Raw genomic sequence first — 57,178 nt, 5'->3', positions numbered from 1 at the left:
GTTCGGCTTCGGCAGCGCGCCAGCGGTTGCGGACTTGGGGGCGTCGGCCTTAGACGCTTCCTGCGCCAGCGCCGGCATCGACAACAAAACGCTGCCGATCGCGATCAATCCGAGCCGCATTGCACGTCTCCCACCCCATCCGCACCCGATAGCCGAGCACTGATGTCATGGGAGGAAGAATATCCAAAAGAAACGGCCCAATCAACCTACTAGGTCGTAAGCAGACTAGGTATGGGTGGCATCATATCAGAGCAGTTTTAGCAGACCACGCAGTACGATACGTACCCAACTCCGCAAACCTGTGACTTTCCAATGCGCATACGAAGAGAGGGGGGGAAGGAGTTATTGCCCCGAAACCTCTCCATAGCGAATGCCGTCAATAGCGCCGCAGCAATCCGGCAAGCCGCCCTTGTACCCGCACCTGGTCCGGACGATAGCGTTGCGGCGTATAGTCGCGGTTCGCAGGGTCGAGACGCACCATCGCGCCTTCCTTGCGGAAATACTTCAGCGTCGCTTCGGCATCGTCGATCAGCGCGACCACGATCTCGCCGTCCCGCGCCGTTTCGGTCCGCCGGATCAGCGCATAGTCGCCGTCGAGAATACCGGCCTCTACCATCGAGTCGCCGGCAACTTCGAGCGCATAATGCTCGCCCGCGCCCAGCAGCGCCGCGGGCACCGGCAGCATGGTCGAGCCTTCCAGCGCCTCGATCGGAGTACCGGCAGCGATGCGGCCGTGCAGCGGGATCTCTACCACGTCATTGGCCGGGGCGGGCAACACTGCGGTTGCTGCCGTCGCGGCCAACTTCGGAGCCTTGGCAGCAGGCTTGCGTTCGCCGCGTTCCGGCATCCGCAGCACCTCAAGCGCGCGGGCGCGATTGGGCAGACGGCGGATGAACTCGCGTTCCTCCAGCGCGCTGATCAGGCGGTGCACGCCCGACTTCGACTTCAGGTCGAGCGCTTCCTTCATCTCTTCGAACGAGGGCGATACCCCGGTTTCGGCAAGACGGTCGGAAATGAAGCAGATCAGCTCGTGCTGCTTGCGCGTGAGCATCCAATCCTCCGGGTCCAGAACAGACTGGGAACGTTTATGCAATGTTCCGGCGGACTGTCAAGCGATGTCTAGAATTTCCACCATTTCGGATATTTTCGCCGCTGGCGCGTGCGGCGGTCGCAGGATCAGGCAGGTGCTCCGCGCCAGGGTGCGGAGCACCGAGCTGTCCTGGATCGCCGCGGCATAGACCTTGCCGTCGATCACCGCGCCGCGAAGATAGTCGGTGCGCGGGCCATTGGCGGCTAGTGGCTCGCCAAGCATGGCAGTGCGGGTTGGCGGCAGCGGTTCGGCAGCACCGGAACGCTTCGCGATCAACGGCTTCGCGAACAACAGCGCGGTGACGAACACCGACACCGGGTTGCCCGGCAGCCCCAACACGACCATCTCGCCGCGCCTGCCGGCCATCATCGGCTTGCCCGGCCGTAGCGCGATCCGCCAAAAGTCGATCGTCGCGCCTGCGGCTTCCAGCGCTGGGCGGACCAGGTCGTGATCGCCGACCGAGGCGCCGCCGCTGGTTATCAGCAGATCAGCATCGACCGTGGCGAAGGCGTGGGTGAGCGCGTCCATATCGTCGGGCAGGATGCCGAGGTCGAGAATCTCGATCGGCAGGTCGGCGAGTTGGGCCGCGAGCATCGTGCGGTTCGATTCGGGGATCTGGGCGGGGCCGGTCGATGTGCCTGGCGCAACCAGCTCGTCGCCGGTCGCCGCGATGGCGACACGCACTTTGCGATGGACTGCCAGGCGGGCATGTCCGGCGATCGCGGCCAGCGCGATCCGCGCCGGGGTCAGCCGCTCCCCGGCGGAAATCAGGCTTTCGCCTTCGCTGAAATCGAGCCCGCGTCGGCGGGTGTTCCGGCCGCGATGGGAGGGACCTTCGCCGGCAAGATCCAGCCGATCGCCCTCGCGGGCCGCCTCTTCCTGCACCAGCACCGTGTCGGCGCCCGCAGGCATTGGCGCGCCGGTAAAGATCCGCACCGCCTCACCGGCGGAAACCGTGCCGGCAAAGCCGGCACCCGCCGCGCTTTCGCCGATCACCCGCCATGGCCCAGGCAGATCGTCGAAGCGGATCGCATAGCCGTCCATCGCCGAGAGATCGTTCTCGGGCTGGGTACGCCGCGCGACGACGGGTTCGGCGGCCCATCGGCCGACGGCCTCCGCCAACGACACGGTCTCGATCGGGGTCCGGCCGGCAAGCGCGAGCAATAGCGCCTGCGCTTCGGCAATGGGGAGCAGCGCCATGGCCAACCGCTTGGCGGCGCGGGCGCGGCGATGCAAGCGGCTTCAGCCGGTGCGCCTGTTCGCGGTGAGCGTGCGAAGCTCGGCGTCGCGCAGCGGCATGCGGAACTCAGCGAGCGTACGGCCGTGCCGCGCCTGGAGCACCCGCACCGGCCCTCCGCCGATTTCGGGCAAGGCGATCCACAGCCCCGCACCCGGCGCGAACCCCTGCCGCGCCTCGAATTCCACCTGCGTCGCGGTAAGCGCATGGATGCGGCAATTCCACCAGCGCACCCCTTCGCGGACACGCCCTGGCAGGTCGAGGCGGAGCGCCAGCTTGTCGAGCAGCAGTCCCTCGGCATCGATCCCGGCCGCGCTCGGCAGCGGTGCCTGCTGCAGGCTGCGCAACCAGGGGAACAGGGTCTGCCACCCCAGCTCCTCGGCGAAGACGATGCCGGCGGTCTCGCGCGAGACCCAGCGGACCGTGCCGTCGAGCGCGCGCAACCCGTCGAAGGTGAGGCGCACCGCGGTGTCGGCGGTGAGCCAGCGCGCCTCGACGCCGACGCCGCCTTGCGAGATGTCGCGCGTGCGGAACTGCTCGACCACGCCGCCGCAATGCACACCGACGGTCTGGCGCAGCTCGATGCGCGGCAGGCGGCGACGCTCGGCGGTGGTCCGGGCGAGGTGCTGCGCAACCATCCCGAGCACGTCGACCGGCGCATCGAAGGCGAGGCCGGCTTCGGTCCCGTCCGACCATAGCGTACGCCCGATCAGCGGTTCGCCGCTGCCGAGATGCAGCTGGACCGGCATCTGCTCGGCAAGTTCGTGCGCGACCCGCAGTCGCGCGCCCGCACGACCGATCCAGTGCACGCGGCAGCCCAGGGAATCGCCGGCACAGGCAAGCAGGGCAGGATCCAGCGTTTCCGCCGACGCGATGCCCGCAGCGCGGGGTGTCGGCAGATCGTGCGTCAGGCTGAAGATCGTCGCGGACGTATGCCCCGAATCCATGCTGTTACCCCGTCCGAAGGGGGGGACCATGCGGGCGGGGGCCTGAAACCGCCGTTAAGCGGCAGGGTTGCGAAAAGCCTAACGCGGGCGGTCAGGCGTCGCGCAGGCCCACGCCCATCGCCGCCCGCGCCTGCTCGGACTCGGACGACACCACGGGGTATGCGCAATAGTCGGCGGCATAATAGGCGCTCGGCCGGTGATTGCCTGACCAGCCGACTCCGCCGAACGGCGCGGCCGAGGAGGCACCATTGGTCGGCTTGTTCCAGTTGACGATGCCGGCGCGGATGTTCGCCCAGAACTGGTCGTAGAGCCGCGGCTCCTGGCTGACCAGGCTGGCAGAGAGGCCGTAGCGGGTATCGTTGGCCTCGGCGATCGCGTCCTCGAAGCTGGTCTTGCGGAATACCTGGAGGATCGGGCCGAACAGCTCGACATCCACCTTCTCGCGGGCGCCGGTCATGTCGACCACGCCGGGGGTGAGGAAAGGACGGTTCTCGATCGGCCGCTCCATGTGGCGCAGCGGGCGCCCGCCCATGGTGGAGAGCGTCAGAAAGCTCTCGGTGAGCATGTCGGCGGTGTTGTTGTCGATCACCGGGCCCATGAAGGGCTGCGGATCGGCATGCGGTTCGCCGATGATCAGGCGGCCGATCAGCTTGTCGAGCTCGGCCATCAGCGGCTCGAACAGCTTCTCGTCGACGATCAAGCGGCGCGCGGCCGTGCAGCGCTGGCCGGCCGTGGTGAAGGCGGATTGCACCACCAGCACCGCGGCCGAATAGAGATCCGGCGTGTTCCACACCACGATCGGGTTGTTGCCGCCCATCTCCAGCGCGAGGATTTTTTCAGGCCGCGCGGCGAACTGGCGGTTGAGTGCGATGCCGGTGGTCGCCGAACCGGTGAACAGTAGCCCGTCGATATCCGGATGGCTGGCCAGCGCCTTGCCCTGCTCCGGCCCGCCGACGAGCAGGCGAATACAGCCCTCGGGAATGCCCGCGGCATGGAAGCACTCGACGAGGAAGGCGCCGCTGGCGGGGGTTTTCTCCGAAGGCTTGAACACCACCGCGTTGCCGGCGAGCAGCGCGGGGACGATGTGGCCGTTCGGCAGATGCGCCGGGAAGTTATAGGGCCCGAGCACTGCGAGCACGCCGTGCGGCTTGTGCCGGAGGGCGAGCCGCGTGTTCATCGGCGCCTCGATCCGGCGCTGGCCGGTGCGCTCCGAATAGCTGGTGACCGAGATATCGACCTTGGCGATCACCGTCTCGACTTCGGTGCGCGCTTCCCACAGCGGCTTGCCGGTCTCGCGGGCGAGCAGGTCGGTGAAGGCATCGGCGCGTTGCCGCACGACATTGGCGAAGCGCCGCAAGGCCTCGATGCGCACCGCGAGCGGTCGCGCCGCCCAGGCCGCCCAGCTCGCGCGGGCGATCGCTACTTCGGTATCGGCATCCCCGATCGCATGGCGCCAGAGCACGGCGCCCGTTGCGGGCTCGGTCGAAAGAAGTTCGTGTTCCGGCATCGGCCTTCTATTTTCTTGGTGTAACGCCCCGGTTTGGCCTGCTCTTGCCCGAAATTACGGCGCTAGGCCAGAGCCTCGCCCATCGTCCGGATGGCGGCGACCTTGGCGGTGAGCGGCGCCCAGTCGTCGCGATCGGCGATCGCCGACCACAGGGATTCGACCTCGTCGATCAGCATCGAGCAGGGGCTCCCGCGCCAATAGGCGTGGTCCCGGGACTTGCGCGGGCGATAGTCGGCGAGGCGGCGGCGCACCTCGGCGAAGTCCTCCCCATAGGTTTCGGGAAGCTGCCCACCGAACGCGTCGAAATAGAAAAGGTCGAACGGCGCGCCGGACTGGTGGAGCGCTGACTCCAACGCCTGCGCGAGCGCGCGGTCGCTCGCTTCGTCGCGGGGCTGCACACCAAGGCGCCAGAGCAGCGCGCGCGCTTCTTCGCGCTGATAGGCGGGCGCGAAGCCTTCCAGCGCGGCGATCAACGGCCCCTCCTCGGCGATCAGCCGCAGCGAAATGGCAAGCTGCATCACGTCCCAATAGATCGCCTCGGGCTGGCGGCCGAAGGCGTAGAGCCCGGCATGGTCGAAATAGGCGGCGGTGAAGTGCGGTGCCCAGCTCGGCGTGAAGCGCCAGGGGCCGTAATCGAAGCTCTCGCCGGTGATGTTGATATTGTCGCTGTTGAGCACGCCGTGCACAAAGCCCGCGGCCATGAACTGCCCGGCCAGCCGCGCGGTACGCCCGACGACATGGGCGAGCAGCCGCTCGGGTGCATCCGGTCCGTCCGGCTCGCCGAAATAGTGGCGGAGCGCATAGGCGGTGAGCGCCCGCAAGCCTGCCTCGTCCTGGAAATAGGCGAGCCGCTGGAAGCTGCCGATGCGGACATGGCTGTGATTGAGCCGTACCAGCACCGATGCGCGGGTGGGCGAGGGCTCGTCCGCCCGCTGGAGCGATTCGCCGGTCTCGATCAGCGAGAAGGTGCGGCTGGTGGCCACCCCCAGCGCTTCGAGCATCTCGGTCGCGAGGATCTCGCGCACGCCGCCCTTCAGCGTCAGTCGGCCGTCGCCGAAGCGGCTATAGGGAGTCTGGCCCGACCCCTTGGTGCCCAGGTCCATCAGCCGGCCGGCGGCGTCGATCATCTGGGCGAACAAGAAGCCGCGGCCGTCGCCGATCTCGGGATTGTACACGCGGAACTGGTGGCCATGATAGCGGAGCGCCAGCGGCCGGGCCAGGCTGCCGGCCAGCGGCTCGAACCGGCCGAAATGGGCGATCCATTCGGCATCGCTCAGCCCCTCCAGCCCGACGGTCGCGGCGGCGCGGTCGTTACGGAAGCGCAGGATCGTCTGCGGGAACGGCGCCGGTGATACCGGATCGTAGAAGCCATCCCCGAGTTCGAGGATCGCCTGTTGCGGAGCGAAGGCCATGCGGCGATATGGGGCGCGATGGATGCTCGGCGCAACTACTCCGATGGCGTTTGGTGGTCGAAAGACGGCCTACGGCTGCATTATCGCGACTATCCGGGGCGCGACGACCGGCCGCCGCTGATCTGCTTTCCGGGGCTGACCCGCAATGCGCGCGACTTCGCCGATCTGGCGATACGCTTCTCGGGCGACTGGCGGGTGCTCTGCGTCGAGTTCCGCGGCCGCGGCGAAAGCGCCTATGCCAAGGATCCGATGAGCTATGTGCCGCTCACTTATCTCCAGGATGTCGAGGCGCTGCTTGTCGAGCTGAAGATCGAGAAGTTCGTCGCAGTGGGCACGTCGCTGGGCGGCATCGTCACGATGCTGCTCGCGGCGACCGATGGCGGCAAGCTGGCGGGTGCGGTGCTGAACGATGTCGGGCCGGAGCTGAACCCGGCCGGGCTGGCGCGGATCCGAACCTATGTCGGCAAGCAGGTCTGGTACCCCACCTGGATGCACGCTGCCCGCGGCGTCGCCGAGGCGAATGCGGACGTCTATCCGGACTATGCGATCGAGGACTGGCTGGCGATGGCCAAGCGGCTCCACCGGGTGAACAGCCAGGGCCGCATCGTGCTCGATTACGACATGAAGATCGCCGAGCCGTTCCGCGTCCCCGGCAACGAGGCGGGGCCGGACATGTGGCCGACGATCGACGCGCTCGCCGGTCGGCCACTGCTTGTCGTGCGCGGCGAACGTTCGGACATTCTGCGTGCCGACACCGCCGAAAAGATGGTCGCGCGCGTCCCCGGCGCCGAACTGGTGACGGTGGCGCGGGTCGGCCACGCGCCGACGCTGGATGAGCCGGAAGCCGTTGCAGGGATCGCCCGGCTGCTGGCGAAGGTCGCGGGCTAGCGAAAGGCGTAGGGCACCGCGCGGCGGTGATCGGGATCAATCTCGATCGCCGAACCCGCCGGCGGGAAAGCGCGCTGGTCGCAATCGAGGCGCGGGCAGATGCGGCATGACGCGCCGATCGGTGTCGCGGCGCCGCCGGTGCGCAGCGCATCGGCATAGACGAAGTCGGCGGCATGCGCTTCCTCGCACCCGAGCGCCACGGCGTAGCGGCGCGGCGGGCGGGCGAAGCTGCCCGAGGGCTTGACCAGCCCTTTGGCCATCGAGACATAGCGGGTGCCGTCGGGCATCTCGGCGAGCTGGACGAGGATCCGATCGGGGATCGCGACTGCCTCGTGGACGATCCAGAGCGGGCAGGCACCGCCGAGTGCGGCGAACTGCAGCCGGGTGGCGGAATGGCGCTTGGTGATGTTGCCCGCCATGTCGACCCGGCAGAAGAACACCGGTAGCCCCTGCGCGCCGGGACGCTGCAGTGTCGACAGCCGGTGGCATGCCTGTTCGAAGCTCACGCCGAAGCGCTGGCGCAGCCGGTCGATATCGTGCCGCACCGCATAGGCCGCGGCGCGGAAGCGGCCATAAGGCATCAGCAGGGCGCCGGCGGCATAGTTGGCGAGGCCGACGCTCAGCAGTTCGCGTGCCGCTGCGGAGGCGAGGCCCGAACGCTCGATCACCAGCCGCATCTCATTGGCGAACTCGTACCGCACCAGCCGGTGGGCGAGCAGGAAGGCGCGGCTTTCCGGGGGCAGCGCATGGTTGAGCGCCAGCGTCCGCGCGCCCTCATCGAAACGGCTGAGTTCGCTGCCGTCCCCGGACGCGCCGATCACGCGGACGCCGTGCCACAGCCGCAGCCGATCCTCGAACGCGCGGACGACATTGTCGTCGTCCAGCGCGAGCGCATCGGCCAGCGCCTCGGCCGAACGATCGATCGCATCGATATAATTGCCCTCCGCCTGGAACCAGTCGCGTACCTCCTCCCAGGGGAGCGGCGCGGCGTCGCCCGAACCGGTATCGAACCGGTCGTCGAGCACGCGAAGTTGCTCCTGGCTGCGGCGATAGGCGTCGTGCAGCGCCACCATGCGGCGGGCGAGCAGCGGCTGCTGCTCGATGCCGCGGCGGACATCTACCTCGTCGATGCGGTCGGTCGGCACGCTGCTGTCGGTCGCCGCATCGATCGCGCGGAGCAGCGCCGCGGTGCCGCCCTCGCCGTTGATCTCGGCGGCGTCGAGCGGGAATTCGCGGGCGAGCGCCAGCAGCACCGCGTCGGTGATCGGGCGGTCGTTGTTCTCGATCTGCGAGAGATAGGACACGGAGATGCCCAGCCGCTGCGCCATGCCGGCCTGGGGGATGTTCAGACGGCGTCGCAGCTCGCGCAGCCGGAAGCCTTCGAACAGGCGACGGCGCGGAGCGGTGGGGACTTGGCTGGTCATGGCCTCTCCTACTCTGCAAACCCCTATCCCGCAACTTTGCAACATTGCATTTGCGGATGCGTCATGTCCCGATGCACAAGCCGCGTCCACGGAGAGAGATGCCGATGTCGTCGACGATCGAGGAACTGGAACGCCGTCGTGCCGCTGCCCGTCTGGGCGGCGGCCAGAAGCGGATCGACGCACAGCATGCCAAGGGAAAGCTGACCGCCCGCGAGCGGCTCGAGGTGCTGCTCGATGCGGGTAGCTTCGAGGAGCTCGACATGTATGTCGAGCACAACTGCACCGATTTCGGCATGCAGGACCAGGTGATCCCCGGCGACGGCGTCGTCACCGGCTCGGGCACGATCAACGGCCGGCTGGTCTTCGTGTTCAGCCAGGATTTCACCGTGTTCGGCGGCTCGCTTTCGGAGCGGCATGCGCAGAAGATCTGCAAGATCATGGACATGGCGATGAAGGTCGGCGCGCCCGTGATCGGCCTCAACGACAGCGGCGGCGCGCGGATCCAGGAAGGCGTAGCCTCGCTCGGCGGCTATGCCGAGGTATTCCAGCGCAACGTGCTGGCCTCGGGCGTCGTCCCCCAGCTCAGCCTGATCATGGGCCCCTGCGCCGGCGGCGCGGTCTATAGCCCCGCAATGACGGACTTCATCTTCATGGTGAAGGATTCGTCCTACATGTTCGTTACCGGCCCGGATGTAGTGAAGACCGTTACCAACGAGATCGTCACGCAGGAGGAGCTGGGTGGAGCGGTGACGCATACCACGAAGTCGGGGGTCGCCGACGTGGCCTTCGAAAACGATATCGAGGCGCTGCTCGCGGCCCGCGACTTCGTGGACTTTCTTCCCGCCTCGAACCGCGAGGCGCCGCCCGCGCTGCCGAGCGACGATCCGTGGGATCGGATCGACGAGAGCCTCGACACGCTGATCCCTCCCAGCGCCAACCAGCCCTATGACATGCACGAGCTGATCCGGAAGACGCTCGACGAGGGCGAGTTCTTCGAGCTGCAACCCGCCCATGCCGGCAATATCCTGACCGGCTTCGGCCGGATCGAGGGGCGCACGGTGGGCGTGGTGGCGAACCAGCCGATGGTACTGGCCGGCTGCCTCGATATCAACGCTTCCAAGAAGGCTGCACGGTTCGTGCGCTTCTGCGACGCGTTCGAGATCCCGATCGTCACCTTCGTCGACGTGCCGGGCTTCCTGCCGGGCGTCGGCCAGGAGCATTCGGGAATCATCAAGCACGGCGCCAAGCTGCTCTTCGCCTATGCCGAGGCGACGGTGCCCAAGATCACGGTGATCACGCGGAAAGCCTATGGCGGTGCCTATGACGTCATGGCGTCGAAGCATCTGCGCGGCGACCTCAACTATGCCTGGCCGACCGCCGAGATCGCGGTAATGGGCGCCAAGGGCGCGGTGGAGATTATTTTCCGTGGACGGACGCCCGAGGAGATCGCCGAGCGCACCGCCGAGTATGAAGCGCGCTTCGCCAATCCCTTCGTTGCCGCGAGCAAGGGCTTTGTCGACGAGGTGATCATGCCGCACTCGACGCGGCGCCGGATCGCGCTGGGCCTTCGCAAGCTGCGGAACAAGCGGCTCGAGAACCCCTGGAAGAAGCATGACAATATCCCGCTGTAACCGGCGGGCGTTCGATGCCCTCCAAGATCCTCCCGAGAACGGGGAGGGGGACCATGTGCGCCAGCACATGGTGGAGGGGCCGCCGCGGAACGCGGCGGTGTTCCGCGATTGCCACCGGAACCGCGCCGTTCGGCGCGGCCCCTCCACCACTCGCCTTCGGCGAGCGGTCCCCCTCCCCGTGCCGGGGAGGAATTGAGGAGCAGCTATGAAACTCGGCCGTCTCAACCATGTCGGCGTTGCGACGCCGTCGATCGAAGCGTCGATCGCCTTCTACCGCGACGTGATGGGTGCAACGGTGATCCGCGCGCCGTTCGACCTGCCCGCGCAGGGCGTGAAGGTGTGTTTCGTCGATACGCCGAACAGCCAGATCGAGCTGATCGAGCCGTTGGGCGAAGCGTCGCCGATTCATGGTTTCCTGGCGAAGAACCCGGCAGGTGGACAGCATCATCTCTGCTACGAGGTCCCCGATATCCATGAAGCCAAAGCCTGGTTCGAGGGCAGGGGCTGCAAGGTCCTCGGCGAGCCGCGCATCGGGGCGCATGGCACACCGATCTTCTTCGTCCATCCCAAGGATATGGGCGGCGTACTTACCGAGATCATGGAAACGCCGCGTGGGGAGCATTGAGGTGACCAAGCCCACGATCGACCAATGGTCCGCCGCCGCCTCGAAGGAGGTCAGGGGCAAGGATCTAACCTGGGAAACGCCTGAAGGTATTTCCGTCAAGCCACTGTATACGCAAGAGGATGTTGGAGTTGTCGACCCCGGCTTGCCGGGCTTCGCGCCGTTCACCCGCGGCGTGCGCGCCTCGATGTACGCGGGGCGACCCTGGACGATCCGCCAGTATGCGGGATTCTCGACCGCCGAGGAGTCGAACGCTTTCTACCGCCGCAACCTCGCCGCCGGGCAGAAGGGCCTGTCGGTCGCCTTCGATCTCGCCACGCATCGCGGCTATGACAGCGACCATCCGCGCGTCGTCGGCGATGTCGGCAAGGCCGGGGTGGCGATCGACACGATCGAGGACATGAAGATCCTGTTCGACGGTATTCCGCTCGACCAGATGTCGGTCTCGATGACGATGAACGGTGCGGTGATCCCGGTGCTCGCCTTCTTCATCGTCGCGGGCGAGGAGCAGGGCGTTCCGCAGGAGAAGCTGGAAGGTACGATCCAGAACGACATCCTCAAGGAGTTCATGGTTCGGAACACCTATATCTACCCGCCCGAACCGAGCATGCGGATCATTTCAGACATTTTCGCCTATACCAGCGCGAAGATGCCGAAATTCAACAGCATTTCCATCTCCGGCTACCATATGCAGGAAGCCGGCGCGACGCAGGTGCAGGAGCTCGCCTTCACCATCGCCGACGGCATGGAATATGTGAAGTACGGCGTCGCCTCGGGCCTCGATATCGACAAGTTTGCAGGTCGTCTGAGCTTCTTCTTCGCAATCGGTATGAACTTCTTCATGGAAGTGGCGAAGCTGCGGGCGGCGCGCGTGCTGTGGCATCGGGTGATGACGCAGCTTGGCGCGCAGGACGAGCGCTCGAAGATGCTGCGCACGCATTGCCAGACCTCGGGCGTGTCGCTGACCGAGCAGGACCCGTACAACAACGTCATCCGCACCACGATCGAGGCAATGGCGGCGATGCTGGGCGGCACCCAGAGCCTCCACACCAACGCGCTCGACGAAGCGATCGCGTTGCCGACCGATTTCTCCGCCCGCATCGCCCGCAACACCCAGATCGTGCTGCAGGAAGAAACGGGGATGACCAAGGTCGTCGATCCTTTGGGCGGCAGCTATTATGTCGAGAGCCTGACGCAGCAGTTGGTCGACAAGGCCTGGAAGATCATCGAGCGGGTCGAAGCCGAGGGCGGCATGGCCAAGGCGGTCGCTGCCGGCTGGCCCAAGGCGATGATCGAGGAAGCCGCCGCCGCGCGGCAGGCGCGGGTCGATCGCGGCGAGGATGTGATCGTCGGGGTCAACAAATACCGTCTGCCCAACGAGGATTTGCTCGAGACGCTGGAGGTCGACAACGCCGCGGTGCGTGAGGCGCAGATCGCCCGCATCCAGCGGGTGAAGGCCGCGCGGAACGAGGCTGCGTGCCAGGCGGCGCTCGATGCGCTGCGCGAAGGTGCCAAGGGCGGCGGCAATCTGCTCGAACTCGCCGTCGTGGCGGCGCGCGCCCGTGCGACGCTCGGCGAGATCAGCGCAGCGATGGAGGATGTGTTCGGCCGCTACGCCACCCAACCGACGCCGGTGAAGGGCGTCTATGCCGCGCCTTACGCCGAGGACGATCGCTGGGCCGAGGTCGTGCGCGGCGTCGAGGCGGTTGAGCGCCGGTTGGGTCGCAAGCCGCGGCTGCTCGTCGCCAAGATGGGTCAGGACGGTCATGATCGCGGCGCCAATGTCATCGCTTCCGCTTTTTCCGACATGGGGTTCGAGGTGGTCAGTGGACCGCTGTTCCAGACGCCGGAGGAAACTGTGGTGCTGGCGCTGGAAAGCGACGTCGACGTGGTCGGCGCCTCCAGCCTTGCGGCCGGGCACAAGACGCTGATCCCGGAGCTGATCCGCGGCCTGCGGGAAGCGGGGCGAAGCGATATCAAGGTGATCGCCGGCGGCGTGATCCCGCCGCAGGACTACGAGATGCTGCGCGCAGCCGGGGTACAGGGCATCTACGGTCCAGGCTCGAACGTCGTCGAGTGCGCGGCCGACGTGCTGCGGCTGCTCGGTCACAATATGCCGCCGCTCGAGGCCGCCGCCGAATGAGCCTGGGTTTCTCCGTCGAAGCGCTGCTGTCCCGCGCGCGTGGCGGAGGGGCGCTGCGTATGGGGCTGGTACGCGTGCCGGAGCCGGAGTGGCTGACGCCGGGCGTGGATCTGGCGGCGCGGGCCGCCGTGTTCACGGCGGAGCCGGATTGCGTGCAGGTTCTGCCGGAGGCCGAAGCGGCGGTGGAAGAGGTCGCAGTACTGCTGGAGGGCGGGAAGGCGGCGTTCCCCTCCCGCTTGCGGGAGGGGCTAGGGGAGGGGCTGGAACCTTTCAGCGCTTCTTCCACGTCAGTCCCTCCCCCGACCCCTCCCGCAAGCGGGAGGGGGGCACACGCGGTCACGGCCCTGCGCACTGCCGCCGCGAGGGTTTGGGAAGACCTCTGCATCCTCACCCCGGACGCTTCCGGCCAGTACCGCCTCACCGCCGCCGCGCTGGCCTTTCCCACCGACTGGCACCTCGCCGAAAAGCTCGGCCACGCGCTCACCCCGATCCATGCGCCGATCCATGGCTATGCCGAGCAGCTCGCCTCTGGCGTCGACCATTTCTTCGCGACCCTCCCGCCGGGCCCGATCTTCGGCCGCACCAACTGGTTCGTCGTGGCAAGCGACGCATGGCGCTACCTGCCCCATGACGATCCCCAGGTCCGCTTCGCCCATGTGACCGACACCAACGCGGGGCAAACCCTGTTCGTTCGCTGCGAACGCCAGACGCTGCGCCGCCTGCCCCAAAGCGGGGCAGTGCTGTTCACCATCGGCATCCATGTCGAGCCGCTCGATCGCCTCAGCAGCGGCGCCGTCGCGCGCGTCGCCCAGTCCGTCGCGGGGATCGGCAGCGGCGAGCACGAACGCCGCGCCGCGCCCTTTTACGCCGGGCCACTCACCCGCTATGCCGCGCGGCGTAATTGTTCACCGGAGTTGCTTGCTTGACCCTCGAAACCACCCCCGTGCGTACCGACTGGACCCGCGACGAGATCGCCGCGCTGTTCGACCTGCCGTTCACCGAACTCGTGTTCCGCGCAGCCGAAGTCCACCGCGCCAACCATCCGGCGAACCAGGTCCAGCGCTCGACGCTCCTCTCGATCAAGACCGGCGGCTGCCCCGAGGATTGCGGCTATTGCAGCCAGTCGGCGCATGCCGATACCGGCCTCAAGGCGACCAAGCTGATGGACCCGCGCGCGGTGCTGCAGGCGGCGGCGCAGGCCAAGGACCATGGCTCGACCCGCTTCTGCATGGGTGCCGCCTGGCGCAACCCCAAGGACCGCGACATGGGCGCCATCGTCGAGATGGTGAAGGGCGTCCGCGCGATGGGCATGGAAACCTGCATGACGCTGGGCATGCTCACCGATGATCAGGCGAAGACGCTCGCCGATGCCGGGCTCGATTACTACAACCACAATATCGATACCTCGCCCGAACGCTATGGCGAGGTGATCACCACCCGCAGCTTCGAGGAGCGGCTGGAGACGCTGGAGCATGTCCGCGAGGCGGGCATCAATGTGTGCTGCGGCGGCATCGTCGGCATGGGCGAGACGCGCGGCGACCGGGTGGGCTTCATTCATGCCCTGGCGACGCTGCCGGTGCATCCGGGCAGCGTGCCGGTCAACGCGTTGGTGCCGGTGAAGGGCACCGTACTCGGCGACATGCTGGCCGATACCCCGCTCGCGAAGATCGACGATATCGAGTTCGTCCGCACCGTCGCGGTGGCGCGCATCACCATGCCGCGCTCGATGGTCCGGCTGTCCGCGGGCCGCGAGAGCATGAGCGATGCCACCCAGGCCTTGTGCTTCCTGGCGGGCGCCAATTCGATCTTCACCGGCGACAAGCTGCTGACCGCGGGCAATGCCGGCGACGACAAGGACGCCGCGCTGTTCGCCCGCTTGGGGCTCACGCCGATGGCCGCGGAGTGCAAGGTGGAGCTGGAGGCGGCGGAGTGAAAACTAAATTCGGTGAGCTATCAATTTCTGACATAATGTCTGCAATCAGTGACTTTAGGTTATTAGGTGAAGAGTGTTTCCTTAAGAAATACGCTAATGGACGGGGAGCAAAGACCACTTGGATTTCGTATGAGGGTGACCTATACCCGGCGAACGCGATAATTAGGGCCGCTTTCTTTCCAGTCTCGCTTCCGAAGGAGTTTAATACTTCGGACGCGCATATATTTGCACGTGAGCTTGGGCTTGAGATTGTAACTTACGCGGACGATTTTCTAAACGTTAACCGATCCGCGATTGACGATATCGACGAATTTAGTGGAGTCGAAATTCCCAATCGCGTACCCCACTCGGGCGAACGCTTTGTAAGAGATCCAAAGATTAGATTGCAAGTACTTAGGCGGGCGGCTGGTAAATGTGAATATTGTGGCGCTTTCGGTTTCAAAACAAAAAGCGGCCGGATCTACCTGGAAACCCATCATATCATTTCTTTGGCAAGGCAAGGGTGTGACAGCCTTGCAAACGTGATTGCGCTTTGTGCCAACGACCATCGAAGGGCGCACTTTGGGGACGATTGGGAACATCTCGAAGCCGAGTTCAAGAAGAAGTTAATCCAGCTTCAGGATCGAAAGTAATGTTCAAGAAAATCCTCGTCGCCAACCGTGGCGAAATCGCGTGCCGGGTGATGCGCACGGCCAAGAAGATGGGCATCGCCACGGTCGCGGTCTATTCGGATGCGGATGCGCGCGCGCCGCATGTGCGGATGGCGGACGAGGCGGTGCGGCTCGGACCGGCACCGGCGGCGGAAAGCTATCTCCGCGCGGACCTGATCCTGCTCGCCGCCAAGGAAACCGGCGCCGACGCGATCCACCCCGGCTATGGCTTCCTCTCCGAGCGCGAGAGCTTCGCCAAGGCCTGTGCCGAGGCGGGGATCGCGTTCGTCGGGCCGCCGCCGGGGGCGATCGCGGCGATGGGCGACAAGATCGAGTCGAAGAAGCTCGCCAAGCAGGCGGGCGTGAACGTCGTTCCCGGCTTTGTCGGCGAGATCGAGGATACCGAGCATGCCGTGCGGATCGCGGGCGAGATCGGCTATCCGGTGATGATGAAGGCCTCGGCCGGCGGCGGAGGCAAGGGCATGCGGCTGGCCTATAGCGAGCGGGACGTGCGCGAGGGCTTCGAGGCGACCAAGCGCGAAGGCCTCGCCAGCTTCGGCGACGACCGCGTGTTCATCGAGAAGTTCATCGAGAGCCCGCGCCACATCGAGATCCAGGTGCTGGGCGATCAGCACGGCAACATCGTCTACCTCAACGAGCGCGAATGCTCGATCCAGCGCCGCCACCAGAAGGTCGTCGAGGAAGCGCCGTCGCCCTTCGTCACGCCCGAGATGCGTAAGGCGATGGGCGAGCAGGCAGTCGCACTGGCGCGGGCGGTGGGCTATTACAGCGCGGGCACGGTCGAGTTGATCGTATCCGGCGCGGACAAAACGGGGCAGGGCTTCTACTTCCTCGAGATGAACACCCGACTCCAGGTGGAGCATCCGGTGACCGAGGCGATTACCGGGCTCGATCTGGTCGAGCAGATGATCCGCGTGGCGGCCGGGGAGAAGCTGGCGTTTACGCAGGAAGAGGTGAAACTCGACGGCTGGGCGATCGAGAACCGCGTCTATGCCGAGGATCCCTATCGCGGTTTCCTGCCGAGCACCGGCCGGCTGATGCGCTATCGTAGCCCCTCCCCTTCAGGGGAGGGGTTGGGGTGGGGCCGTGTCTCACCGAGACCAAGCTACGGTCTGGAATCCCTCCACCCCAACCCCTCCTCCCAGGAGGAGGGGCTTAAAAGGGCGGGCTATGTCCGCGTCGACGACGGCGTGACCGAAGGCTCCGAGATCAGCATGTTCTACGATCCGATGATCGCCAAGCTCATCACCTGGGCGCCGACGCGCAACGAGGCCGCCGACCTGCAGGTGCAGGCGCTCGACCGCTTCCGGATCGACGGAATCGGCCACAATATCGATTTCCTCTCGGCGATCATGCAGCACCCGCGCTTCCGCTCGGGCGAACTGACCACCGGCTTCATCGCCGAGGAATATCCCGAGGGCTTCCACGGCGCGCCGGCGGACGAGGCGCTGGTGCGCCGGCTGGCGGCCGTGGCGGTGGTGCTCGACCTTGCCCGGACCGGGCGAGCGGCGGAAATCTCCGGCCAGCTCGGCGCGCCTGTGCCGCTGTCGACCGCGCGCGCGGTGCGGATCGGGGAGCACCGCTTCGACGTCACCGTCGACGGCTGCGAGACCGGGCTGCTGGTGAACCTGTCGAGCAACGAACCGCCGCTGGAGGTGTCCGGCCACTGGCGCCTCGGCGATCCGCAGTTCGTCGCTCGCATCGACGGCATCGCGTTCGCTACCGCGGTCGACCGCACCCGCATCGGCTGGAAGCTGACCGCGCACGGCGCCGCGCATCGGGTAGAGGTGCTGCCGCTGCATGTCGCCCAGTACCGCGATCACATGATCGAGAAGGTGCCACCCGACATGAGCCGCTTCCTGCTCGCGCCGATGCCTGGTCTGCTCACCCGGCTGCACGTCCAGCCGGGGGACAAGGTCGAGGCGGGGCAGGCGCTCGCCGTCGTCGAGGCGATGAAGATGGAGAACATCCTGCGCGCCGAGCGAACCGGCACCGTCAAAAAGGCGCATTTTGCGGCCGGAGACAGTTTGGTGGTCGATGCCGCTATCCTTGAATTTGAGTGAGTTGGAGCGGAAACGTCTCACATCGGAACGCATGCGTAACTATTTAGCAATTGCTCGCACTCTGTTTCTGGGCTTGTCGCGTTTCTGAAACTCGTGTCTCAATCAGGTGCATAGGACACGGGTGGTCGATGGTGCCGAAGACGGCAGGCCCTCGCAGAGGAAGGCAACGTGCAGGAAGAGGATGGCTTCACCCGCTGGATCGAGGCGTGCGCCGCGGGCGAATTGCTGGGCATCGGCACGGCGGCGCTTTGGTGGATCACGGTCGACCGGTTCGATCCCGTGCCCGTGGGCCATGTCGCCGAATGGCTGGTCTTCCTGGGGAAAGCCTCGAGCGGGCTGATTCAGGGACTTATCCTGGGGCTGTTGCAGGGCTGGGCGCTGCGCCGCCAGTTCCCGGCGCTCAGCCTGCGCGCGTGGCTGGTCGCAACGATGCTGGTCGGTCTGCTCGTCTGGTCGATCGCCGCCTGGTTCGCCGTATTCCCGTCGCTCGACAATGATCCGCTGCTGCCGACGGTCACGACGCTGTTTCAGACCGCCGTCGCCGCCGCGGGGTTCGGCATGGGATTAGGGCTTTTGTTCGGCATGGCGCAGGCCCTGGTCCTTCGCCGCGCCGCGGGCCAGGCGCATTGGTGGATCGCGGTCAACGCGGTCGGATGGGGTGCGGCGCTCCCCTGCATCTACGTGGCCGCCTCGCTCGGCAGCGCTGCGCCGAGCAGCCTGGAAATCGCGTTTCGCGGGTTGGTCGGCGGCGCGGTGTCCGGCGTGGTGCTTGGCACCATCACCGGCCTGTCGTTCGCGGTGATGCCGGCGCGACGCGCGGCCTGAGCTGCCTCAGCCGAGATGCGGCGCGAACAGCACGAGCAGTCGTTCGTACAGCGCCCGCTTGAACGGCACGATCAGCTCCGGCAGCTCCGCCGGCTCGGCCCAGCGCCAGGCGCGAAACTCGGGTTCGGCGGTGACGATGTTGATATCGCCCTCTTCCCCCAGGAAGCGCAGCAGGAACCAGCGCTGGCGCTGGCCGCGCCACTTGCCCTTCCAGACCTTGCCGACCAGCTCTTCGGGCAGGTCGTACTGAAGTTCCTCGGGCGCCTCGGCGATGAGCTCGGCATGCTGGCGCGCGACGCCGGTCTCTTCCCAAAGCTCGCGGAACGCGGCGTCCAGCGCGTCCTCGCCGGGGTCGATCCCGCCCTGCGGCATCTGCCAGGCCTCCAGCGTGGAATCGAGTCGCTGGCCAACGAACACACGGCCGGCGCGGTTGAGCAGCATCACGCCGGCACAGGGACGATAGGGAAGCGAAGCAGGATCGGTCATGCGGCTTCCCTAGGACGAAGCGTGGCATGGCGGAAGGGTCGTCTTTCGTCGAACCCGCCGGCTACCTAAATCCGCGGGCGTGATCCCCGTCGTCCATCATCCCGATTATGTCGCGCCGGCACCGGCAGGCAGTGCCTATCTCTGGAACAAGAACGGCCTCGTCCGCGACCTGTTGCAGGCTGAAGGCGCGCGCATCCGCTGGCACGCGCCCGAGGCGATGTCGCCGCGCTGGCTGGAGGCGGTGCACGATCCGGACTATGTCGCCGAGGTGCTGGAGGCGCGCGTGCCGCCGCACAAGACGCGGCGGATCGGCTTCCCGGTCACGTCGGCGGTGGCGCGACGGTCGGAACGGGTGCCGGGCGGCACGTTCCTCGCCGCGCGGATCGCCCAGCGCGAAGGCTATGCGGCGAACAGCGCGGGCGGCAGCCATCATGCGCTGGCCGATACCGGGGCCGGCTATTGCGTGTTCAACGATCTCGCCATCGCAGCGGTGCGCCTGGTAGAGGAAGGCCATGCCCGGCGCGTGCTGATCGTCGATTGCGATGTGCACCAGGGCGACGGCACCGCCGCGCTCACCGCCGGTCGACCGGAGATCGCGACCTATTCGATCCATGCCGAGAAGAACTTCCCGGTCCGCAAGGCGCGCTCGACGGTCGATGTCGGGCTGGCGGATGGCACGGCGGACGCGGCCTATCTCGAAGCGCTCGAGACCACGCTCGTGCCGCTGCTCGCCCAGGTCGATCCCGACCTGGTGCTCTACCAAGCCGGCGTCGACCCCTTCGCCGACGATCGCCTCGGGCGACTCGGGCTGAGCGGGGAGGGGCTGGTGGCCCGCGATCGCTGGGTGGCGGAGACGCTGCGCCGACGCGGTGTCCCGTTCGCCAGCACGCTCGGCGGCGGCTATGGCAGCGACGCGCTGGAAGTGGCCCGGCGGCATGCGACCTCGATCCTCACGCTGGGCACGACGGCGCTCGGCGACGCTTGCAACCTGCGCAATCAAGGCGCATCTGGCGCCGCATGAGCCACTATCCCGCGCTTCGCCTTCGTCGCTCCCGGGCTTCGGCCTGGAGCCGTCGCCTCCATGCCGAAACCGTGCTCACCCCCGCCGACCTGATCTGGCCCGTGTTCGTGACCGAAGGCGCCGAGGAAGAGCCGATCGCCGCGCTTCCCGGCGTATCGCGCTGGAGCCTGGCTGGCATCGTCGATCGGGCTCGCGAGGCGCGTGACCTCGGGATTCCCTGCCTCGCGCTGTTCCCCAACACGCCGCGCGAACTGCGCACCGAGGATGGCCGCGAGGCGGTCAATCCCGACAATCTGATGTGCCGCGCCATCCGCGCGATCAAGGACGCGGTGCCCGAAGTCGGCGTGCTGACCGACGTCGCGCTCGACCCCTATACCAGCCATGGGCATGACGGCATCGTCGACGCGGCCGGCTATGTGCTGAACGACGAGACCTCGGCGGTGCTGACCGAGCAGGCGCTGGTCCAGGCAGCGGCGGGCGCCGACATCGTCGCGCCGAGCGACATGATGGACGGCCGCGTGGGCCAAATCCGCACCGCGCTGGAGGCGAACGGCCATGTCAACGTGCAGATCATGGCCTATGCCGCCAAATATGCGAGCGCCTTTTATGGCCCGTTCCGCGACGCGGTCGGCACCCGTGGGCTGCTGAAGGGCGACAAGAAGACCTACCAGATGGACCCCGCCAATGCCGAAGAGGCACTGCGCGAGGTGGCGCTCGATCTGGCGGAGGGCGCGGACAGCGTGATGGTGAAGCCGGGCCTGCCCTATCTCGACATTATCACCCGTGTGAAGAGTGCCTTCGAAGTGCCTGTCTTCGCGTATCAGGTGTCCGGCGAATACGCGATGCTGGAGGCCTCGGCCGCAGTCGGCGCGGGCGATCGCGACGCGCTGGTGCTGGAAACGCTGATGGCGTTCAAGCGCGCGGGCTGTTCGGGCGTGCTCACCTATCACGCCCCCCTGGCGGCACGGCTGCTCGGCGCGTGATCGAAACGCCGCGGCTGCTGCTGCGGCCGCCCGAGCCGCGCGACTTCGATGCACTCCATGCCATGTGGAGCGATCCGGAGGTGATGCGCGACCTCGGCCCGGTGAAGAGCACGGCGCATAGCCGGGCGACGATCGCGCGGCATCTCGGCTATGGACCCAGCCATGGCCTTGGGTTCAACGTCGTGGAGCGGCGCGAGGACGGCGCGGTGCTCGGCTTTTGCGGCCTGAAGCCCGGCGCGCCGGATACGCCGATCGCAGGCGAACTGGAGATCGGCTGGATGTTCGCGCGGCCTTTCTGGGGGCAGGGCTATGCTCGCGAAGCGGCGGCGGCGAGCCTCGACTGGGCCTGGGTGCATCGCTCCGACCCACGCGTCGTCGCGATCACCTCCGCCTGCAATCTTGCCAGCCGTGCCCTCATGGAGCGGCTGGGAATGCGCTGGTTCACCGATTTCGAGCATCCGGTGCACCCGCCCGGTCATCGCTTGCGTCCGACCGTAGCTTTCGCGATCAACCGGCCATGATCGAAACCGAACGACTCCTGCTGCGCGGCTGGACCGACGCCGACCGCGCGCCCTTCCACGCAATGGCGAACGATCCGCGCGTCATGGCCTATATCGGGCCGCTGCAATCGCGCGCGGAAAGCGACGCGGGCATCGACCGGCAACGCGCATTCCAGGCAGGCCATGGCCATTGTTTCTGGGCGCTCGAACGCCGCGAGGATGGTGCGTTTCTCGGGTTCTGCGGCCTGAAGCCCGGCGCAGCGGGTACGCCGATCGCGGGCGACATCGAGATCGGCTGGCGGCTTGCGACCGAGCATTGGGGCCAAGGCTATGCCCGCGAGGCCGCCGCGGCGAGCCTCGCCTGGGGATGGCAGCATCTCGCTGCCTCGAGCATCGCCGCCATCACGGTCGAGGCGAACGCCCGGAGCTGGGGCCTGATGGAGCGACTCGGCATGCAGCGCGTGCCGGACGGCGACTTCGACCATCCCACGGCGATCCCCGCGCTGCGCCGCCACCGCACCTATCGCATCCACCGTCCGTGATCGACGCCGCGGATCGCGTACCGGGCCGCGCGGGCATGTTGCGCGCGCTGTTCGTCGCCACGATCCTCGCCGGATCGTTCCTGCTGTTCCTGGTCCAGCCGATGGTCGCGCGGATGGCGCTGCCGCGGCTCGGCGGGGCGCCGGCGGTGTGGAACTCGGCGATGCTGGTCTACCAGGCGCTGCTGCTGGTGGGATATGGCTATGCGCATTGGCTGGGGCGGTTCCGGGTGCGGACCCAGGCGGCGGTGCATCTCGGCCTGCTGGCTGCCGCCGCGCTGTGGCTGCCGATCGGGCTGGGCACGATGCAGGTGCCGATCGGCGCGGAGCCCGCGCTCTGGGTGCCGTGGCTGCTGACCGCGGCGATCGGGCCGCTGTTCCTGGCGATCTCCGCCCAGGCGCCGCTGCTCCAGCGCTGGTACGCCGCCGCCAGCGGTGGCCGCGATCCCTATGCGCTCTATGCCGCGTCGAACATCGGCAGCTTTGGCGGGCTGCTCGCCTATCCGCTGCTGGTCGAGCCGTTCCTGCGCCTCCGCGACCAGAGCTGGCTGTGGACCTTCGGCTATGCGGTGGTCGCGCTGCTGGTGCTCGCCTGCGCCAGTCGCCTGCCGCGGCGGGAACCGGTGGCACCGCCCCGGCAGGCTGCCCCGGCGACGATCGTGCGGGACTGGGCACGCTGGATCGCGCTGGCGCTGGTCCCGTCGGGGCTGATGCTCGCGACGACCACCTTTCTCACCACCGATATCGTCGCCGTGCCGCTGCTCTGGGTGCTGCCGCTCGGCCTGTACCTGCTGAGCTTCCCGGTGGCGTTCCGCAGCTCGGTGTTGCTCGACGACCTGCTCGGCCGGTGCGTACCGCTCGTGCTGCTGCTGTTCGGCGCGACATTGATCGCCGGCGACCAGCGGCTGGCCTATTTCAACGCGGTCATCGGCCTTGTCCTGCTGTTCGCGGTGTCGGTCGCCTGCCATGCCCGGCTCTATGCGCTTCGCCCGCCGGCCGATCGACTGACCGGCTTCTATCTGGCCATGGCGCTCGGCGGGGCGCTGGGCGGCGTGTTCGCCGGGTTGCTGGCGCCCGTGCTGTTCGACTGGACCTATGAATATCCGCTGCTGATCCTCGCTGCGGGCCTCTTGATCCCGCAGCGACCGCTGACCGGCCCGCTGGAAAGCCTGTGGTCGGGCCCCCGCCGCAAGCCTGTCGGGCTCGCACTAGGCGTCGCGGTGGTCGCCATCGTCCTGATCGGCTCGACCGACAAGCTGCTCGGGCCGATGCATGTCCAGCTTGGCTTTCTCGCGATCGGCGCCATCGGGCTGGTGACGGTCGGCGCCCGCTTGCCCTATGCGGTGGCGCTGTGCGGCGCGCTGTTCCTGTTCGGCGGCTATACCGCCATCCAGACTTCGCTGAGCGGCGCAAGGACGCGAAGCTATTTCGGTGTCTACACGGTCACCGATCAGCCCGACCAGCGGCGGCTCGCCCATGGCACCACGGTGCACGGCGTCCAGCTGAAGGGCGATCGCGCACGGCTGCCGACGACCTATTATCAGGCGGGGTCGGGCGTGGGGCAGGCGATGCAGGCGGCGCCGGCGCTCTATGGCCCCCGTGCGCGGATCGGCGTGGTCGGGCTCGGGACCGGGACGCTGGCGTGCTATGCGCAGCCGGGGCAGGACTGGCGGTTCTTCGAGATCGATCCCGCCGTGGTGCATCTCGCCCGCGACACCGGCGCCTTTACCTTCCTGCGCCTCTGCGCACCCCAGGCGCATATCCTTGTCGGCGACGCGCGGCTCCGGCTCGGCGAGCTGCCGCCTGCGAGCCTCGACCTGCTCGCGCTCGACGCCTTCTCCTCCGACGCGGTGCCGATGCACCTGATGACCGCGGAGGCCTTCGCCACCTATGGCCAGGTGCTGTCATCGGAGGGGCTGCTGCTCGTCCATATCTCGAACCGCTTCCTCGCGCTCGCGCCGGTAGTGGCCGGTGCCGCCAAGGCGGGCGGCTGGCAGGGACTGCGGCTCGTCCATGTACCCAGCGCGCTCGAGCGGCAGGCGGAGGGCGCGGTGTCCGACTGGATCGCGCTCAGCCGTTCGCCGCGGTCACTGGCGGCGCTGCGCGCGCGGGACGGGGCGTGGCGACCGCTCGTCGCCGAGCCGGGCTTTGCCGGATGGACCGACGACCATGCCTCGCTGGTGCCGGTGCTGCGGCTGTTCCGCGGCAACCGGGACTGACGTCAGGCCGGGCGTCCCAATTCACGGGCGATCGCGACGAATTCGGCGACGCTGACCGTCTCGGCGCGGCGGCTGGCATCGATGCCGAGCGACTCCAGCGCCGCCAAGGCACCCGGCACCGGCTTGAGGCTCTGGCGCAGCATCTTGCGGCGCTGGCCGAACGCTGCCGCGGTCACCGCTTCCAGCACGCGCAGCTGCACGCCTTCGGGGGCTTCGCCGGGAACGATATGCACCACCGCCGACATCACCTTGGGCGGCGGGGTGAAGGCCGAGCGGTGCACGCCCATCGCGATCCGCGGGGCGCTCCGCCACTGGGCGAGCACGGCGAGCCGGCCATAATGTTCGGTGCCCGCCTGCGCGACGATGCGCTCGGCGACTTCCTTCTGGAACATCAGCGTCAGGCTGGCCCACCAGGGTTGCCAGTCGGCCGAAAGCCAGCCGATCAGCAGCGCCGTGCCGACATTATAGGGCAGGTTGGCAACGACGTGCGGCTTGCCCGCGAACAGCGCCGGCGCATCCACCTCCAGCGCATCGCCTTCGATCACGCGGAGCTTGCCCGGGAAATAGCCGCCCAGTTCCTCGAGCGCGGGAATGCAGCGCCGGTCGCGCTCGACCGCGGTGACGCTGGCACCGGCCTGGAGCAGCGCACGGGTGAGGCCGCCGGGCCCGGGACCGACCTCGAAAATCTCGGTACCCGCGATGTCGCCGGGCACCTTGGCGATCCGGCCGAGCAGCTGGCCATCGAACAGGAAGTTCTGGCCGAGCGCCTTGCTGGCGCTCAACCCGTATTTGGCAATGACGTCGCGGAGCGGGGGAAGGGCGGTCACGCTGCGGCTTCGGCTCGGCGTTGCGCAGCGCTGGCGGCCATCCGGATGGCGGCGATCATTGCGCCCGGATGCGCGAGGTTCTGTCCGGCGATGCCGAAGGCGGTGCCATGATCGGGCGAGGTGCGGACGATCGGCAGGCCGAGCGTCATGTTGACCCCGTCGTCGAAATGCAGCGTCTTGATCGGGATCAGCGCCTGGTCGTGGTAGAGGCAGAGCGCCGCGTCATAGCCCTGGCGGGCGCGGGCGTGGAACAGCGTGTCGGCGGCGAAGGGCCCGGTTGCGTCGATACCCTCGGCACGCAATTGCTCGATCGCGGGCAGCAGCACGTCGATTTCCTCATGCCCGATCGCGCCGCCTTCGCCGGCATGCGGGTTGAGCCCGGCAAAGGCGAGCCGCGGCTGGGCGATGCCGAAATTGCGCTGCAGCCCGCGCGCGGTGACGCGGCCCTTGGCGACGACCAGCTCGGGGCTGATCAGCGACGGCACCTGCGCCAGCGGCACATGCACGGTGATCGGCACCACCCGCAGCGTCGGGCCCGCAAGCATCATCACCGCATTGTCGGCGGTGATGCCGCAACGTTCGGCGACGAACTCGGTCTGGCCGGGATGGGTGAAGCCGATCGCGTACAGCTGCGCCTTGGAAACCGGCCCGGTCACCAGCGCGCCGGCCGCCCCGGCGCTGGCAAGGCCGGTCGCGACCTCCAGCGATTGCAGCGCGATATGCGCGGTGCCCAAGGAGGGCATGCCCGGCACCACTGCTCCGGTGTCGCCGATCGGCAGCAGCGGCAGCGCGTCGGCGAAGACTGCAGATGCCTCGAGGGGGTCGCCGATCGGCGCGATCGGGCCGTCCCACACCGCGCGCACGGCGTTGGGGTCGCCCACGCCGAAAAACGGCACGAGACCTTCCGCGCGACGTGCTTCCCACGCCTTGGCGGTGATTTCCGGCCCGATCCCCGCCGAGTCGCCCATGGCGACGGCGAGCGGAGGCAGGGTGGCGCCCCCGGCCGTCATCTCAGCGATATTCGATCAGCGCGTCGCGCCGCAGGTCACGCAGCATGCGCTCGGCACGAAGGTTGACCCGCTGGTCCTCCAGCTGCTCCTGCACCTGCTCCACCGAGGGGGTGTAGGCGGCGGGCGGATCGTCGCGGCCGCAGATCACCAGCACGCGCACACCGTCCTCGATCGAGCCGAAGGGCTGCGTCGACTGGCCGACCTGCAGCGGCAGGATCAGGTTCTGCAGCGCCGGCGGCAGGTCCTTGATCACGATATTGTCGCGATCGACCACCTCGGCGCCCTCGGCCGCGGCGACCTTGCTGACGTCACCGCAGCCGCGGATCGCCTGGGTCGCCTTGGCGAAGGCGGCGGCGCGGCTGCTGGCCTGCGCCTCGGTGGTGCCCTTGGCGAAGCTTAGCGAGAGCTGGCGCAGGCTCAGCTTGGCGTCGCGCGGATCGGCAACGCCGACCTTGTGCTTGTCCGCCAGATACACGATCGAGAAACCGGCCGAGAGCGGGATCGGCCCCGCCACCTGGCCCGGCTGCATGTCCTGCACCGCCTGGGCGAGCGCCTCAGGCAGCATCGCCGGCTGGATCCAGCCGAGATCGCCGCCGCGCGCACGGGTCGAGCTCTGCGAATAGGTGCGCGCCAGATAGTCGAACGGCGTGCCCTGGCGCATCTGCTCGATCATCTTCTGCATGCCGCCGGAGACTTCCTGGGCGCGATCGGGCGTGGCGTTCTGATAGATCTCGTAGACGTGATATTCGTCGGTGCCCTTCTGGGCGGTGAGGCGATCGATCATCGCCTTCACCTCGGCTTCGCCGACATTCACGTTGACGCGGCGCCGCAGCAGCCGGCTCCAGGCCAGCTCCGCCTCGACCTGTCGCTTGATCGAGCGTTCCGAGGAACCGATCTCGCGCAGCCAGGCGCGCATCTGCTCGGGCGTCTTCTGGAAGCGCGCGGCGACGCGGGCAAAGCTCGACTCCACCTCGCGCGGCTCGATCTTGATCTCGTTGGCCTTGGCCTCCTGGATCTCCAGCGTCTCGTCGATCAGCTGGCGGAGCATCGCAAGCTTCAGCTGCTCGCGCTCCTCGGGCTTCAGGGTGAGCTTCTGCATGCCCGTGACCAGCGCAACGCGCTGATCGACCTCGGTGCCGGTGATCACATAGTCGTTGACGATCGCGGTCGGCTTGCGGACGTTGGGATCGGCCTTGCCGAAGATCTCCAGCGTGCTCGGCAGGTCGAGCCCGGTGTTCGGCGCCGAGGCGCTGTCCTGGCCCGGCACGGTCTGCGCCACCGCCATCGTCGCGAGGGCGGCGATGCCTGCCCCGACCAGCCACTTGGCACCCGTTCCCGCAATCCTGCCCACACCCATCATCACTTCAGAACGACCCTTATTCTCAAACGGGAAGCAGCGCATAATCGCCAATTGTGCCTGAACCAAGGCTTAGCGGCGAATCCCCCGGACCGGGGCTTCTAGCGGCCGAGGTTCTTGAAGGCGAGCGTAAGCAGATAGGAGTTGCCGCGCTGCGCGTCGCCGGTGGTGGCATAGTCGCGCCGCCAGGTGGTGCCGATGCGCAGGCAGTCGTCCTCGTAGAACAGCCCGATGCGGTGGCGGATCGGCTGGAAGCCATTGGCCAGCGACAGCGGATCTTCCTGCTTGTCGGTCAGGTCGATCAGCGTCGAGCCCGACAGCGACCAGAAGCGGGCGAACTGCACGCGCGCGCCGAGGCGAAGCTCCTCGCGATCCTGCAGATCCTCCAGCGTCGGATCGACATTGCGGTTGAGCCGCAGATAGCCGACCTGGATATAGGTGGCGCGCGAGCCGAGCGACATGTCGATCTCGTTCCGCCGTACCGCCAGGCCGTCCTTGTCCAGCCGATAGCGGTGGGTGAACGTCAGGAAATCGTGGAAGCGGATGACCGTGCGACCGACGATGTCCGAGAGGCGGTCGTTGAGGCCGGTGCCGTCGGGCAGCAGCGTCGGCCGCTTGGTCAGACGGTAGCTCTGGCCGACATTCGCCTCGACGCTGAAGCCCGGCAGGTACAGCGCGTAATCGAGGCCGTAGGTGAAGCGCGTCGAATCCTCGAACCGGTCATAGCCGGCGAAGCGATTGAGCGCGAACAGGTTCGAATCCTCGAGATCGACGGCGCGAGCATCCTCGTTCGGCACGTCCATGTTCTCGAGGTGCGGCGACGCGACCATCTGGACGCGCGGCGTGATCCGCTGCGAGCCGCCGAGGAAATCGCCGACGAACGCCCATTTCACGTCGACAGCGCCAGCCGCGATCCCGCGGAAGCGGAACCCGTCCTGCCCGCGGTAGCTGACCACGCTCGTCGCGAGCGTGTCCGACGTGTTGTAGATGTCGCCGCGCGTATAGGCGGTGAAGGTCACTTCCTGACCCCAGTTGGTCAGCCGGCGCAGGCTCCACTGCGCGCTGGTGAAGGCGCGCTGCGTATCCTGTCCGCCGGTGCGGGTCAGCGCGAGCGTGTTCAGCTGGAAATCGAACTTGCCGCCGATCAGGCCGTCGTCGAGGCGGCGACGATAGTCGATCTCGGGCAGCGCCACCGGCTGCAGGCCTTGGCGGTCGCCGACCCGCAGCGTCTGCACCGCCCAGGCGTTGATCACGAAATAGCTGTCGGCGTCGATCCGCTCGATCGAGAGGTTGTTGCGCAGCCGGTCGTCGCGCGAAATATCGTAGCGGCGCAGGAAGGTGCGGTCGCTCGCCACCCGCAGCGAGGCATGCACGTTCCAGTTGGAGTCGAGCTGGTAGCGGCCGACCAGGTCGAGATAGCCGCGAAAGTCGTTCTGCAGCGTGTCGGGGCTGGGCGCTACGGTCAGGTCGTCGGCACGGCGGCTATAGGTGCCGTACGCCTGCACCCGGAACGAACCGAGGCTGTTGAGCTCGCGATAATCCGCCTGCAGCATCGGCAGCGTGTTGGAAAACACGCGCGGCGTCACGGTCAGGTCGCGATTGGGGGCGATGCTGATGAAGTAGGGCAGGGCAAGCTGGAAGCCGTTGGTGCGGCTGTAGCGCGCGTCGGGCGTCAGCAGGCCCGAATCGCTCTGGCCGCCCGCCGGGTGCGAAAAGGCGGGCAGCGGAACGGTCGCGAAGCCGAACACCGAAATGCGCGCGCCCTTGTAGCGCAGCCGATGCCGCGCCGGGTCATAGACGACGCGATCGGCGGTGATCTTCCACGAGGGCTCCTTGGGGCAGCCCGAGCTGTCGGTGACCGAGCAGGGCGTATAGGCGGCGTTCTCGACGGTGATGACGCCGCCATCGTTGCGGGAGCCGCGCTGCGCGGCGATGCGGCCGCCGGCTTCGAGCACCACCAGCATATTGTCGACCACGCCGTCCTTCAGCGTGTCGGTCAGTTCGATGCTGTCGCCATAGGCCGCGTCGCCCTGCGGATTGGCGACGACAATATTGCCCTCAGCCATCACCTTGCCGGTGCGACGATCCCAGGTGACGCGGTCCGCCCGCAGGCGGTTGCTCTCGCGGTAGAGGCGCACATCGCCGCTCGCCGTCACGACATCGGTGTTCATGTCGTAATCGAGCTGGTCGGCGGTGAACTGGACCTGGTTGGGATCGTCCGACACGCCGTTCGGCAGTGGCGGGGCAGGCTCGGCGGGCCGGTCCTGCAGATTGGCGGCGGGCACCGCAGCGCCGGCTGCCTGGCCGGCAGGCAGAGGGCGCGATTCGGGCGCCTGCTGAGCACGTGCCTGGGTCGCAAGACACAGACCGAGCGCGGCCGGGAAGAACATGGCCTTGCGCTTCACGAAAACTCCCACCTTTATCGTCACTCCCCGGCTGACGGGCTTCTGCCCTATCGCAGCGATTGCGCCTCCGCAACGGCGGGTGCGTTGGCCGGAACGCACATCCGGGCTAAGGGGCCCCGCATGCAGGTCGATTTCTATCACCTTACCCTGGCGCCGCTCGATCGCGTGCTGCCCTCGGTCGCCGAAAAGGTGCTCGGCAGCGGCGGGCGATTGCTGATCGTCGCCGGCGATCCGGCGCTGCGCACCCGGCTTGACCAGCTGCTATGGACATATCAGCCGGCGAGCTTCCTGCCCCATGCCCAGGAAGGCGGCGATTGGGATGCCGAGCAGCCGGCGCTGATCGCCGAGGCGGTCACGCCCGCCAACGGCGCGCGCAACGTGGCGCTGGTCGACGGCGTCTGGCGCGACGAGGCGCTGGCGTTCGAGCGCGCCTTCCACCTGTTCGACGAGGAGAGCATCGGCGCGGCGCGTGCTGCATGGCGCGCGCTGGGCGAACGCGACGGCGTCGAGCGCCGCTATTGGCGACAGGACGAAAATGGACGTTGGGCACAAGTTGCCTGAGCTTGCATTGAGGACGCGGCAGGACTAGGGAGCCGCGACTTCCTTTCATCACCAACTACAGGAGCCGCACGGCCATGGCCGCGACCCGGACCTTTTCGATCATCAAGCCCGATGCCACTCGCCGCAACCTGACCGGCGCCGTCACCAAGATGCTGGAAGAGGCTGGCCTGCGCGTCGTCGCTTCCAAGCGTATCCAGATGACCCGCGAGCAGGCCGAGGGCTTCTACGGCGTCCACAAGGAGCGCCCCTTCTTCAACGACCTCGTCGAGTTCATGATCTCGGGTCCGGTCGTCGTGCAGGTGCTCGAGGGCGAGAACGCCGTGCAGCGCAACCGCGACATCATGGGCGCCACCAACCCGGCGAATGCCGAGCCGGGCACGATCCGCAAGGAACTGGCCGAGTCGATCGAAGCCAATTCGGTCCATGGTTCGGATTCGGAAGAGAATGCCGCGATCGAGATCGCCTTCTTCTTCCAGCCGGAAGAAATCGTCGGCTGATCAGCCGGAGTTTTCGCTAGAAAAATTGCCGCGCTTCCGATGGGGAGCGCGGCATTTTTTTGTCTGCACTAAGCCCCTCCCCTTCAGGCGCATCAGGTCGGCCCTGCCCCCGGCAGTGCCTGAACAGCGCGGGGCGCTGTTCACCTGATGCGGGGTTGGGGTGGGGCAGTGTCTCACCGAGACCAACAGAGGTTCTGGAATCCCTCCACCCCAACCCCTCCTCCAAGGAGGAGGGGCTAAGCACTACCGCGGCAGCGTGATCGTCGCGGTAAGGCCGCCGCCCTGGCGGTTGGCCAGCGCGATCGTCCCCCCAGCATCGTTGACGATCGCTCGCGCCAGCGCGAGGCCGAGCCCGATCCCGCCGGTATCGCGGTTGCGCGATTGCTCCAGGCGGGTGAACGGGTTGAACACCGCTTCCAGCTTGTCCGGCGGTACGCCGGGGCCGCGATCGCACACCTCGATGGTCACGCGGTCGGTCACCGGAATCAACCGCACTTCGGCCGCGCCGGCATATTTTACCGCATTCTCGATCAGGTTGCGCACCGCCCGCCGCATCAGCGTCGGCCGCAGCCGCATCTTGAGCCGCTCGGGCTCCTCGAAGGTCACGTCATGATCGAGATCGCGGAAATCCTCGACCACCGCGTCGACAAGCGCGCCCAGATCGACATCGGTGTTGGGCTCGCTCGGCCGGCCCAGCCGCGCGAGCGACAGGATATCGTCCAGCGTGCGGCTCATCTCGTCGACGGTGTCGGCCATACGGGCGCGATCGTCCTCGTCCTCGACGGACTCAATCCGCACCCGCAAGGCCTGGAGGGGCGTACGCAGGTCATGGCCGATCGCGCCGAGCATGCGGTCCTTCTCGTCGAGCATCGTCGTCACGCGACGGCTGAGCGCGTTATAGGCGGCGATCAGCGCGCGTACGTCGCTGGGCCCACGCTCGCGGATCGGCGGGGTGTCGCCACCGGGGCGGAAGGTGCGCGCGGCCTCGGTCAGCGTGCGCAGCGGCCGCGCGATGCGGCCGCCGACGAGTAGCACCGGCACCAGCACGACCACGTAGAGGATCAGCGTCTGCGCGGCGAGTTGCCAGATCAGGTCGAAGTCTGTGCGCGGCCATGGCGTCGCCAGCGTGAGCCAGCCCTTGCCTGGCAATTCGACCGCGACGAGCATTTCGGCGCCCATGCGGCGCAACCGCTCGGCACGGAGCGGATCGAGCTTGGGATCGAGCAGGCGCTTCGGATTTACCGGGCGGAGCGCGGCCATGATCTTGCCCGCGTGCAGGCCGGCATCCTCCAGCCCCCGGCGCAGGTCGCGCTCGACATCGGGGCGGCGGTTTTCGTCCTCGCGCGCGAACGGGTTTTCGGCATGGAGCCTCACATGCGTGCGCGGATCGGAGAGGAAGCGATTCTTCACTGCACCGGGCTGAAGCGGCGTCTCTCGCTGCAGGGCCAGCAGGCGCTCGGCGGCGTCGGCGAGGCGCGTGGTGGCTGGCACGATCACCAGCGCGAACCGGGCTTTCTGGCGCTCGTGGAGCAGCAGCGTGAAATTGATCGCCTGCGCCACGAACAGCGCCGCGGCGACGAGCAGGGCGATCCGGGCAATGAGACTGGTCGGGAGGAACCGGGTCAAAGCCGGGTAACCTCCGCCGCGAGGGTGTAGCCGCCGCCCCAGACGGTCTTGATGATCGACGGGTTCTTCGGGTCCGGCTCGATCTTCTTGCGCAGCCGGCTGACCTGGTTGTCGACCGCGCGGTCGAACGCCGCGGCCTCGCGGCCCTGGGTGAGATCGAGCAGCTGGTCGCGGGTGAGCACCTGGCGGGGGCGCGTCACCAGAGCGTGGAGCAGGCTGTATTCGCCGGTCGACAGCGGCACCGACACGCCTTCGCGATCGACCAGCGCGCGCTCGCCGGTGCGCAGCACCCAGCCGGCAAAGGCGAAGGCGCCGGTTTCCGGTGCATGCTGCTTGGCGCCGCCGGCCGACCAGCGGCGCAGCACCACCTTGATGCGGGCCGAGAGTTCACGCGGGCTGAACGGCTTCACGACATAATCGTCCGCGCCCATTTCCAGCCCGACGATCCGATCAGTCTCCTCGCTGCGTGCCGTGAGCAGGATGACCGGCGTCTCGCTCGTCTCGCGGATGTGCCGGCACAGGCTCAGGCCATCCTCGCCCGGCATCATGATGTCTAGGATCACCAGATCGATCGCATAGGCGTTGAGCCGCGCACGGGCGCTCTCGGCATCGCCCGCCTGGGTGACGCGGAACCCCTGCTTGGTCAGATATTGCGCGAGCGGCTCGCGGATCGAACGTTCGTCGTCGACGAGCAGGAGATGGGGGACCTCGGACATCGTCAATAGAGTAACGCCTTTGTGCGCAGGGAAAAGAGCCGGGCGGGAGGGAGGAGATCCGCGGACCGCGCGGTGCGGCGACAGGGGAGGCGCCTGCGATCCCGACGGGGACAGGATCTGCGAGGACCCGCGGCCTCCCGCCCGGCTGCTCCGGCTGGCGTCAGTTGCCGCCGGTCGGAGGGGGCGGGGGCGTGTCGCCCGGGGGCGGTCCCTGGCGGCCGCGCCAGCCGCCGCCGCGGCGCATGCCCATCATGCGCTGGACGGCCGCCTGGCGCTCGGCGGCGTCGATCTTGCCGTCATGGTTGGTGTCGATCCTGTCGAACAGCCGGGCGGCACGCGCTTGCTCGTCGGCCAGCGTCAGGTCCTTCTTCGGCGCCATGCGGCCAGCCATGCGTGCCCGTTGCGCCGCATGATAGGCTTCGCGCTCCTCGGGCGTGACCTTGCCGTCGTGATTGGCGTCCATCGCATTGAACCGCGTCGCCACGCTGGCGAGCATCTCGTCGCGGGTGACGATGCCGTCCTTGTTCTGGTCCGCCATGGCGAGCGGATCGGGGCGGGGGCCGCGCGGGCCGTCCTGCGCCGCCGCCGGGGCCGCGAGCGCCGAGCCCGCGAGCAGCGAGGCGCCGAGCGCGGCGAGGGTGACACGTTTGAGCATCCGAAACTCCTGGAGAGAAGGGCGTGCCGGGGACAGGGGCGCGCCCCCGGCACGCCCTTTGTTTCGGCGCCGGCTGTCGCACGGGTTTGTCATCGCCACCCGCAAAGTGTCGCAAATTGTCGTTCGTGCTGGACCTAGGCCGCGGCCGCGCCATGGACGCGCGGGACGACTTTCCATTCGATCAGCACGAGCGCACTCAATGCCAGCAGCGCTGCCACGGCGAAATTGCCGCCCTGGAACCCGCGCTCGGCCCCGAAGGCGAGCGACTGGCTGAGGATCAGCGGCCCAAGGATCAGCGCGGTGCTGCTCAGTGCCGACATGCCGCCCTGCAGCGCCCCCTGTCGCGACGGATCGGTCATCCGCGACAGCAGCGCGGTAATCGAGGGAAATGCCAGTCCCTGGAAGGCGGCGAAGGGGATGATCGCGAACACCATCCAGGTCTGCCGCGCAAAGCAATAGCCGAGAAAGGCGAGGCCCCCGGCGAGCATGCCCAGTACCACGGTGCGCTCCTCGCCCCAGGCGGCGATCGCGCGGCCGGTGACGAAGCTCTGCACCAGCGCCATACAGATGCCGGAAACGGCGAGCGACCAGCCGATCATCCGCTCGTCCCAGCCGAGCGCGATCTCGCCGAAGAACGCCCAGGTCGCCGGATAGACCATGTGCGCGAGCTGCCACAGAAAGGCCGCCAGCAGCAGCGGCTTTGCCTTGCCGGCTTGGAATAGCGGACCGAAGGCGGCGAAGACGTGGGCGTTGCGCAAGCGGAAGGGGCGGCGGCGTGCGGGATCGATCGTCTCGGGCAACAGCGACAGGATCCATAGCGCGTTGAGCCCGGCCAGCACCGCCGCGGCGAGGAACGGCGCGCGAGGGCCGAAACTGGCGAGCAGCCCACCGATCGCCGGCCCCAGGATGAAACCGATCCCGAAGGCGGCGCCCATCAGGCCGAAGGTCGCGCCGCGCTTTTCCGGCGGGGTCACGTCCGCCAGCACGGCATTGGCCGGGCCATAGACCGCGCCGGCGATGCCTGCGACGACCCGACCGACGAACAGCCATCCGATTGTCGGCGCAGCGGCCATCAGCGCATAGTCGATCGCGAACGCGGCCATCGAGAACAGCAGCACCGGGCGGCGGCCGATGCTGTCACCGAGCGTGCCGAGCACCGGGCCGGCGAAAAACTGCGCGACGGCGAAGGCGACGAGCATCCAGCCGCCGATGCGGGCGGCATCGTCTAGGCTGGTGTGCGAAAGGGTGACGATCAGCCGCGGCAGCACCGGCAGGATCACGCCGAAGCCGATCGAGTCGATCAGCACCGCCGCCAGGACGATCGGTACCGCGCGATGATGAAACGACATGCTGCTTTCCCCCTCCTGGCCATCAGGCCTATCGTAACGCAGCGTCGCGCAGGTTGCCATGGCGCGCCGTTGAACTGCCCGGCTGCGCGAGGAACCAGAAGCCGCAGGCGATTACCCGGACATGATAGGGAGCCCACGGGGCCGAAGGCTACAGGCCACCGCATCGGTTTGTGCAACACTGTGCCCCATCTGCAACGATTGCATTCAAGTGGCATTTTGCAACTTTAGTTTTGCTTGACGACCCTTAGCGGAAGGCGTGTATTCGAGCTTCGGGTATGGAGCGGAAACACAGCTCCAACCTCGGTGGAGAGGATTGATATGCGGCTACGCCTTATGTCGGCCTGTGCAGTGCCGGCACTCGTCATGGCGCTCGCAGCGCCCGCGCACGCGCAACAGACACCCCCCGAACAACAGGATCCTGGTGCGGCACATGCCGCGCAGTCCGATAACGAGATCATCGTCACCGCGCAGGGCCGCGCCCAGGCGCTTGCCGATGTGCCGATCGCGGTCTCGGCAGTCAGTGCCGAAACGCTACAGCAGACCGGTGCCAACGACATTCGCGCGCTCAACCAGGTGGCGCCTTCGCTCCTCGTCTCGTCGACGGGCAGCGAAGCCAATGGCTCGGCACGTATTCGTGGTATCGGTACGGTCGGCGACAATCCGGGGCTCGAAAGCTCGGTGGCGGTGTTCATCGACGGGGTCTATCGCTCGCGCTCGGGCATCGGCCTCAACGAACTCGGCGAAATCGAGCGGATCGAGGTGCTGCGCGGGCCGCAGGGCACGCTGTTCGGCCGCAATGCCTCGGCCGGCATCATCAACATCGTCTCGAAGATGCCGAGCCCGACCTTCGGGGCAGGCGGCGAGGCGACCTATGGCAATTACAATGCGATCCGCCTGCAGGGCTATGTCAACGTGCCCCTCAGCACGACGGTGTCCGGCCGGCTCGACGGCGTCTACATGAAGCGCGACGGCTTCTACCACGACGTGACCAACAATCGCGACGTCAACAATCGCGACCGCTATTTCCTGCGCGGCCAGCTGCTGTTCGAGCCGTCCAGCGACCTGCGCATCCGCCTGATCGGCGACTATACGCATCGCAAGGAAGAGTGCTGCGCCGCAGCCTATGTCGATTCGGCGACCAACCCGAACATCGGCGATCTGACCAGCCCGTCGTCCAACAACATCGTGCGGGTGATGCGCGATCTCGGCCAGCCCATGGCCGCGTTCAGCAATCCGTTCAGCCGCAACGTCTATTCGACGCCGGGTCGCAGCTATGGCGGCATCACCGAGGACTGGGGCGGCTCGGTCCAGGTCGACTGGACGCTGGGCGACGTCAAGCTCACCTCGATCACCGGCTATCGCAACTATTTCGCCAGCCAGGGCGCCGACACGGACTACAGCTTCGTCGACATCCTGTACCGCGCGCCCAATGCCAACTCCTCGCGCGCGTTCGAAACCTTCAGCCAGGAATTGCGCCTGAACGGCTCGGCCTTCAACGAGCGGCTCGACTGGCTGGTCGGCGGCTATTACGCGAACGAGGACCTGACCGTCGTCGACAATCTGCGCTTCGGCAACCAATATGGCCGTTTCGCGACCTGCCGCATCGTCTCCGGCGGCGGGCTGGCGGGACTCTATTCGCCGGCCTCGGCGGGATGCCTTGCGGCGCGACCTGCCGTGTTCGGCGCCGCATCGCCGCTGATCTACGCCGCGTTCGATCGGCTGGACGGTATCAACGATCGCGGCACGACGCGCGACTTCTACAAGCAGAACAGCCGCAACTGGGCGCTGTTCACGCATAACATCTTCCATGTTACCAAAGGCTTGGACCTCACCCTTGGCCTTCGTTACACGAACGAGCGCAAGCGGCTCAACGCCACCTTCGGCAACGACAACACCGCCTGCGTCGCCAACCAGAACGCGTTGCTGCCGCTGCGCTCGGTTGCGTCGCTGACGGCGGTCATCGACGGCATCCTCGGCCTGTCGTGCCAAGGCAATTCCACCGCCGAACTCAACGGTGTCTCGATCAGCGACACCCGCAAGGAAGACCAGTTCACGGGCACCGCGATCCTCTCGTACAAGCCGACCAACGACCTGCTGCTCTATGGCAGCTATTCGCGCGGCTATAAGGCAGGTGGCTTCAACCTTGACAAGTCGGCGCTCAAGGTGCCGATCCTGCCCTTCGCTGCCGCCGGCGGGGCGCAGGCGCTGGTCGGCGCGCTGCAATTCGCGCCGGAGACCAACGATGCCTTCGAGATCGGCCTGAAATACTCCACCCGCGCGTTCAGCCTGAACCTCTCGGCCTTCCGCCAGCAGTTCAAGAACTTCCAGCTCAACACGTTCAACGGCACCGTCTTCCTGGTGCAGAACATCAACGGCTGCACTGCAAGCCTGAACGGCGGCGATCGCGACCAGAGCAAGTTCACCACCGCGAGCAACTACAACGCCGCCGCTGCCACTACCGGCGCCTGTTCGGCATCGAATGTCGGCTATGGCGTGGTCTCGCAAGGCGTCGAGCTCGAAGCGTCACTGGTGCCAATACGCGATTTCCGCGTCGGGCTGGGGCTCACCTATGCCGACACCCATTATCGCAACCAGCTCGTCGGCAGCGACACCGGCGCGCCGCTCGACCAGGCGCTGCGGCTGCTGCCGGGCAAGAACCTGTCGAACGCCCCCGAGATTGTCGCCACTGCATCGGTCGCCTGGACTCCGAGGCTCGGCAATTCGGGGCTGAGCGGCCTGGTCTATTTCGACACCCGCCTGACGAGCGACTTCAACACCGGCTCCGACCTGTTCCCGCAGAAGATCCAGGACGGCTTCAACGTGGTGAACGGCCGCATCGGCATCCGCGGCAAGGAAGAGCGCTGGGCGATCGAGCTGTGGGGGCAGAACCTGTTCGACACCCATTACAGCCAGGTCGTGTTCAACTCGCCCTTCCAGGAGGGGGCGACCGGCGCGCCGTTCACCGATCCCCGCTATCCGGGCGGGCGCCAGATCTTCTCGGCCTATCTCGCCGAACCGCGCACCTATGGCGTAACGGTGCGCACCCGCTTCTGAATTTCCTGGGGAGGAAAGCACTGGGCCGGAGGCGCGATCCTCCGGCCTCTTTTTAATCAGTCCCGCAGCACGCGATCGTCGAACAGGCCATAGGCGAGCGTGGACGCGTAGAAGGTCACCGCACGCTCGCGCGGCATGGTGCTCGCCCATTTGCGCATGTCGAACGCGGCGTTCTGCAGCGCCATCAGCGCCTGGCTGGCGACCAGCGGGTCGATCGGCCGGATCGTGCCCTCGGCGATGCCGTCGGAGAGCATGCCGGCAAAGCGCCGGGCGATCCGGTTCGAGCGATCGAGCATGGTGTTGCGCACGTGCGACGGCAGGCCGGAAAGCGCGGTCGTGCGCAGCAAAGGGCCGCGCTCCGAAAACTGATAGTCGAGCAGCGTCGCCAGCGTGCTCTCGATCCGCTGCCACTGGCTGCCTGCGTGGCTTTCCGCCAGCCGCTGCGCATCGGCAAGAATGTCGAAGCTGCGCTTGTAGCAGGCGATGACGAGGTCATCCTTGGCATCGAGATGATGATAGAAGCTGCCCTTGGTGACGTTCAGCTCCGAGGCGATCCGCTGCACCGAGGCGCCGCGATAGCCGAGCTCGTTGATCAGCCGGGTGGCGGCGAGCAGGAACGCCTCGCGGCCGGGTTCGGGTTCTTCATGGACCAACTCGAACAATTCGGGCGCCCAACGCTCGCCCGGCGCGGCGATGCCGTGGCGGAACACGTCCATCAGGCGCGCCTCGACACGCGGATATTCGTCGATCTCGTAGCGCGAGATCCAGGCGTTGAGCCAGAAGCTGTTCTCGAGCAGCACATGCGCCCGCGCGCCGCGCAGGTCGGTCTCGGCGCGGCTGCCCTCGGTGCCCCACAGGCTGCGGGTCTTGCGGAAGATGTTGCGCCAGCCGGTGAGCAGCTTGCCCTTCAGCGGCTCTTCCATCGCGCGCAGATCGGACAACATCGCGACCGCCTGTTCCTCGCCGCGGCCGATCCGCGCCAGCCGTTCCATGTTGACGCCCAGGAAGCGGGCGACGCGCGCCTCCGGCGTGGCCTCTGCGAGTGCCTGGTCGAGGATCGCGTCGAGCCAGGCCAGCGTCTGCTCGAAGGCGGCGGCGGCAAGGTCCTCCTTGCGCTTGAAATAATAGGTGACCGAGGTGGTGTTCAGCCCCACCCGCCGCGCGACGTCGGCGAAGGTCATACCCTTCGCGCTCTGCTCGTTGATCGCGGCAGCCGCGGCGGCGAGGATAGCGTCGCGCTTGGCCTGGAACCGCTTCGTGTTTGTGGTCTCGATCTTGGGCGGCGATTGCATCGCGCCAGCTTAGCCGTTTCCGTCGGGCGCCAAAACGGTTTTTTGATGCCGGTATGTCGCGATTTTGATTGGGCGGCGCCCTTTACCGAATATCGGGTACGGGGTAAGCCTCTGGCCAAAGAATGACAGGAGAGCGATGCCATGGACTTCACGCTGAACGCGCGCGAAACCCATTTTCGCGACCGGGTGAAGGCCTTTGTCGACGCCGAGGTCCAGCCGCGCGATGCCGAGTATCGCGCGGCGGCTGTGGCGGGAGATCGCTGGGCGGTCAATCCGGTCCTCGAAGCGGTGAAGGCACGGGCGCAGGCGGCGGGGCTCTGGAATTTCTTCATGCCGCCTCATTCTGGCCAGCCGCCGGTCGATGACAGCTTCGTCTTCGAAGGCGAGCAACTCACCAATCTGGAATATGCACTGTGCGCGGAGGAGATGGGCCGGGTTGGCTGGGCATCCGAGGTGTTCAACTGCTCGGCGCCCGATACCGGCAACATGGAAGTGCTGCACCGCTACGGCACACGTGCGCAGAAGGAGGCGTGGCTGGCGCCGCTGATGCGCGGCGAGATCCGCTCGGCCTTCCTGATGACCGAGCCGGCGGTCGCCTCGTCGGACGCGACCAATATCGAGACGCGGATCGAGCGCGACGGCGATCACTATGTGATCAACGGACGGAAATGGTGGTCCTCCGGCGCCGGCGACCCCCGGTGCAAGATCGCCATCCTGATGGGCAAGACCGATGTCGGCGCCGCCCGGCACGCCCAGCAGAGCATGATCCTGGTGCCGCTCGACACCCCCGGCGTCACCATCGAACGGATGCTTTCGGTGTTCGGGTATGATCATGCGCCGCACGGCCATGCCGAGATCGTGCTGCGCGACGTGCGCGTGCCGGTCGACCATCTACTGCTCGGCGAGGGCCGCGGGTTCGAGATCGCGCAGGGGCGCCTCGGCCCAGGCCGGATCCATCATTGCATGCGCACGATCGGCGTTGCGGAGGAAGCGATCGCCGCCATGGCGAAGCGGCTCGTCACCCGCGTCGCGTTCGGCAAGCGGATCGCCGATCATTCGATCTGGGAGCAGCGGATCGCCCGCGCCCGCATCGACATCGAAATGACGCGGCTGCTTTGCCTCAAAGCGGCCGACATGATGGACAAGGCAGGCAACAAGGCGGCCCAGCTCGAGATCGCAATGATCAAGGTGCAGGCGCCGGGCATGGCGCTGCAGATCCTCGACGATGCCATCCAGGCGCATGGCGGGGCAGGGGTGAGCGATGACTTCGATCTCGCGCATAACTGGGGCAGCGTCCGCACGTTGCGGCTGGCCGATGGCCCCGACGAAGTGCATGCCCGCGCGATCGCCCGGGCCGAGTTCGGCAAATATGCCGACCTCAAGGCGGATCGCGCCTCGTCCGGCGACCTCGGCGTCAGCCGGTAGGAGGAAGCGGGATGCACGCAGTCCGCCTGTTCGGGGCCGCCGCCGCATGAGCGATCTGGACGAAATCCGCCTGGCCGCCTGGGGCGCAGCCCATGTGCCCGGCCTTGCGGGGCCGGTTACCGTCACCAAGTTCCCGGGCGGTCAGAGCAATCCGACCTATCGCGTGGAGGCAGCTACAGGACATTATGTCCTGCGTCGTAAGCCGTTCGGCACGATCCTGCCCTCGGCGCATGCCGTCGAGCGCGAGTATCGGCTGATCGCGGCCTTGCATCCGTCCGGCTTTCCGGTGGCGCGGCCCTACGCGCTCTGTGAAGACCGGCAGGTGATCGGCGCCCCCTTCTATTTGATGGAACTGGTCGAGGGGCGGACGCTGTGGAACGGCGCGCTGCCCGACATGGCGACCGCCGAACGGACCGCTACCTATGAAGCGATCATCGACACGCTCGCCGCACTGCATGCCATCGATCCCGACGCGGTCGGGCTGGGCGACTATGGCAGGCCGGGCAATTACTTCGCGCGCCAAGTCGAGCGTTGGACCCGCCAGTATCGCGCCAGCCAGACGGACGAAGTGCCCGAAATCGAGTCGCTGATCGCCTTCCTGCCGAGCACCGTGCCGGCCCAGACCCGCACCAGCATCGTCCATGGCGACTATCGCATCGACAACATGATCTTCGCCGCCGATACCCCGCAGGTGCTGGCGGTGCTCGACTGGGAGCTGTCGACGCTCGGGGATCCGCTGGCGGACTTATCCTACTTCCTGATGAACTGGGTGACCGAGCCCGAGGGGCGCTCGGGGGTGAAGGGACTGGCCGGGCCCGAGACCGGCATTCCGACCATGGAGGCAATGGTGGCGCGCTATTGTGCGGCGACCGGGCGGGACGGCGTGCCAGACCTCGACTGGTATTTCGCCTACAATCTCTTCCGCTTGGCCGGCATCGTTCAGGGCATCAAGAAGCGCATGCTCGACGGCAATGCATCCAGCGCCGACGCGGCGAACACGGTCGCGCGCCTGCCGGGTCTGGCCGCTGCTGCCTGGCAGTTCGCGCAGCGAGCGGGGGCAGCATGAGCGCGTTCGATTTCACCGGCAAGGTGGTGGTTGTCACGGGTGCGGCGTCCGGGATCGGGCGGGCGACCGCGCGAGCCTTCGCGACCCATGGCGCCGCGGTGGTCGCGGCGGACCTGTCGAGCGCCGTGCACGCCGCGATCGAGGGCCTCGACGCCGCGCTCGCCGTGGAGATGGATGCAGGGGACGAGGAGGCGGTCGAGCAGTTGGTGGCGGCCGCGTGCGCCCGCTTCGGCGGGATCGACATCTTCCACGCCAATGCCGGGATCGCCGGCGGCACGGCAGGAATTTTCGACGCTTCCGTAGAGCTTTGGACGGAGGTCCTGCGGATCAATCTGATCGGCCCGGCACTCGCGATCAAGCATGCCGCGCCGCAGATCGTCGCGCGTGGCGGCGGAGCGATCCTGTGTACCGCCAGCGTCGCCGGGCTACGATCGGGCGCAGGCGGCACGCCCTATTCGGCGTCCAAGGCGGGGGTGATCAACCTGGTGCAGACCGCCGCGCAGCAGCTTGCCACGTCGGGCGTGCGGGTGAATGCGATCTGCCCCGGCCTCATCGAAACCGGCATGACGCAGCGTGCCTTCGAGTACGCCCGCGCGCAAGGCAAGGAGGCCAGGCTCGGCCAGCTCAACCCGCTGCGGCGCGCGGGGTCGCCTGAGGAAATCGCCCAGGTTGCCCTGTTCCTGGCCTCCGATGCGGCAAGCTATGTCAATGGTCAGGCGATCGCGGTCGATGGCGGGCTCAGCACCAGCCATCCGGTGACGCGGCAGGTGTTCGGAAAGGTCGCCTTCTGATCGCGCCTGGGCGGTGCTACGGACGCGGCGCGCATTGAAGAAAGATTAGGGAGCGCCCGATAAGTTCGATTTCTGGGTCTGGCCAATCCGACGCCCCTTGACAGCTGAGGCTCGATTGGTCAGGCCAGAGGCAACAATCAGCCTATAGAGGTAGCTCGATGAAGATCGTCTCGGCCAAGGTTATCGTAACCTGTCCCGGCCGCAATTTCGTGACGCTGAAGATCCATACCGATCAGGGCGTCTACGGCATCGGCGACGGCACGCTCAATGGCCGCGAACTGGCGGTTGTGTCGTATCTCGAGGATCACGTGATCCCGTGCCTGATCGGCATGGATCCGCGCCGCATCGAGGACATCTGGCAGTATCTCTACCGCGGGGCTTATTGGCGCCGCGGCCCGGTGACGATGCGCGCGATCGCGGCGGTCGACATGGCGCTGTGGGACATCAAGGGCAAGATGGCCGGCATGCCCGTTTACCAGCTGCTCGGCGGCCGCAGCCGCGATGGCGTGATGGTCTATGGTCATGCCAATGGCAGCGACATCGACGAGACCGTGGATGCCGTCGGCCAGTATATCGAGATGGGCTACAAGGCGATCCGCGCCCAGACCGGCGTGCCGGGGATCAAGGACGCCTACGGCGTGGGCCGCGGCAAGCTTTATTACGAGCCCGCCGATGCGGCGCTGCCCTCAGTGACCGGCTGGGATACGCGCAAGGCGCTCAACTATGTACCCAAGCTGTTCGAGAAGCTGCGCGCGACCTATGGCTTCGATCATCATCTGCTGCACGACGGCCATCACCGCTACACGCCGCAGGAAGCCGCCAATCTCGGCAAGATGCTCGAGTCCTACCAGCTGTTCTGGCTGGAGGACGTAACGCCTGCCGAGAACCAGGAAGCGTTCAAGCTGATCCGCCAGCACACCGTCACCCCGCTGGCGGTGGGCGAGATCTTCAACACGATCTGGGACGCCAAGGACCTGATCCAGAACCAGCTGATCGACTATCTGCGCGCCACGGTGGTCGGCGCCGGCGGCCTGACCCATCTCCGTCGCCTCGCCGATCTCGCCAGCCTCTACCAGGTGCGCACCGGCTGCCATGGCGCCACCGACCTGTCGCCGGTGACGATGGGCTGCGCGCTCCATTTCGACACCTGGGTCCCCAATTTCGGCATCCAGGAATATATGCGCCACTCCGAGGCGACCGACGAAGTGTTCCCGCACGATTACCACTTCGACAAGGGCTATCTGTTCTGCGGCGAGGCGCCGGGCCATGGCGTCGACATCGACGAGGAACTGGCGGCGAAATACCCGTACAAGCCGGCCTATCTGCCGGTCGCCCGCCTCGAAGACGGGACGATGTGGAACTGGTGATCGCTGGGGGGGGCTGACGCCGTCCCTTCGCTTGAAACAAAAAGGGCGGCCGTGGAAGTCCATGGCCGCCCTTCTTGATGTTCGGTGGGAAGGGTCAGTCCTTCCAGGCCCACCAGAGCTGGGCCGGCGGGATGTTCCACCACTCCATCTCGTGCTCGATATGCTCCCAGTGCGGTGTCAGGAAGTTCCGCACATTGGGGTTGTACTGGTAGACGAGGAACGCGCCGCCCGGACGCAGGATCTCGCGCGTCGCCTTGGCGATCGCATCGCCGACGCCGTCGGGCAGCGTCGAGAAGGGCAGGCCGGAGGCGATATAGTCGGCATGGTCGAAGCCGTTGTCGCGGACGATCTTCTGCACGTCGGCCGCCGAGCCGAGCACCGCGACGAAACGTGGATCGTCGATCGACTGGCGCAGATAGCGGATGAAATCGGGGTTGGTATCGATCACGATCAGCGTGCCGTCGGGCGCGAGCCGCTCGAGGATCGGACGGCTGAAGGTACCGACGCCGGGGCCATATTCGATGAACAGCTTGGTGTTCGCCCAGTCGACCTTGCGCAGCATCCGCCGAATCAGTCGGCCCGACGATTGCGCAACGGCGCCCACCATCACCGGGCGCTTCAGGAACTGCTGCAGGAAGAACATGGTGGGGGAGGGCACACCGGCGGGGCGGCCGCGGCGGGCGCTGCGGCGCTTTGCGGTGGCGGTCGAAGGGGGCATGGGCTTCCTTACGAAAATATTACGCTTCAGCGACATCGGTTGCGCAAATTCCGGCCAACTTGCAAGCGAGCCGCGTCGAAAACGATCCCGTTTCTGGTCAAGGCATTAACGCAGCAGCGGCCCGTTGTTGCCAATATTGGCCATCGCCCGCGCGCGACGGCGCAAGAGCACGCCGGCACGGTAGGGAAGGGTCGATAGCGCGGTGATCGCGATCGGCTTTCCGCGTTTGTCGAAATCGAAGGCCTCCAACCCCAGCATGCCGAGCAGCTCGGTAAAGGCTCGGGGCTGAAATCCCGCCGCCTCGATTTGGCCGGGTGACCATTCCATCACGATCTGGATCTGCGGATTTGCGGCAATCGTCTCGCGCGCGCCGGCGAGAGCCAACGGTTCGGCGCCTTCGACGTCGATCTTGAGGAAATCTACACGGCCGCCCAGTGTCGTTGCCAGCGTATCGATCGTGGTCGCGGCAACTGCAAAGGGTTCGACGGGCGGCTCGCCCATCAGCTGCGTGAACGCTTCCGTCGCTGCGACGATGCTCGTATTGGCCGAGCGCAGGTCACGACGGTAGAGGGTGAGCATGCGCTCTGAATCGGCGACGGCGGCATGGAGCCCGGTCGCCCGGTCGGAAAAGCCGTTGATCGCGAGATTATCGCGCAGGAGCGGGAAGACTTGAGCGTCCGGCTCGACCGCCAAGACCTGCCCGTCCGGGCAGAAGCGCGCCATCAGACAGGCGAAATAGCCGAAGTTGGCACCGACATCCAAGCAGTTGCTGTCTCTTCGCAGGCTCCGCAGCAAGAAGTTCGTGACGCGCGTTTCGTAGCTGCCGGTGATGATGAACCACGGACTGATCAGCAAATCGTCGGCCTCGACGAGATAGGCGATGCAGTGTCCTCGGAGCACCACTTTCACGAGTACCCGATTGTTGCCCATATAGGTGGCGCGCGCACCATGGCCATATTTGCGGACACGGTCGACATTCGGTGCGATCAGGGCGAGGTCCCGCAGATAGAGCGCGGCGGCGCGGATGCTCTGGCGCGCCATGGGGACAATCCGACCAGCTGCGGGTTGGCCTGAAGCGGTCGTGGCGGGTCGCATGCAATTTCCCCGTGGCTGCGTGTCTGCCAGATAGACCGTGCCAGCCCGGCGATATGGCAAAGCTGCGCGTACATTTTTCACGGAAGCGCGCTCGTGGGCGGAGCTTGGCGCGCACCGGTGTGCCGATACGGAACCCGCCATCTAGGAAAGTTCGCGCGCTGGGGCTACACCTCGGGGTATGACATCGCTCGATAAGCCCCCGGTCGGCACCTCGACGGTGAAGTGGCGTTTTCCCGATATTCACCCCGAAGGCCGCAAATATGTGCTGATCGCCGCCGTGATCGCGCTGCTGAGCCTCTGGGTCTGGGACGTCCTCACCTGGCCGCTCCTGTTCCTGACGCTTGGCGTTGCCGCCTTTTTCCGCGACCCCGTGCGCGTGACCCCGGTAGAGGAGGGGGTGCTCGTCGCGCCCGCAGACGGCCTCGTCACGATGATCCAGCGGGTGCCGCTGCCGCCCGAACTCGCCGGCCCGCACGCGCTCGGCACCGCGCCGATGGTGCGCGTGTCGATCTTCATGAGCGTGTTCGACGTGCATGTGAACCGCACGCCGATCACCGGCACGATCCGGCACGTCATCTATATCTCCGGCAAGTTCATGAACGCCGATCTCGACAAGGCGAGCGACGAGAATGAGCGCCAGCACATGGTGGTCGAGGATCGCGACGGGCTGCGCATCGGCTTCACCCAGATTGCCGGGCTGGTGGCGCGCCGCATCGTCGCCTTCGTCAAGCCGGGCGACATGGTCGTGGCGGGGCAGCGCATCGGGCTCATCCGCTTCGGCAGCCGCGTCGATGTGTTTCTCCCCGAGGAATATGGCGCGCAGGTCATCCTGGGTCAGCGCACCATTGCCGGCGAGACGATCCTCGCCCGCCGCAACGCGCCTAACGTCGCCGGGGTGGCACAATGAGCGATCCGCGCCCGCGCGTCCGGCGCGGGTTGGGGCGCAGGCCGGCGCTGCCGCGCGGCATTCCGCTGCGCGCGGTGCTGCCCAACGCCGTCACCGCACTCGCCTTGTGCTCGGGGCTGACGGGCATCCGCTTCGCCATTCTCGGCAACTGGGAGGCGGCGGTGCTCATGGTGCTCGCCGCCGCCGTGCTCGACGGCATCGACGGCCGCATCGCTCGCCTCGTCCGCGCCGAGAGCCGCTTCGGCGCCGAGCTCGACAGTCTGTCCGACGCGATCTCGTTCGGCGTGGCGCCCGCGCTGATCCTCTATCTCTGGTCGCTTTCGGATCTCGGTCGGTTCGGCTGGCTGGTCGCGCTGCTGCACGCCCTGTTCTGCGCGCTGCGGCTCGCCCGGTTCAACGCGCAGATCGATCTTGCAGAGCAGCCGCACAAGTCGGCGGGCTTCCTCACCGGCGTTCCCGCGCCGGCCGGGGCCGCGCTCGCGCTGACGCCGCTGTACCTCTGGCTCTGGACCGGCGAGCCGCTGACCCGTGCGCCGATCCTGATCGCCATCTGGACCGTGCTGATCGCGATCCTGATGGTTTCCAGCGTTGCCACCTTCGGTCCGAAGATCCGTCTGCGCCAGAATGTGCGGTTCGAGGCGATCGCCGTCCTCGTCGCGCTTGCCGCGGCGCTGGTCTCGGCACCCTGGACGACGCTGGCGATCGTCGCGATCGCCTATCTCGTCAGCATCCCGTTCAGCGTGCGTTCCTACCGCCGGATCAGGCGGCTGCGCGCTGCGGGCGGGGACGCGGCATCCGCGCCGGAACCGATCGCACCCTGACCCGCGACAGGCGCGGCGACGGGGCGGGGAGCACTACCGGCCGCGCCATGCCGAACAGTTCGGCAAAGCGATGCAGTTGTGGATGAATGCTTGCGTAGAGCGCCCAGACGGCGGCCGCGAAAGCCGACCCGAACAGAAAAAAGACAGCGAATCCAGTCATTACCCGGCTCCTGATCTTCAACGCCGATCCCAGCGGAACCCAAGAACCTCGAACCGCCGAGACTCCCGCCTGTTCCATCAGTCGTGTTCTGATCGCCGTATGTTCCATTCCTGTTCCGCCGTCAAGCGATGTTCCAATAATGTTCCAGCTTGCGTCTGCAGGCGAGATCGACTAAGCGGCCGGCCTCAACCCCGCATGGGAAGCATCATAGCCCGGTGTTCGGAGCCTCTCCGAATTCCCGCTTCCCAGAGGACCAACCGGAAGGAGTTATCCCTATGGCGGCACCCGTCGTCACCATGCAGCAGCTGCTCGAATCGGGCGCGCACTTCGGTCACCAGACCCATCGCTGGAACCCGAAGATGAAGCCCTACATCTTCGGTGAGCGCAACGGCGTTCACATCATCGACCTGTCGCAGACCGTTCCGCTCTTCGCCCGCGCGCTCGAGTTCGTCAGCTCCACCGTCGCCGCTGGCGGCAAGGTGCTGTTCGTCGGCACCAAGCGCCAGGCGCAGGAGCCGATCGCCGAGGCAGCGCGTCGCGCCGGCCAGCACTTCGTCAACCACCGCTGGCTGGGCGGCATGCTCACCAACTGGAAGACCATCAGCAACTCGATCAAGCGCCTCAAGACGCTCGAAGAGCAGCTGTCGGGCGACACGCACGGCCTCACCAAGAAGGAAGTGCTGCAGCTCACCCGCGAGCGCGACAAGCTCGAGCTCTCGCTCGGCGGCATCCGCGACATGGGCGGCATTCCCGACATCATGTTCGTCATCGACGCGAACAAGGAAGAGCTGGCGATCAAGGAAGCCAACACGCTCGGCATCCCCGTCGTCGCCGTGCTCGACTCGAACGTTTCGCCGGACGGCATCGCGTTCCCGGTTCCGGGCAACGACGACGCCAGCCGCGCCATTCGCCTCTACTGCGAAGCCATCGCCATCGCCGCGACCCGCGGCGGCCGCGAGGCGCTGATGCAGCAGGGCTATGACTTCGGTGCTGCCGAGCAGCCGCCGGTCGAGGAAGCCGTCGAAGGCTGATCGCCCGCGTCATCGAACCGTAATCGGGGCGGGGCAGGGCGACACGCACTGCTCCGCCCGACTTTTAACTGAGGAATAGAGACATGGCCGAGATCACTGCAGCCGCCGTCAAGGAACTCCGCGAAAAGAGCGGCGCCGGCATGATGGATTGCAAGAAGGCGCTCTCCGAAACCAACGGCGACATGGAAGCCGCTGCCGATTGGCTGCGCGCCAAGGGCCTCGCGGCTGCCGCCAAGAAGTCGAGCCGCACCGCCGCCGAAGGCCTGGTCGGCCTGGCGGTTGCCGGCACCAAGGGTGTCGCCGTCGAGGTGAACTCGCAGACCGACTTCGTCGCCAAGAACGAGATCTTCCAGAACTTCGTCCGCGAGACCACCGCGCTGGCGCTGGAAGCCGGTGACGACATCGCCGCGATCAAGGCCGCGAAGATGGAGTCGGGCCAGACCGTGGACGAGACGCTGACCGCCAACATCGCGACGATCGGCGAGAACCAGGTGCTGCGTCGCGCCAAGAAGGTCGAAGTCGCCAAGGGTGCGGTGATCCCGTACGTCCACAATGCGGCGGCCCCGGGCCTCGGCAAGATCGGCGTGCTCGTCGCGCTCGAGTCGGAAGCCGGTGTCGACGTGCTCGAGCCGCTCGGCAAGCAGCTGGCGATGCACATCGCCGCCGCCTTCCCGCTGGCGCTCGACGAGAGCGGCCTGGACCAGGACGTGCTCGCCCGCGAGCGTGCGATCGCAGCCGAAAAGGCTTCCGAGAGCGGCAAGCCGGCCGATATCATCGAGAAGATGGTCGATGGCGCGGTGAAGAAGTTCGCCAAGGAGAACGCCCTGCTCAGCCAGCTGTTCGTGATGGACGGCAAGACCCCGGTGTCGGACGTCATCGCCAAGGCGGCGAAGGATTCGGGCTCGGCGATCGTGCTGAAGGACTATGTCCGCTTCCAGCTTGGCGAAGGCATCGAGAAGGAAGAGAGCGACTTCGCTGCCGAAGTGGCCGCGACCGCCGGTCTCACCAAGTAATCAGGCGCGCCGGGAGGGGCCGTTTCGACGGTTTTTCCCCGGCATCCACGCTTGTTCGCGCGGCGCGGCTCCTCTAGGGTCCGCGCCGCTTCGCTGTCCGCTACCCAAGATATCAGGAACCTCATGACCATATCGACCTTCCGCCGCATTCTTCTCAAGCTGTCGGGGGAGGTCCTGATGGGCCAGGGCCAGTTCGGTATCGATCCCGAGACCTGCGAGCGCGTCGCGCTCGAGGTGAAGGAAGCCAAGGAAAGCGGTCTTGAGATCTGCATGACCGTGGGCGGCGGCAACATCTTCCGTGGCATCGCCGGCGCCGCGCAGGGCTTCGACCGCGCCAGTGCCGATTACATGGGCATGCTCGCCACCGTGATGAACGCGCTCGCCATGCAGAACGCGCTCGAGAAGGTCGGCGTCGAGACCCGCGTCCAGTCCGCCATCCCGATGGCCAGCGTCTGCGAGCCCTATATCCGCCGTCGCGCCGAGCGGCACATGGAGAAGGGCCGCGTCGTGCTGTTCGCGGCGGGTACGGGGCTGCCGTTCTTCACCACCGATACCACCGCCGCGCTGCGTGCCGCCGAGATGAAATGCGATGCGCTGTTCAAGGGCACCTCGGTCGACGGCGTGTACGACGCCGATCCCAAGAAGGTCCCGACCGCGACCCGTTACGAGACGCTCAGCTACGACCGCGTCCTTGCCGACAATCTGAAGGTGATGGACGCGTCGGCGGTCGCGCTCTGCCGCGACAACCATATCCCGATCGTGGTGTTCAACATCCGCGGCGAGGGCAATCTCGCTTCGGTGCTTCGGGGCGAGGGGACTTCCACCATCGTCCAGGACGCGAACGCCGCGTAACCCACATTACCCAAGCTTCAAGGAACGCCAAAATGGCCGCTTACGACAAGGCAGATCTCGAGCGCCGCATGGCCGGCGCGGTGGAATCGCTCAAGCACGATCTGACCGGTCTCCGCACCGGCCGTGCCTCGACCACGCTGCTCGATCCGGTGACCGTCGAGGTCTATGGCTCGCACATGCCGATCACCCAGGTGGCGACCGTCTCGGCGCCCGAGCCGCGGATGCTCTCGGTGCAGGTGTGGGACAAGTCGAACGTCGGCCCGGTCGACAAGGCGATCCGCTCGGCGGGCCTCGGCCTCAACCCGATCGTCGACGGCCAGACGCTGCGCCTGCCGATCCCCGACCTGACCGAGGAGCGCCGCAAGGAACTCGCCAAGCTCGCCAACCAGTACGCCGAAAAGGCCCGTATCGCTGCGCGCAACGTGCGTCGCGACGGCATGGACAGCCTGAAGGCCGACGAGAAGAAGGGCGTGTTCGGCGAGGACGAGCGCAAGCGCCACGAGACCGAGGTCCAGAAGATCACCGACGCGACCATCGCCGATATCGACGCGGCGGCGGCGGCGAAGGAAAAGGAAATCCTGGGCAAGTGATCCGCGCCGGGGGCTCTGGTGCGGCCGAAAGGGCAGGGCGCGGTGGCCGTTAAGCTGGCCTCCGCTTCGGGTGGCGGCACCCCGCCACCCCGCCATGTCGCGATCATCATGGACGGCAATGGCCGCTGGGCGAAGAAGCGGCTGCTGCCGCGCGTCGCCGGGCATCGCCAGGGCGTGGAGGCGGTGCGCCGCGTTGCGCGTGCTGCACGCACGCTCGGCATCGAGGTGCTGACGCTCTACGCCTTCTCGTCCGAAAATTGGCGGCGACCGGAGGAAGAAGTCGGCGCGCTGATGGGGCTGCTGCGGCAGTTCCTCGCCAGCGAGCTCGACGAACTGATTGCCGAAGGCGTGAAACTGCGCGTGATCGGCGATTGGCGGCAGCTCTCGCCCGATCTCGTCGCGATGATCGATGGCGCCGTTGCGCGGACCGCGGACAATCCAGGGCCGACATTGGTGATCGCGCTGAACTATGGCGCGCAGGCCGAGATCCTCGCCGCGGCCCGCAAGCTGGCGGAGCAGGCGCGCAACGGCACGCTCGATCCCGCGACGATCGACGAAACGCGGTTCGAGAGCGAGCTGGAAACGGCAGGCCTGCCGCCGCTCGACCTGATGATCCGCACCTCCGGCGAGCAGCGGCTCTCCAACTTCCTGCTGTGGCAGGCCGCCTATGCCGAGCTGCTGTTCGTCGATACGCTGTGGCCGGACTTTGACGAGCGGACCCTTGCCGATGCGCTTGCCCAGTTCGGGCGGCGGCAGCGCCGTTTCGGAGGCCTGTGAGCAAGAATTCGGACCTTCCCAAACGCGCCGTCGTCGGGGTCGCGCTGGTCGGCCTCGCGCTCGCGGCGCTCTGGGCCGGCGGCTGGGGCTTCTGGCTGGTCGTGACGATCATGGCCGTGCTGATGATCGGCGAATGGGCATTGCTCGCCGGCGATGAAGCGAAGCGCCGGCTCAGCCAATATGTGCTGATGGTGCCGCTGGCGATCCTCAGCCCAGCGGCGTCGGGCCCCGGGTTTCTCGCCCTGGGGCTGGTGTTCGGCGCGTTTTTCTTCGTCGCCATCGTTACCCGCAACGCCAAGCTGGCGGCGGGGCAGATCTATGTCGGCCTGCCGGTGCTGGCGCTGCTGCTGCTGCGCGATCATCCGCAGGGCTTCGCCGCGACGCTCTGGTCGATGGCGATCGTCTGGGTGTGCGACAGCGGCGCCTATTTCGCCGGCCGCGCGATCGGCGGACCGAAGCTCGCGCCGGCGATCAGCCCGAACAAGACCTGGGCGGGCCTGGTTGGCGGGCTTGCGGCTGCGATCCTCTTCTCGGCCCTGTTCGTCGCCGCCGCACCCGGCGTGGCGATCGGCTGGTGGCTCGTCGGCATCTCGCCGGTGGTGGCGATCGCGTCACAGGTCGGCGACCTGTACGAGAGTCATCTGAAGCGCGTCGCCGGCGTCAAGGATTCGGGCAATCTGCTGCCGGGGCACGGCGGCATCCTTGATCGGCTCGACGGGCTGGTCTTCGCCGCACCGGTTGCGGCGCTGTTTTTTGCGATCCATCATCAGGTGGTCTCGGGAGGTTTCTGGTGGTGAAGCGCGTCACGGTGTTGGGGGCGACCGGCTCGGTCGGGACCTCGACGCTCGATCTGATCGAACGAAATCCGCACGCCTTCGAAGTCGTGGCGCTGACCGCCAATTGCGATGTCGAGAAGCTGGCGGCAGCGGCGATCCGTACCAGGGCGCGCTGCGCGGTGGTGGCAGACGAGGCATGCCTGCCGGCGCTGCAGGAACGGCTTGCCGGCAGCGGCGTGGAAACGATGGGCGGCGCCCATTCGGTGTGCGACGTCGCCCGCATGGGCGCGGACTGGACGATGGCGGCGATCGTCGGCACGGCCGGGCTCAAGCCGGTGATGGCCGCGCTTGAGGCCGGCGGTACCGTTGCGCTGGCCAACAAGGAATCGCTGGTCTCGGCGGGTGAAGTAATGATGGCGGCGGCCCGCGCGCATGGCGCGACGCTGCTCCCGGTCGATTCGGAGCACAACGCGGTGTTCCAGTGCCTCGACCGCACCGCGCCCAAGGGCGTTCGCCGGATCATCCTCACCGCCAGCGGGGGCCCGTTTCGTGCCACGCCGAAGGCGGAGATGCGCGGCATCACCCCGGCACAGGCGGTGGCGCATCCCAACTGGTCGATGGGCGCCAAGATCTCGGTCGATTCGGCGACGATGATGAACAAGGGCCTTGAACTGATCGAGGCCTTCCATCTGTTCCCGGTTGCCGCCGAGCAGCTGGCGGTGTTGGTCCATGCCCAGTCGGTCGTCCATTCGATGGTCGAATATGTCGACGGATCGGTGCTGGCCCAGCTCGGCACGCCCGACATGCGCACGCCGATCGCCTATGCGCTGGCCTGGCCCGAGCGGATGGAGACACCGTGCCCCGCGCTCGATCTTGCCGCGGTGGGCCGGCTAGACTTCGAAAACCCGGATCTCGATCGCTTTCCGGCGCTCACGTTGGCGATGGAAGCCTTGAAGGCGGGCGGGGCACGCCCTGCGATCCTCAACGCAGCCAACGAAGTCGCTGTCGCAGCCTTTCTTGCCGGCCGGATCGGATTTCTTGAAATTGCCGCAATCTCTGCCGATACGCTTAGCCGCTATGACCCGGCCGCGCCGGAGACGCTCGACGCCGTGCTGGCGATCGACGAGGAGGCGCGGTTTTATGCGGCTGAGCGAGTGAAGGACTGCGTCGCTTGATCCAATCCCCCGGCATCCTGCTCACCATTCTGGCGTTCGCGCTGGTGATCGGGCCGCTCGTGTTCCTGCACGAGCTGGGACATTATCTGGCCGGCCGTCTCTTCGGCGTGAAGGCCGAGGAATTCTCGATCGGCTTCGGCCGCGAGATCGCCGGCGTCACCGATCGTCGCGGCACGCGCTGGAAGTTCAGCCTGTTGCCGCTGGGCGGCTATGTCCGCTTCGCCGGCGACATGAACCCGGCGAGCCAGCCTTCGCCCGAATGGCTGCAGCTGCCGGCAAGCGAGCGCGCCAGGACGTTCCAGGCCAAGCCGCTGTGGCAGCGCGCGATCATCGTTGCCGCCGGGCCGATCGCCAATTTCGTCGTCGCGATCGTCATCCTCTCGGCCTTCGCCTTCATGTTCGGCGAGAACCGGACGCCTTCGGTGGTCGGCACGGTTCTCCAGGGCAGCGCCGCGGCACGCGCCGGCCTGCAGCCCGGAGATCGCATCACCGGGCTTGGCGGTCGCACGGTCGAGACCTATGCCGACATGGTGCAGTTCACCCAGCTGCGGCCCAACGAGCCGGTGCGGATCGACTTCGTCCGCGGCGGGGCGGAGCGCAGCGTCGACGCGGTGATCGGCACGCGGATGGAGCGCGATCGCTTCGGCAACGAGTTCCGCATCGGCCAGCTCGGCATCGGCGCGGCCGGATCGACCCAGGTCCCGGTGAGCCTTCTCGAGGCGCCGCTGGTCGGCCTGCGCACGACCGGCGACATCGTGCGGATGACGGTGGACGGCCTCGGCCAGATCATCACCGGTCGCCGTTCGGTGTCCGAGCTCGGCGGTCCGCTGAAGATCGCGCAGGTCTCGGGCGAGCGACTTTCGATGGGGCCGATCGAGTTCGCGTTCCTGATCGCGCTCGTTTCCATTAATCTGGGATTCATCAACCTGTTGCCAGTCCCGGTGCTGGATGGTGGTCATCTCCTGTTCTACGCCGTGGAAGCGGTCCGCCGGCGCCCGGTGGAGCCGCAGGTGATGGAATGGGCGTTTCGGGGCGGCATGCTGGCGATCCTCGCGCTGATGCTGTTCGTCACGCTCAACGATCTGGGCGCTTTCGGTGTGTGGAGGCATCTGGCCGGCTTGATCGGCTAAGGGGGTTCGTGCAGGGCGGCAATTGTGCCGCGCGCGTTCCGGCAATATTTGGATTCCGACTGGGGTGGGATGGTGACTGCGATAAAGGCAAGCAATTTGGGCGCGCGGGCGACGGCTACGCTGTTGGCAGGGACGATCCTGTCGGGCGTGGTAGCGCCGGCGGACGCGCAGACCGCGGCAAAGCCCGCGGCCGCAGCGGCCCAGCCTCAGGCTGCACCCGCTCCGGCGACGCCGGCGGTGGTGCGGACGATCAAGTCGATGCGGGTCGAAGGCTCGCAGCGCATCGAGCCCGAGACGGTGCTCAGCTACACCCGGCTCCGGGTCGGCGATAACTATTCGAACGAAACGGTCGACCAGGCGATCAAGGACCTGCTCGCCTCCGAACTGCTCGCCGACGTGACGATCGAGGGTGTCGAGACCGGCAACCTGATCATCCGCATCCGCGAGAACCCGGTGATCAACCGCGTCGTCTTCGAAGGCAACAAGCGGCTGAAGCAGGACAAGATCGACAAGGAAATCAAGCTCAAGCCGCGCCAGATCTTCACCCGCACCGCGGTGCGTGCTGACATCGCGCGGATCATCGAGCTGTATCGCCGCCAGGGCCGCTTCGCCGCCCGCGTCGAGCCGAAGATGGTCAGCCTCGACCAGAACCGTGTCGACGTGATCTTCGAGATCCACGAAGGCGCCAAGTCGAAGGTCCGCCAGATCAACATCATCGGCAATGAGGTGTTCGGCGACAAGAAGCTGCGCGCGCAGATGGCCACCAAGGTCGCCAGCTTCTCGCACTTCCTCAGCTCGAACACGTCGTACGACCAGGACCGCCTGGCCTATGACCAGCAGAAGCTGCGCCAGTTCTACCTGACCCAGGGCTATGCCGACTTCCGCGTGATCTCGGCGGTGGCCGAGCTGACACCGGACAAGAAGGACTTCATCATCACCTATGTGGTGGAGGAAGGCCCCCGCTACAAGTTCGGCCCGGTGACGGTCGACAGCGCGATCCGCGACTTCGACGACAAGAAGCTCGCCGCCGCGCTGCCGATCAAGGAAGGCCAGTGGTACAACGCCAAGACCGTTGAAGACACGATCGAGCAGCTGAGCGAGACCGCCGGCCTGTTCGGCTATGCCTTTGCGGACGTTCGTCCCGACTATCAGCGCAACAAGGATGCGCTGACTATGTCGATCAACTTCCATATCGGCGAGGCGAACCGCACCTATGTGGAGCGGGTCGAGATCACCGGCAACCGGCAGACGCAGGACAAGGTGATCCGCCGCGAACTGCGCGTGGCGGAAGGCGATGCGTTCAACACCTTCCTGGTCAAGCGCTCGCAGGACCGCATTAACAGCCTGGGCTATTTCCAGGACAAGTTCGAGATCGAGCGCAAGGAAGGCTCGGCGCCGGACCGCATCGTGCTCGGCGCGAACGTGGAAGAGAAGCCGAACGGCGAACTGACGCTGTCGGCGGGCTTCTCGAGCCTCGAACGCTTCATCCTCCAGGCATCGATCCGCCAGCGCAACTTCCGCGGCATGGGCCAGACGGCGAGCATCTCGGCCGATTATTCGAGCTACTCGAAGTCGGTCGAGCTCGGCTTCACCGAGCCCTATCTGTTCGACAGCAACATCGCCCTGGGCGCGACGATCTTCCGGCGTGACTATAACAGCTTCAATCTCGGCCTGAACAACACCCGCAACACCACCTACCAGCAGGTCTCGACCGGCTTCCAGCTGGTCGCGGGCCTGCCGCTCACCGAATATTGGACGCTGTCGGCGCGCTACTATCTCGCCAAGGACAACGTCACCCTCAACAAGAACACCTTCTACACCGACGGCAAGTGCGATCCGTTCCTTGCCGGCCGCTATTATTGCGAAGCGGTGGGCAACCGTCTGACCTCGCTGGTCGGCTTGTCGCTGATCTATGACAGCCTCAACAGCCGCCTGCGGCCGACGCGCGGCCAGCGCGTTTCGGTGGGCGTGGACGCAGCAGGCCTTGGTGGCGA

The 57,178-nt window shown here is 66.9% G+C and carries 51 protein-coding genes (2 of these 51 running past the window's edge); 32 read left to right on the top strand and 19 right to left on the bottom strand.

Annotation, left to right across the window (positions count from 1 at the left end; all coding sequences use genetic code 11):
* The 6 genes from SAZ01S_RS06130 to SAZ01S_RS06105 all read right to left on the bottom strand — a co-directional run.
* Positions 1-108 carry the 5' end (the start) of a hypothetical protein gene (locus tag SAZ01S_RS06130; RefSeq protein ID WP_139809956.1) on the bottom strand. It extends 840 nt beyond the left edge of the window, so only the first 108 of its 948 coding nucleotides appear in the window; the start codon lies at positions 106-108; its stop codon lies beyond the left edge, outside the window.
* Between the two features lie 268 nt (positions 109-376).
* Positions 377-1,051 carry a transcriptional repressor LexA gene (lexA, locus tag SAZ01S_RS06125; RefSeq protein WP_084581053.1) on the bottom strand — a complete coding sequence of 225 codons (675 nt, stop codon included), beginning with the start codon at positions 1,049-1,051 and terminating at the stop codon, positions 377-379.
* A 57-nt stretch (positions 1,052-1,108) separates the two neighbouring features.
* Complete coding sequence (locus SAZ01S_RS06120; RefSeq protein WP_084581051.1) at positions 1,109-2,290, bottom strand: molybdopterin molybdotransferase MoeA; 1,182 nt, start codon at positions 2,288-2,290, stop codon at positions 1,109-1,111.
* Between the two features lie 42 nt (positions 2,291-2,332).
* Positions 2,333-3,274, bottom strand: a complete 942-nt coding sequence (locus SAZ01S_RS06115) for a PilZ domain-containing protein (RefSeq protein ID WP_245824636.1) — start codon at positions 3,272-3,274, stop codon at positions 2,333-2,335.
* Positions 3,275-3,365: 91 nt separating this feature from the next.
* A complete protein-coding gene (gene astD, locus SAZ01S_RS06110) occupies positions 3,366-4,781 on the bottom strand; it encodes a succinylglutamate-semialdehyde dehydrogenase (protein ID WP_084581047.1) in 1,416 nt (471 codons plus the stop codon).
* Positions 4,782-4,843: 62 nt separating this feature from the next.
* Positions 4,844-6,193, bottom strand: a complete 1,350-nt coding sequence (locus SAZ01S_RS06105; RefSeq protein WP_084581045.1) for a protein adenylyltransferase SelO family protein — start codon at positions 6,191-6,193, stop codon at positions 4,844-4,846.
* An 18-nt stretch (positions 6,194-6,211) separates the two neighbouring features.
* Here SAZ01S_RS06105 and SAZ01S_RS06100 point away from each other — a divergent pair, with 18 nt between their 5' ends.
* The gene (locus tag SAZ01S_RS06100; protein WP_084581139.1) at positions 6,212-7,081 is read left to right on the top strand and encodes an alpha/beta fold hydrolase; all 870 of its coding nucleotides are present in this window, start codon (positions 6,212-6,214) and stop codon (positions 7,079-7,081) included.
* On the opposite strand, the gene SAZ01S_RS06095 is transcribed toward SAZ01S_RS06100, so the two are convergent.
* Positions 7,078-8,505 carry a helix-turn-helix domain-containing protein gene (locus SAZ01S_RS06095; RefSeq protein ID WP_084581043.1) on the bottom strand — a complete coding sequence of 476 codons (1,428 nt, stop codon included), beginning with the start codon at positions 8,503-8,505 and terminating at the stop codon, positions 7,078-7,080. The genes SAZ01S_RS06100 and SAZ01S_RS06095 overlap by 4 nt on opposite strands.
* A gap of 104 nt (positions 8,506-8,609) precedes the next feature.
* Here SAZ01S_RS06095 and SAZ01S_RS06090 point away from each other — a divergent pair, with 104 nt between their 5' ends.
* The 8 genes from SAZ01S_RS06090 (at position 8,610) to SAZ01S_RS06055 (ending at position 18,393) form a co-directional block, all read left to right on the top strand.
* A complete protein-coding gene (locus SAZ01S_RS06090) occupies positions 8,610-10,136 on the top strand; it encodes an acyl-CoA carboxylase subunit beta (RefSeq protein WP_084581137.1) in 1,527 nt (508 codons plus the stop codon).
* A 205-nt stretch (positions 10,137-10,341) separates the two neighbouring features.
* Complete coding sequence (mce, locus tag SAZ01S_RS06085) at positions 10,342-10,761, top strand: methylmalonyl-CoA epimerase (RefSeq protein ID WP_084581041.1); 420 nt, start codon at positions 10,342-10,344, stop codon at positions 10,759-10,761.
* 1 nt (position 10,762) lies between these two features.
* Positions 10,763-12,901 (top strand): methylmalonyl-CoA mutase, encoded by a 2,139-nt coding sequence (gene scpA, locus SAZ01S_RS06080; protein ID WP_084581039.1) that lies wholly within the window; start codon positions 10,763-10,765, stop codon positions 12,899-12,901.
* The gene (locus SAZ01S_RS06075) at positions 12,898-13,827 is read left to right on the top strand and encodes a heme-dependent oxidative N-demethylase family protein (RefSeq protein ID WP_084581037.1); all 930 of its coding nucleotides are present in this window, start codon (positions 12,898-12,900) and stop codon (positions 13,825-13,827) included. Before scpA ends, SAZ01S_RS06075 begins: the two co-directional genes overlap by 4 nt.
* A complete protein-coding gene (gene bioB / locus SAZ01S_RS06070) occupies positions 13,824-14,834 on the top strand; it encodes a biotin synthase BioB (RefSeq protein WP_139809955.1) in 1,011 nt (336 codons plus the stop codon). Before SAZ01S_RS06075 ends, bioB begins: the two co-directional genes overlap by 4 nt.
* On the top strand, positions 14,831-15,466 hold the full coding sequence (locus tag SAZ01S_RS06065) for an HNH endonuclease (RefSeq protein WP_218018026.1): 636 nt from the start codon (positions 14,831-14,833) through the stop codon (positions 15,464-15,466). The genes bioB and SAZ01S_RS06065 overlap by 4 nt, the downstream gene beginning before the upstream one ends.
* Entirely contained in the window at positions 15,466-17,568 is a 2,103-nt protein-coding gene (locus SAZ01S_RS06060) for an acetyl-CoA carboxylase biotin carboxylase subunit (RefSeq protein WP_084581031.1), read from the top strand. The genes SAZ01S_RS06065 and SAZ01S_RS06060 overlap by 1 nt, the downstream gene beginning before the upstream one ends.
* 168 nt (positions 17,569-17,736) lie before the next feature.
* Positions 17,737-18,393, top strand: a complete 657-nt coding sequence (locus tag SAZ01S_RS06055; protein ID WP_084581029.1) for a hypothetical protein — start codon at positions 17,737-17,739, stop codon at positions 18,391-18,393.
* A 6-nt stretch (positions 18,394-18,399) separates the two neighbouring features.
* On the opposite strand, the gene SAZ01S_RS06050 is transcribed toward SAZ01S_RS06055, so the two are convergent.
* Complete coding sequence (locus SAZ01S_RS06050; protein WP_084581027.1) at positions 18,400-18,879, bottom strand: RNA pyrophosphohydrolase; 480 nt, start codon at positions 18,877-18,879, stop codon at positions 18,400-18,402.
* 79 nt (positions 18,880-18,958) lie between these two features.
* Between SAZ01S_RS06050 and SAZ01S_RS06045 the strand changes: the two genes are divergently transcribed.
* Genes SAZ01S_RS06045 through SAZ01S_RS06025 form a run of 5 tightly spaced genes read left to right on the top strand, consistent with a single transcriptional unit; the run spans position 18,959 to position 24,141 of the window.
* Entirely contained in the window at positions 18,959-19,900 is a 942-nt protein-coding gene (locus SAZ01S_RS06045) for a histone deacetylase family protein (protein ID WP_084581025.1), read from the top strand.
* Positions 19,897-20,883, top strand: a complete 987-nt coding sequence (hemB, locus tag SAZ01S_RS06040; RefSeq protein WP_084581023.1) for a porphobilinogen synthase — start codon at positions 19,897-19,899, stop codon at positions 20,881-20,883. The genes SAZ01S_RS06045 and hemB overlap by 4 nt, the downstream gene beginning before the upstream one ends.
* On the top strand, positions 20,880-21,404 hold the full coding sequence (locus tag SAZ01S_RS06035; protein ID WP_084581021.1) for a GNAT family N-acetyltransferase: 525 nt from the start codon (positions 20,880-20,882) through the stop codon (positions 21,402-21,404). The genes hemB and SAZ01S_RS06035 overlap by 4 nt, the downstream gene beginning before the upstream one ends.
* Positions 21,401-21,925, top strand: coding sequence for a GNAT family N-acetyltransferase (locus SAZ01S_RS06030; protein WP_084581019.1), 525 nt, complete (start codon positions 21,401-21,403; stop codon positions 21,923-21,925). Before SAZ01S_RS06035 ends, SAZ01S_RS06030 begins: the two co-directional genes overlap by 4 nt.
* Before the next feature lie 35 nt (positions 21,926-21,960).
* Positions 21,961-24,141, top strand: coding sequence for a spermidine synthase (locus SAZ01S_RS06025; protein WP_084581135.1), 2,181 nt, complete (start codon positions 21,961-21,963; stop codon positions 24,139-24,141).
* 2 nt (positions 24,142-24,143) lie between these two features.
* Here the strand turns inward: SAZ01S_RS06025 and rsmA are convergent, their stop codons facing one another.
* From rsmA to SAZ01S_RS06005, 4 genes are all read right to left on the bottom strand, one after another.
* The gene (gene rsmA, locus SAZ01S_RS06020; protein ID WP_084581017.1) at positions 24,144-24,968 is read right to left on the bottom strand and encodes a 16S rRNA (adenine(1518)-N(6)/adenine(1519)-N(6))-dimethyltransferase RsmA; all 825 of its coding nucleotides are present in this window, start codon (positions 24,966-24,968) and stop codon (positions 24,144-24,146) included.
* Entirely contained in the window at positions 24,965-25,978 is a 1,014-nt protein-coding gene (pdxA, locus tag SAZ01S_RS06015) for a 4-hydroxythreonine-4-phosphate dehydrogenase PdxA (RefSeq protein WP_084581015.1), read from the bottom strand. Before pdxA ends, rsmA begins: the two co-directional genes overlap by 4 nt.
* Before the next feature lies 1 nt (position 25,979).
* A complete protein-coding gene (locus SAZ01S_RS06010) occupies positions 25,980-27,338 on the bottom strand; it encodes a peptidylprolyl isomerase (RefSeq protein ID WP_245824649.1) in 1,359 nt (452 codons plus the stop codon).
* A gap of 98 nt (positions 27,339-27,436) precedes the next feature.
* Positions 27,437-29,725, bottom strand: coding sequence for an LPS-assembly protein LptD (locus tag SAZ01S_RS06005; RefSeq protein ID WP_167693087.1), 2,289 nt, complete (start codon positions 29,723-29,725; stop codon positions 27,437-27,439).
* A gap of 135 nt (positions 29,726-29,860) precedes the next feature.
* On the opposite strand from SAZ01S_RS06005, the gene SAZ01S_RS06000 reads away from it, so the two are divergent.
* Positions 29,861-30,301: a DNA polymerase III subunit chi gene (locus tag SAZ01S_RS06000; protein WP_084581011.1), complete on the top strand. Its 441-nt coding sequence runs from the start codon at positions 29,861-29,863 to the stop codon at positions 30,299-30,301.
* Positions 30,302-30,375: 74 nt separating this feature from the next.
* The gene (gene ndk / locus SAZ01S_RS05995) at positions 30,376-30,798 is read left to right on the top strand and encodes a nucleoside-diphosphate kinase (RefSeq protein ID WP_084581009.1); all 423 of its coding nucleotides are present in this window, start codon (positions 30,376-30,378) and stop codon (positions 30,796-30,798) included.
* 243 nt (positions 30,799-31,041) lie between these two features.
* On the opposite strand, the gene SAZ01S_RS05990 is transcribed toward ndk, so the two are convergent.
* The 4 genes from SAZ01S_RS05990 to SAZ01S_RS05975 all read right to left on the bottom strand — a co-directional run bounded on the left by SAZ01S_RS05990 (position 31,042) and on the right by SAZ01S_RS05975 (position 35,144).
* On the bottom strand, positions 31,042-32,424 hold the full coding sequence (locus SAZ01S_RS05990) for a sensor histidine kinase (RefSeq protein WP_084581007.1): 1,383 nt from the start codon (positions 32,422-32,424) through the stop codon (positions 31,042-31,044).
* Positions 32,421-33,140: a response regulator gene (locus SAZ01S_RS05985; protein ID WP_084581005.1), complete on the bottom strand. Its 720-nt coding sequence runs from the start codon at positions 33,138-33,140 to the stop codon at positions 32,421-32,423. Before SAZ01S_RS05985 ends, SAZ01S_RS05990 begins: the two co-directional genes overlap by 4 nt.
* A gap of 160 nt (positions 33,141-33,300) precedes the next feature.
* Entirely contained in the window at positions 33,301-33,795 is a 495-nt protein-coding gene (locus SAZ01S_RS05980; protein ID WP_084581003.1) for an EF-hand domain-containing protein, read from the bottom strand.
* Positions 33,796-33,929: 134 nt separating this feature from the next.
* Positions 33,930-35,144, bottom strand: coding sequence for a TCR/Tet family MFS transporter (locus tag SAZ01S_RS05975; protein ID WP_084581001.1), 1,215 nt, complete (start codon positions 35,142-35,144; stop codon positions 33,930-33,932).
* A 318-nt stretch (positions 35,145-35,462) separates the two neighbouring features.
* On the opposite strand from SAZ01S_RS05975, the gene SAZ01S_RS05970 reads away from it, so the two are divergent.
* Positions 35,463-38,198, top strand: coding sequence for a TonB-dependent receptor (locus SAZ01S_RS05970; RefSeq protein ID WP_084580999.1), 2,736 nt, complete (start codon positions 35,463-35,465; stop codon positions 38,196-38,198).
* Between the two features lie 56 nt (positions 38,199-38,254).
* On the opposite strand, the gene SAZ01S_RS05965 is transcribed toward SAZ01S_RS05970, so the two are convergent.
* Positions 38,255-39,490 (bottom strand): TetR/AcrR family transcriptional regulator, encoded by a 1,236-nt coding sequence (locus tag SAZ01S_RS05965; RefSeq protein ID WP_084580997.1) that lies wholly within the window; start codon positions 39,488-39,490, stop codon positions 38,255-38,257.
* Positions 39,491-39,631: 141 nt separating this feature from the next.
* On the opposite strand from SAZ01S_RS05965, the gene SAZ01S_RS05960 reads away from it, so the two are divergent.
* The 4 genes from SAZ01S_RS05960 to manD all read left to right on the top strand — a co-directional run bounded on the left by SAZ01S_RS05960 (position 39,632) and on the right by manD (position 44,139).
* A complete protein-coding gene (locus tag SAZ01S_RS05960) occupies positions 39,632-40,915 on the top strand; it encodes an acyl-CoA dehydrogenase family protein (RefSeq protein WP_084580995.1) in 1,284 nt (427 codons plus the stop codon).
* Positions 40,916-40,961: 46 nt separating this feature from the next.
* Positions 40,962-41,981 (top strand): phosphotransferase family protein, encoded by a 1,020-nt coding sequence (locus SAZ01S_RS05955; RefSeq protein ID WP_084580993.1) that lies wholly within the window; start codon positions 40,962-40,964, stop codon positions 41,979-41,981.
* A complete protein-coding gene (locus tag SAZ01S_RS05950) occupies positions 41,978-42,772 on the top strand; it encodes an SDR family NAD(P)-dependent oxidoreductase (RefSeq protein ID WP_084580991.1) in 795 nt (264 codons plus the stop codon). The genes SAZ01S_RS05955 and SAZ01S_RS05950 overlap by 4 nt, the downstream gene beginning before the upstream one ends.
* A gap of 158 nt (positions 42,773-42,930) precedes the next feature.
* Positions 42,931-44,139, top strand: coding sequence for a D-mannonate dehydratase ManD (gene manD / locus SAZ01S_RS05945; protein ID WP_084580989.1), 1,209 nt, complete (start codon positions 42,931-42,933; stop codon positions 44,137-44,139).
* Between the two features lie 94 nt (positions 44,140-44,233).
* On the opposite strand, the gene SAZ01S_RS05940 is transcribed toward manD, so the two are convergent.
* Together SAZ01S_RS05940 and SAZ01S_RS05935 are read right to left on the bottom strand one after the other, a co-directional pair.
* A complete protein-coding gene (locus tag SAZ01S_RS05940) occupies positions 44,234-44,857 on the bottom strand; it encodes a class I SAM-dependent methyltransferase (RefSeq protein WP_084580987.1) in 624 nt (207 codons plus the stop codon).
* Between the two features lie 105 nt (positions 44,858-44,962).
* Positions 44,963-45,898 carry an FkbM family methyltransferase gene (locus tag SAZ01S_RS05935; protein ID WP_167693083.1) on the bottom strand — a complete coding sequence of 312 codons (936 nt, stop codon included), beginning with the start codon at positions 45,896-45,898 and terminating at the stop codon, positions 44,963-44,965.
* A 232-nt stretch (positions 45,899-46,130) separates the two neighbouring features.
* Here SAZ01S_RS05935 and SAZ01S_RS05930 point away from each other — a divergent pair, with 232 nt between their 5' ends.
* The 11 genes from SAZ01S_RS05930 to bamA all read left to right on the top strand — a co-directional run.
* On the top strand, positions 46,131-46,859 hold the full coding sequence (locus SAZ01S_RS05930) for a phosphatidylserine decarboxylase (protein WP_084580983.1): 729 nt from the start codon (positions 46,131-46,133) through the stop codon (positions 46,857-46,859).
* Positions 46,856-47,680, top strand: a complete 825-nt coding sequence (gene pssA / locus SAZ01S_RS05925; RefSeq protein WP_084580981.1) for a CDP-diacylglycerol--serine O-phosphatidyltransferase — start codon at positions 46,856-46,858, stop codon at positions 47,678-47,680. Before SAZ01S_RS05930 ends, pssA begins: the two co-directional genes overlap by 4 nt.
* Positions 47,681-48,115: 435 nt before the next feature.
* Positions 48,116-48,871 (top strand): 30S ribosomal protein S2, encoded by a 756-nt coding sequence (gene rpsB, locus SAZ01S_RS05920; protein WP_010544558.1) that lies wholly within the window; start codon positions 48,116-48,118, stop codon positions 48,869-48,871.
* Between the two features lie 83 nt (positions 48,872-48,954).
* A complete protein-coding gene (tsf, locus tag SAZ01S_RS05915; RefSeq protein ID WP_084580979.1) occupies positions 48,955-49,884 on the top strand; it encodes a translation elongation factor Ts in 930 nt (309 codons plus the stop codon).
* 123 nt (positions 49,885-50,007) lie between these two features.
* Positions 50,008-50,736 carry a UMP kinase gene (gene pyrH / locus SAZ01S_RS05910; protein WP_084580977.1) on the top strand — a complete coding sequence of 243 codons (729 nt, stop codon included), beginning with the start codon at positions 50,008-50,010 and terminating at the stop codon, positions 50,734-50,736.
* Between the two features lie 32 nt (positions 50,737-50,768).
* A complete protein-coding gene (gene frr / locus SAZ01S_RS05905) occupies positions 50,769-51,326 on the top strand; it encodes a ribosome recycling factor (RefSeq protein WP_084580975.1) in 558 nt (185 codons plus the stop codon).
* Positions 51,327-51,434: 108 nt separating this feature from the next.
* Positions 51,435-52,103 (top strand): polyprenyl diphosphate synthase, encoded by a 669-nt coding sequence (gene uppS, locus SAZ01S_RS05900; RefSeq protein ID WP_245824648.1) that lies wholly within the window; start codon positions 51,435-51,437, stop codon positions 52,101-52,103.
* Positions 52,100-52,900 (top strand): phosphatidate cytidylyltransferase, encoded by an 801-nt coding sequence (locus SAZ01S_RS05895; protein ID WP_084580973.1) that lies wholly within the window; start codon positions 52,100-52,102, stop codon positions 52,898-52,900. The genes uppS and SAZ01S_RS05895 overlap by 4 nt, the downstream gene beginning before the upstream one ends.
* Positions 52,897-54,054 (top strand): 1-deoxy-D-xylulose-5-phosphate reductoisomerase, encoded by a 1,158-nt coding sequence (locus SAZ01S_RS05890; RefSeq protein ID WP_084581129.1) that lies wholly within the window; start codon positions 52,897-52,899, stop codon positions 54,052-54,054. The genes SAZ01S_RS05895 and SAZ01S_RS05890 overlap by 4 nt, the downstream gene beginning before the upstream one ends.
* The gene (locus SAZ01S_RS05885) at positions 54,051-55,184 is read left to right on the top strand and encodes a M50 family metallopeptidase (RefSeq protein WP_084580971.1); all 1,134 of its coding nucleotides are present in this window, start codon (positions 54,051-54,053) and stop codon (positions 55,182-55,184) included. The genes SAZ01S_RS05890 and SAZ01S_RS05885 overlap by 4 nt, the downstream gene beginning before the upstream one ends.
* 69 nt (positions 55,185-55,253) lie before the next feature.
* Positions 55,254-57,178 carry the 5' portion of an outer membrane protein assembly factor BamA gene (bamA, locus tag SAZ01S_RS05880; protein WP_084580969.1) on the top strand. The gene runs 820 nt beyond the window's last position, so the window shows 1,925 of its 2,745 coding nt (coding positions 1-1,925); its start codon is at positions 55,254-55,256; its stop codon lies beyond the right edge, outside the window.

This window comes from Sphingomonas azotifigens NBRC 15497 (assembly GCF_002091475.1).
Lineage (GTDB): Bacteria > Pseudomonadota > Alphaproteobacteria > Sphingomonadales > Sphingomonadaceae > Sphingomonas > Sphingomonas azotifigens.
The sequence above is the reverse complement of the archived record's forward strand: the minus strand, read 5'-3'. Positions and strand labels throughout refer to the sequence as shown.

Excerpts from the sequence above, each read along its gene's own strand:
- ndk (WP_084581009.1), top strand. The coding sequence starts at position 30,376 with ATGGCCGCGACCCGGACCTTTTCGATCATCAAGCCCGATGCCACTCGC.
- SAZ01S_RS05975 (WP_084581001.1), bottom strand. The coding sequence starts at position 35,144 with ATGTCGTTTCATCATCGCGCGGTACCGATCGTCCTGGCGGCGGTGCTG.
- hemB (WP_084581023.1), top strand. The coding sequence starts at position 19,897 with ATGAGCCACTATCCCGCGCTTCGCCTTCGTCGCTCCCGGGCTTCGGCC.
- SAZ01S_RS06095 (WP_084581043.1), bottom strand. The coding sequence starts at position 8,505 with ATGACCAGCCAAGTCCCCACCGCTCCGCGCCGTCGCCTGTTCGAAGGC.
- SAZ01S_RS06030 (WP_084581019.1), top strand. The coding sequence starts at position 21,401 with ATGATCGAAACCGAACGACTCCTGCTGCGCGGCTGGACCGACGCCGAC.
- SAZ01S_RS05985 (WP_084581005.1), bottom strand. The coding sequence starts at position 33,140 with ATGTCCGAGGTCCCCCATCTCCTGCTCGTCGACGACGAACGTTCGATC.
- manD (WP_084580989.1), top strand. The coding sequence starts at position 42,931 with ATGAAGATCGTCTCGGCCAAGGTTATCGTAACCTGTCCCGGCCGCAAT.
- SAZ01S_RS05950 (WP_084580991.1), top strand. The coding sequence starts at position 41,978 with ATGAGCGCGTTCGATTTCACCGGCAAGGTGGTGGTTGTCACGGGTGCG.
- SAZ01S_RS05935 (WP_167693083.1), bottom strand. The coding sequence starts at position 45,898 with ATGGCGCGCCAGAGCATCCGCGCCGCCGCGCTCTATCTGCGGGACCTC.
- pdxA (WP_084581015.1), bottom strand. The coding sequence starts at position 25,978 with ATGACGGCCGGGGGCGCCACCCTGCCTCCGCTCGCCGTCGCCATGGGC.
- SAZ01S_RS06025 (WP_084581135.1), top strand. The coding sequence starts at position 21,961 with ATGTTGCGCGCGCTGTTCGTCGCCACGATCCTCGCCGGATCGTTCCTG.
- SAZ01S_RS06060 (WP_084581031.1), top strand. The coding sequence starts at position 15,466 with ATGTTCAAGAAAATCCTCGTCGCCAACCGTGGCGAAATCGCGTGCCGG.
- astD (WP_084581047.1), bottom strand. The coding sequence starts at position 4,781 with ATGCCGGAACACGAACTTCTTTCGACCGAGCCCGCAACGGGCGCCGTG.
- SAZ01S_RS06075 (WP_084581037.1), top strand. The coding sequence starts at position 12,898 with ATGAGCCTGGGTTTCTCCGTCGAAGCGCTGCTGTCCCGCGCGCGTGGC.
- SAZ01S_RS06100 (WP_084581139.1), top strand. The coding sequence starts at position 6,212 with ATGGATGCTCGGCGCAACTACTCCGATGGCGTTTGGTGGTCGAAAGAC.
- SAZ01S_RS05955 (WP_084580993.1), top strand. The coding sequence starts at position 40,962 with ATGAGCGATCTGGACGAAATCCGCCTGGCCGCCTGGGGCGCAGCCCAT.
- SAZ01S_RS06000 (WP_084581011.1), top strand. The coding sequence starts at position 29,861 with ATGCAGGTCGATTTCTATCACCTTACCCTGGCGCCGCTCGATCGCGTG.
- SAZ01S_RS06120 (WP_084581051.1), bottom strand. The coding sequence starts at position 2,290 with ATGGCGCTGCTCCCCATTGCCGAAGCGCAGGCGCTATTGCTCGCGCTT.
- SAZ01S_RS06050 (WP_084581027.1), bottom strand. The coding sequence starts at position 18,879 with ATGACCGATCCTGCTTCGCTTCCCTATCGTCCCTGTGCCGGCGTGATG.
- SAZ01S_RS06105 (WP_084581045.1), bottom strand. The coding sequence starts at position 6,193 with ATGGCCTTCGCTCCGCAACAGGCGATCCTCGAACTCGGGGATGGCTTC.
- SAZ01S_RS06005 (WP_167693087.1), bottom strand. The coding sequence starts at position 29,725 with ATGTTCTTCCCGGCCGCGCTCGGTCTGTGTCTTGCGACCCAGGCACGT.
- SAZ01S_RS05930 (WP_084580983.1), top strand. The coding sequence starts at position 46,131 with ATGACATCGCTCGATAAGCCCCCGGTCGGCACCTCGACGGTGAAGTGG.
- pyrH (WP_084580977.1), top strand. The coding sequence starts at position 50,008 with ATGACCATATCGACCTTCCGCCGCATTCTTCTCAAGCTGTCGGGGGAG.
- SAZ01S_RS06010 (WP_245824649.1), bottom strand. The coding sequence starts at position 27,338 with ATGATGGGTGTGGGCAGGATTGCGGGAACGGGTGCCAAGTGGCTGGTC.
- SAZ01S_RS06115 (WP_245824636.1), bottom strand. The coding sequence starts at position 3,274 with ATGGATTCGGGGCATACGTCCGCGACGATCTTCAGCCTGACGCACGAT.
- frr (WP_084580975.1), top strand. The coding sequence starts at position 50,769 with ATGGCCGCTTACGACAAGGCAGATCTCGAGCGCCGCATGGCCGGCGCG.
- SAZ01S_RS05940 (WP_084580987.1), bottom strand. The coding sequence starts at position 44,857 with ATGCCCCCTTCGACCGCCACCGCAAAGCGCCGCAGCGCCCGCCGCGGC.
- mce (WP_084581041.1), top strand. The coding sequence starts at position 10,342 with ATGAAACTCGGCCGTCTCAACCATGTCGGCGTTGCGACGCCGTCGATC.
- uppS (WP_245824648.1), top strand. The coding sequence starts at position 51,435 with ATGGACGGCAATGGCCGCTGGGCGAAGAAGCGGCTGCTGCCGCGCGTC.
- tsf (WP_084580979.1), top strand. The coding sequence starts at position 48,955 with ATGGCCGAGATCACTGCAGCCGCCGTCAAGGAACTCCGCGAAAAGAGC.
- SAZ01S_RS05965 (WP_084580997.1), bottom strand. The coding sequence starts at position 39,490 with ATGCAATCGCCGCCCAAGATCGAGACCACAAACACGAAGCGGTTCCAG.
- rpsB (WP_010544558.1), top strand. The coding sequence starts at position 48,116 with ATGGCGGCACCCGTCGTCACCATGCAGCAGCTGCTCGAATCGGGCGCG.
- lexA (WP_084581053.1), bottom strand. The coding sequence starts at position 1,051 with ATGCTCACGCGCAAGCAGCACGAGCTGATCTGCTTCATTTCCGACCGT.
- SAZ01S_RS06090 (WP_084581137.1), top strand. The coding sequence starts at position 8,610 with ATGTCGTCGACGATCGAGGAACTGGAACGCCGTCGTGCCGCTGCCCGT.
- SAZ01S_RS05980 (WP_084581003.1), bottom strand. The coding sequence starts at position 33,795 with ATGCTCAAACGTGTCACCCTCGCCGCGCTCGGCGCCTCGCTGCTCGCG.
- pssA (WP_084580981.1), top strand. The coding sequence starts at position 46,856 with ATGAGCGATCCGCGCCCGCGCGTCCGGCGCGGGTTGGGGCGCAGGCCG.
- SAZ01S_RS05970 (WP_084580999.1), top strand. The coding sequence starts at position 35,463 with ATGCGGCTACGCCTTATGTCGGCCTGTGCAGTGCCGGCACTCGTCATG.
- SAZ01S_RS05960 (WP_084580995.1), top strand. The coding sequence starts at position 39,632 with ATGGACTTCACGCTGAACGCGCGCGAAACCCATTTTCGCGACCGGGTG.